The organism is Actinosynnema pretiosum, from assembly GCF_024171695.1.
Classification (GTDB): domain Bacteria; phylum Actinomycetota; class Actinomycetes; order Mycobacteriales; family Pseudonocardiaceae; genus Actinosynnema; species Actinosynnema pretiosum.
The window spans coordinates 115,343-172,231 of record NZ_JAMTCF010000019.1; the positions used below are offsets into that span (position 1 = coordinate 115,343).

Annotated in this window: 57 protein-coding genes (2 of these 57 only partly in view); 16 read left to right on the forward strand and 41 right to left on the reverse strand. The window is 73.7% G+C overall.

The annotated features are described in order from the left end of the window. From LV78_RS32055 to LV78_RS32090, 8 genes are all read right to left on the reverse strand, one after another. Positions 1–1,023, reverse strand: the beginning of a protein-coding gene (locus LV78_RS32055; RefSeq protein WP_253849766.1) for a hypothetical protein. The gene continues 1,659 nt to the left of window position 1, outside the view; 1,023 of the gene's 2,682 nt are visible here — the first part of the coding sequence; the start codon lies at positions 1,021–1,023; the stop codon falls past the left edge of the window. 81 nt (positions 1,024–1,104) lie between these two features. After that, complete coding sequence (locus tag LV78_RS32060) at positions 1,105–1,251, reverse strand: DUF6760 family protein (protein ID WP_015804092.1); 147 nt, start codon at positions 1,249–1,251, stop codon at positions 1,105–1,107. Continuing rightward, positions 1,248–1,616 carry a hypothetical protein gene (locus LV78_RS32065; protein WP_253849819.1) on the reverse strand — a complete coding sequence of 123 codons (369 nt, stop codon included), beginning with the start codon at positions 1,614–1,616 and terminating at the stop codon, positions 1,248–1,250. The genes LV78_RS32060 and LV78_RS32065 overlap by 4 nt, the downstream gene beginning before the upstream one ends. Before the next feature lie 44 nt (positions 1,617–1,660). Further along, positions 1,661–2,104: a phage tail protein gene (locus tag LV78_RS32070; protein ID WP_253849767.1), complete on the reverse strand. Its 444-nt coding sequence runs from the start codon at positions 2,102–2,104 to the stop codon at positions 1,661–1,663. 14 nt (positions 2,105–2,118) lie between these two features. Beyond that, the gene (locus LV78_RS32075; protein WP_253849768.1) at positions 2,119–3,663 is read right to left on the reverse strand and encodes a phage tail sheath family protein; all 1,545 of its coding nucleotides are present in this window, start codon (positions 3,661–3,663) and stop codon (positions 2,119–2,121) included. Positions 3,664–3,908: 245 nt separating this feature from the next. After that, the gene (locus LV78_RS32080; RefSeq protein WP_253849769.1) at positions 3,909–4,652 is read right to left on the reverse strand and encodes an eCIS core domain-containing protein; all 744 of its coding nucleotides are present in this window, start codon (positions 4,650–4,652) and stop codon (positions 3,909–3,911) included. A gap of 47 nt (positions 4,653–4,699) precedes the next feature. Continuing rightward, positions 4,700–6,748 (reverse strand): ATP-binding protein, encoded by a 2,049-nt coding sequence (locus LV78_RS32085; RefSeq protein ID WP_253849770.1) that lies wholly within the window; start codon positions 6,746–6,748, stop codon positions 4,700–4,702. After that, a complete protein-coding gene (locus tag LV78_RS32090; RefSeq protein WP_253849771.1) occupies positions 6,745–7,332 on the reverse strand; it encodes a Pvc16 family protein in 588 nt (195 codons plus the stop codon). The genes LV78_RS32085 and LV78_RS32090 overlap by 4 nt, the downstream gene beginning before the upstream one ends. Positions 7,333–7,657: 325 nt before the next feature. On the opposite strand from LV78_RS32090, the gene LV78_RS32095 reads away from it, so the two are divergent. Both LV78_RS32095 and LV78_RS41185 read left to right on the forward strand, forming a co-directional pair. Next, positions 7,658–8,506: a helix-turn-helix domain-containing protein gene (locus tag LV78_RS32095; protein WP_253849772.1), complete on the forward strand. Its 849-nt coding sequence runs from the start codon at positions 7,658–7,660 to the stop codon at positions 8,504–8,506. After that, positions 8,503–8,730: a DUF397 domain-containing protein gene (locus LV78_RS41185; RefSeq protein WP_301307732.1), complete on the forward strand. Its 228-nt coding sequence runs from the start codon at positions 8,503–8,505 to the stop codon at positions 8,728–8,730. The genes LV78_RS32095 and LV78_RS41185 overlap by 4 nt, the downstream gene beginning before the upstream one ends. Before the next feature lie 7 nt (positions 8,731–8,737). Here the strand turns inward: LV78_RS41185 and LV78_RS32105 are convergent, their stop codons facing one another. Continuing rightward, positions 8,738–10,645: an NACHT domain-containing protein gene (locus tag LV78_RS32105; protein ID WP_253849773.1), complete on the reverse strand. Its 1,908-nt coding sequence runs from the start codon at positions 10,643–10,645 to the stop codon at positions 8,738–8,740. A 382-nt stretch (positions 10,646–11,027) separates the two neighbouring features. Here LV78_RS32105 and LV78_RS32110 point away from each other — a divergent pair, with 382 nt between their 5' ends. The 6 genes from LV78_RS32110 to LV78_RS32135 all read left to right on the forward strand — a co-directional run bounded on the left by LV78_RS32110 (position 11,028) and on the right by LV78_RS32135 (position 15,360). Beyond that, positions 11,028–11,396 carry an ATP-binding protein gene (locus tag LV78_RS32110; protein ID WP_253849774.1) on the forward strand — a complete coding sequence of 123 codons (369 nt, stop codon included), beginning with the start codon at positions 11,028–11,030 and terminating at the stop codon, positions 11,394–11,396. After that, entirely contained in the window at positions 11,393–12,124 is a 732-nt protein-coding gene (locus LV78_RS32115) for a SigB/SigF/SigG family RNA polymerase sigma factor (protein ID WP_253849775.1), read from the forward strand. The genes LV78_RS32110 and LV78_RS32115 overlap by 4 nt, the downstream gene beginning before the upstream one ends. A gap of 15 nt (positions 12,125–12,139) precedes the next feature. Continuing rightward, on the forward strand, positions 12,140–12,616 hold the full coding sequence (locus LV78_RS32120; protein WP_253849776.1) for a hypothetical protein: 477 nt from the start codon (positions 12,140–12,142) through the stop codon (positions 12,614–12,616). Positions 12,617–12,707: 91 nt separating this feature from the next. Next, on the forward strand, positions 12,708–13,634 hold the full coding sequence (locus LV78_RS32125) for a baeRF2 domain-containing protein (RefSeq protein ID WP_253849777.1): 927 nt from the start codon (positions 12,708–12,710) through the stop codon (positions 13,632–13,634). Between the two features lie 223 nt (positions 13,635–13,857). After that, entirely contained in the window at positions 13,858–14,949 is a 1,092-nt protein-coding gene (locus LV78_RS32130; RefSeq protein ID WP_253849778.1) for a carboxylate-amine ligase, read from the forward strand. Between the two features lie 54 nt (positions 14,950–15,003). Next, positions 15,004–15,360, forward strand: coding sequence for an STAS domain-containing protein (locus LV78_RS32135; protein ID WP_253849779.1), 357 nt, complete (start codon positions 15,004–15,006; stop codon positions 15,358–15,360). 154 nt (positions 15,361–15,514) lie between these two features. Here LV78_RS32135 and LV78_RS32140 read toward each other — a convergent pair whose 3' ends face one another. The 3 genes from LV78_RS32140 to LV78_RS32150 form a co-directional block, all read right to left on the reverse strand. After that, positions 15,515–15,859: a hypothetical protein gene (locus LV78_RS32140; RefSeq protein ID WP_253849780.1), complete on the reverse strand. Its 345-nt coding sequence runs from the start codon at positions 15,857–15,859 to the stop codon at positions 15,515–15,517. Positions 15,860–16,000: 141 nt separating this feature from the next. After that, entirely contained in the window at positions 16,001–16,444 is a 444-nt protein-coding gene (locus LV78_RS32145; RefSeq protein ID WP_253849781.1) for a hypothetical protein, read from the reverse strand. Further along, entirely contained in the window at positions 16,441–17,058 is a 618-nt protein-coding gene (locus LV78_RS32150; protein WP_253849782.1) for a DJ-1/PfpI family protein, read from the reverse strand. Before LV78_RS32150 ends, LV78_RS32145 begins: the two co-directional genes overlap by 4 nt. Positions 17,059–17,165: 107 nt before the next feature. Between LV78_RS32150 and LV78_RS32155 the strand changes: the two genes are divergently transcribed. Both LV78_RS32155 and LV78_RS32160 read left to right on the forward strand, forming a co-directional pair. Beyond that, positions 17,166–18,107 (forward strand): GlxA family transcriptional regulator, encoded by a 942-nt coding sequence (locus LV78_RS32155; protein ID WP_253849783.1) that lies wholly within the window; start codon positions 17,166–17,168, stop codon positions 18,105–18,107. A gap of 244 nt (positions 18,108–18,351) precedes the next feature. Beyond that, positions 18,352–20,148, forward strand: a complete 1,797-nt coding sequence (locus LV78_RS32160) for a serine/threonine-protein kinase (protein WP_253849784.1) — start codon at positions 18,352–18,354, stop codon at positions 20,146–20,148. On the opposite strand, the gene LV78_RS32165 is transcribed toward LV78_RS32160, so the two are convergent. The 3 genes from LV78_RS32165 to LV78_RS32175 all read right to left on the reverse strand — a co-directional run bounded on the left by LV78_RS32165 (position 20,145) and on the right by LV78_RS32175 (position 23,928). Further along, a complete protein-coding gene (locus LV78_RS32165; protein ID WP_253849785.1) occupies positions 20,145–20,612 on the reverse strand; it encodes a nucleoside deaminase in 468 nt (155 codons plus the stop codon). The genes LV78_RS32160 and LV78_RS32165 overlap by 4 nt on opposite strands. Positions 20,613–20,670: 58 nt before the next feature. Further along, a complete protein-coding gene (locus tag LV78_RS32170) occupies positions 20,671–21,177 on the reverse strand; it encodes a hypothetical protein (protein ID WP_253849786.1) in 507 nt (168 codons plus the stop codon). Between the two features lie 129 nt (positions 21,178–21,306). After that, complete coding sequence (locus LV78_RS32175) at positions 21,307–23,928, reverse strand: CHAT domain-containing protein (protein ID WP_253849787.1); 2,622 nt, start codon at positions 23,926–23,928, stop codon at positions 21,307–21,309. Between the two features lie 78 nt (positions 23,929–24,006). Between LV78_RS32175 and LV78_RS32180 the strand changes: the two genes are divergently transcribed. The 4 genes from LV78_RS32180 (at position 24,007) to LV78_RS32195 (ending at position 28,733) form a co-directional block, all read left to right on the forward strand. Next, a complete protein-coding gene (locus tag LV78_RS32180) occupies positions 24,007–25,221 on the forward strand; it encodes a S8 family peptidase (RefSeq protein WP_253849788.1) in 1,215 nt (404 codons plus the stop codon). Between the two features lie 156 nt (positions 25,222–25,377). Then, positions 25,378–25,989, forward strand: a complete 612-nt coding sequence (locus LV78_RS32185; RefSeq protein ID WP_253849789.1) for an RNA polymerase sigma factor — start codon at positions 25,378–25,380, stop codon at positions 25,987–25,989. Continuing rightward, a complete protein-coding gene (locus LV78_RS32190) occupies positions 25,973–26,410 on the forward strand; it encodes a hypothetical protein (RefSeq protein WP_253849790.1) in 438 nt (145 codons plus the stop codon). Before LV78_RS32185 ends, LV78_RS32190 begins: the two co-directional genes overlap by 17 nt. 367 nt (positions 26,411–26,777) lie before the next feature. Further along, a complete protein-coding gene (locus tag LV78_RS32195; RefSeq protein WP_253849791.1) occupies positions 26,778–28,733 on the forward strand; it encodes a diguanylate cyclase domain-containing protein in 1,956 nt (651 codons plus the stop codon). Positions 28,734–28,802: 69 nt separating this feature from the next. Here the strand turns inward: LV78_RS32195 and LV78_RS32200 are convergent, their stop codons facing one another. The 4 genes from LV78_RS32200 to LV78_RS32215 form a co-directional block, all read right to left on the reverse strand. Beyond that, positions 28,803–29,390, reverse strand: a complete 588-nt coding sequence (locus LV78_RS32200; RefSeq protein ID WP_015804120.1) for a GTP-binding protein — start codon at positions 29,388–29,390, stop codon at positions 28,803–28,805. 38 nt (positions 29,391–29,428) lie between these two features. Beyond that, on the reverse strand, positions 29,429–29,851 hold the full coding sequence (locus LV78_RS32205; protein WP_015804121.1) for a roadblock/LC7 domain-containing protein: 423 nt from the start codon (positions 29,849–29,851) through the stop codon (positions 29,429–29,431). Further along, positions 29,848–33,018, reverse strand: a complete 3,171-nt coding sequence (locus LV78_RS32210) for a sensor histidine kinase (RefSeq protein WP_253849792.1) — start codon at positions 33,016–33,018, stop codon at positions 29,848–29,850. The genes LV78_RS32205 and LV78_RS32210 overlap by 4 nt, the downstream gene beginning before the upstream one ends. Positions 33,019–33,284: 266 nt before the next feature. Then, a complete protein-coding gene (locus LV78_RS32215; RefSeq protein ID WP_253849793.1) occupies positions 33,285–34,322 on the reverse strand; it encodes an ABC transporter substrate-binding protein in 1,038 nt (345 codons plus the stop codon). Positions 34,323–34,512: 190 nt separating this feature from the next. Here LV78_RS32215 and LV78_RS32220 point away from each other — a divergent pair, with 190 nt between their 5' ends. Beyond that, positions 34,513–35,715: a 4-hydroxybenzoate 3-monooxygenase gene (locus LV78_RS32220; protein WP_253849794.1), complete on the forward strand. Its 1,203-nt coding sequence runs from the start codon at positions 34,513–34,515 to the stop codon at positions 35,713–35,715. A gap of 853 nt (positions 35,716–36,568) precedes the next feature. Here LV78_RS32220 and LV78_RS32225 read toward each other — a convergent pair. From LV78_RS32225 to xerD, 11 genes are all read right to left on the reverse strand, one after another. Then, the gene (locus tag LV78_RS32225; protein ID WP_253849795.1) at positions 36,569–37,453 is read right to left on the reverse strand and encodes an ABC transporter ATP-binding protein; all 885 of its coding nucleotides are present in this window, start codon (positions 37,451–37,453) and stop codon (positions 36,569–36,571) included. A gap of 1 nt (position 37,454) precedes the next feature. Continuing rightward, on the reverse strand, positions 37,455–38,264 hold the full coding sequence (locus tag LV78_RS32230; protein ID WP_253849796.1) for an ABC transporter permease: 810 nt from the start codon (positions 38,262–38,264) through the stop codon (positions 37,455–37,457). After that, on the reverse strand, positions 38,261–39,025 hold the full coding sequence (locus tag LV78_RS32235; protein WP_253849821.1) for an ABC transporter permease: 765 nt from the start codon (positions 39,023–39,025) through the stop codon (positions 38,261–38,263). Before LV78_RS32235 ends, LV78_RS32230 begins: the two co-directional genes overlap by 4 nt. Positions 39,026–39,205: 180 nt before the next feature. Then, positions 39,206–39,406, reverse strand: a complete 201-nt coding sequence (locus tag LV78_RS32240; protein WP_253849797.1) for a hypothetical protein — start codon at positions 39,404–39,406, stop codon at positions 39,206–39,208. A 375-nt stretch (positions 39,407–39,781) separates the two neighbouring features. Beyond that, positions 39,782–40,534 carry a pseudouridine synthase gene (locus LV78_RS32245; protein WP_096496264.1) on the reverse strand — a complete coding sequence of 251 codons (753 nt, stop codon included), beginning with the start codon at positions 40,532–40,534 and terminating at the stop codon, positions 39,782–39,784. Continuing rightward, positions 40,515–41,165: an SMC-Scp complex subunit ScpB gene (gene scpB, locus LV78_RS32250; RefSeq protein WP_253849798.1), complete on the reverse strand. Its 651-nt coding sequence runs from the start codon at positions 41,163–41,165 to the stop codon at positions 40,515–40,517. Before scpB ends, LV78_RS32245 begins: the two co-directional genes overlap by 20 nt. Beyond that, positions 41,093–41,920 (reverse strand): segregation and condensation protein A, encoded by an 828-nt coding sequence (locus LV78_RS32255; protein ID WP_253849822.1) that lies wholly within the window; start codon positions 41,918–41,920, stop codon positions 41,093–41,095. The genes scpB and LV78_RS32255 overlap by 73 nt, the downstream gene beginning before the upstream one ends. Positions 41,921–42,093: 173 nt before the next feature. Then, positions 42,094–42,498 carry a hypothetical protein gene (locus tag LV78_RS32260; protein WP_253849799.1) on the reverse strand — a complete coding sequence of 135 codons (405 nt, stop codon included), beginning with the start codon at positions 42,496–42,498 and terminating at the stop codon, positions 42,094–42,096. Continuing rightward, complete coding sequence (locus tag LV78_RS32265; RefSeq protein WP_253849800.1) at positions 42,495–43,463, reverse strand: ParA family protein; 969 nt, start codon at positions 43,461–43,463, stop codon at positions 42,495–42,497. Before LV78_RS32265 ends, LV78_RS32260 begins: the two co-directional genes overlap by 4 nt. A gap of 92 nt (positions 43,464–43,555) precedes the next feature. Beyond that, positions 43,556–43,891, reverse strand: coding sequence for an ArsR/SmtB family transcription factor (locus tag LV78_RS32270; RefSeq protein WP_253849801.1), 336 nt, complete (start codon positions 43,889–43,891; stop codon positions 43,556–43,558). 166 nt (positions 43,892–44,057) lie between these two features. After that, a complete protein-coding gene (gene xerD, locus LV78_RS32275; RefSeq protein WP_253849802.1) occupies positions 44,058–44,948 on the reverse strand; it encodes a site-specific tyrosine recombinase XerD in 891 nt (296 codons plus the stop codon). A gap of 92 nt (positions 44,949–45,040) precedes the next feature. Between xerD and LV78_RS32280 the strand changes: the two genes are divergently transcribed. Next, a complete protein-coding gene (locus LV78_RS32280) occupies positions 45,041–45,625 on the forward strand; it encodes a DUF1707 domain-containing protein (protein ID WP_253849803.1) in 585 nt (194 codons plus the stop codon). Positions 45,626–45,694: 69 nt separating this feature from the next. On the opposite strand, the gene LV78_RS32285 is transcribed toward LV78_RS32280, so the two are convergent. The 11 genes from LV78_RS32285 to LV78_RS32335 all read right to left on the reverse strand — a co-directional run. Continuing rightward, positions 45,695–46,105: a DUF2752 domain-containing protein gene (locus LV78_RS32285; RefSeq protein WP_253849804.1), complete on the reverse strand. Its 411-nt coding sequence runs from the start codon at positions 46,103–46,105 to the stop codon at positions 45,695–45,697. A gap of 504 nt (positions 46,106–46,609) precedes the next feature. Next, positions 46,610–47,245, reverse strand: coding sequence for an NUDIX domain-containing protein (locus LV78_RS32290; protein WP_253849805.1), 636 nt, complete (start codon positions 47,243–47,245; stop codon positions 46,610–46,612). Between the two features lie 53 nt (positions 47,246–47,298). Continuing rightward, positions 47,299–48,996, reverse strand: coding sequence for a CTP synthase (gene pyrG, locus LV78_RS32295; protein ID WP_253849806.1), 1,698 nt, complete (start codon positions 48,994–48,996; stop codon positions 47,299–47,301). 278 nt (positions 48,997–49,274) lie between these two features. Further along, positions 49,275–50,210, reverse strand: a complete 936-nt coding sequence (locus LV78_RS32300) for a copper transporter (RefSeq protein ID WP_253849807.1) — start codon at positions 50,208–50,210, stop codon at positions 49,275–49,277. Continuing rightward, on the reverse strand, positions 50,207–51,391 hold the full coding sequence (gene steA, locus LV78_RS32305) for a putative cytokinetic ring protein SteA (RefSeq protein WP_253849808.1): 1,185 nt from the start codon (positions 51,389–51,391) through the stop codon (positions 50,207–50,209). Before steA ends, LV78_RS32300 begins: the two co-directional genes overlap by 4 nt. A gap of 141 nt (positions 51,392–51,532) precedes the next feature. Continuing rightward, entirely contained in the window at positions 51,533–52,741 is a 1,209-nt protein-coding gene (locus LV78_RS32310; protein ID WP_143760912.1) for a hypothetical protein, read from the reverse strand. A 367-nt stretch (positions 52,742–53,108) separates the two neighbouring features. After that, positions 53,109–54,887, reverse strand: coding sequence for a DNA repair protein RecN (recN, locus tag LV78_RS32315; protein WP_253849809.1), 1,779 nt, complete (start codon positions 54,885–54,887; stop codon positions 53,109–53,111). Between the two features lie 38 nt (positions 54,888–54,925). Further along, the gene (locus LV78_RS32320) at positions 54,926–55,828 is read right to left on the reverse strand and encodes an NAD kinase (RefSeq protein ID WP_253849810.1); all 903 of its coding nucleotides are present in this window, start codon (positions 55,826–55,828) and stop codon (positions 54,926–54,928) included. After that, entirely contained in the window at positions 55,825–56,631 is an 807-nt protein-coding gene (locus tag LV78_RS32325) for a TlyA family RNA methyltransferase (protein ID WP_253849811.1), read from the reverse strand. Before LV78_RS32325 ends, LV78_RS32320 begins: the two co-directional genes overlap by 4 nt. 6 nt (positions 56,632–56,637) lie before the next feature. Further along, entirely contained in the window at positions 56,638–56,811 is a 174-nt protein-coding gene (locus LV78_RS32330) for a hypothetical protein (protein WP_253849812.1), read from the reverse strand. Then, positions 56,808–56,889: the end of an HAD-IIA family hydrolase gene (locus LV78_RS32335; RefSeq protein ID WP_253849813.1), read on the reverse strand. Its footprint extends 713 nt past the window's final position; 82 of the gene's 795 nt are visible here — the last part of the coding sequence; its start codon lies beyond the right edge, outside the window — the gene reads right to left on this strand; its stop codon occupies positions 56,808–56,810. Before LV78_RS32335 ends, LV78_RS32330 begins: the two co-directional genes overlap by 4 nt.

Consider the following 56,889-nt stretch of genomic DNA (forward strand, 5'->3'; position numbering starts at 1 on the left):
CGGGCTGTCAGCCATCGGAAGGCCGTTCGACGGCTGGCCGCTCACCGACGCCTCGGAAGGTGCGCTGCCAGCCTCGGGAAAACCCGGCATCACCGGCGCCTCGACGGGTCGCTGCACGACCTCGGGCTCGGTGGTCCGCTGCACCAGCGGTTCCCCCAACCCCGGCCGGACCGCTCCACGCGCGGCACCGTCCGCCACCACCCGTGACGCCGGAGGCGGTGGAGGCGGTGGAGGCGCGATGAACTGCCTGGTCATCGGGACCGCAGTCGGCTCGGCAACCCGCTGCACGGCCGCTTCCTGAACCGCGTTCGAGGTCTGCGGCGCGAGCGGGAGCGCTTGCGCCACCGGCTCGACGGCGGTGGGCAGCGGGGACGGAGCGGGCGCCTCCACGTCGACCGGGCGAGGCTCGTCGACGCCGAGCGTCCGGGTGATCGGCTCGGGCGTCGCGATCACCGGCTTGGCGCCTGCGGTTTCGACCGCGATCGAGCGCTGCACAACGGCTCCACCGGCACCGGCGGCACCAGCAGCGGCCACACCGGCAGTAGTCCCAGTGGAAACAGCTCCACCAGCAGCGATCTCACCAGCAGCGGTCCCACCGGTGGCAGCGACGCTCTCGGCGAAGCCGCCACCGGTGAACCCGTCACCTGCCAAGCCCTCGGTGGCAGGTGAGGCCTCGACCGCCCTGCTCACCGTGAAACCGGCGCCACTCCCGACAGCACCGGCAGCACCGACAGCACCCGCACCGCGCCCACCGGTCGCGACTCCCCCACCGGACGCGCCAACCGCACTCCCGGTCCCCGTGGGAATCCCCCCAGGTCGCGAGAACACCACCCCTTCACGCGGTGGTTCCCCGATCACCCCGGACGGCTCCGACTCGGCGACGAAGTGGCCCAGCGGGGCCAGGAACGCGGGTGAGCGCCAGGACGTCAACCCGCCGGTGAACGAGTCCACCGGGTTCGCCAGCGGGTGCTCGGGCAGCACCCGCTGGATCGGGGGCAGCCCGCGCCACTCGCCCCGCAGCACCGGGCCGGCCTGCGCGGGGCCTGCGGCGCCGTCAGGTCCGGCAGGCGCCGGGGTTCGCTTGCGGAAGGGCCACACTTCAGGTCACCGCCTGGTGTTGATGCGGGCGATCTCGGCCGCGTAGCGCAGCCGGTCGTGGTGCTCCAGGTCGAGGATCGAGTCCAGCGACCAGTGGAAGTGGTAGGCGACGTACGCGACCTCCTCGTGCAGCCGGTCGACCGCGTACGTCACGATTCCCCCAGGCGCCCGCCGGAGACGTCGACGGAGAACCCGTGGCCGCACGACGGGCAGGCCACGGCGGCTCGGGTGTGCCCCTCGCTGTTGATCCGCCGGTACATGTCCTGGAGGAACGCCAGGTCGGAGGCGAACAGGTTCTCCACGACCCCGGTGTGGACGTCGGTGATCGTCCCGAGCGAGACGAGGACGCGCGCCAGCAGCACCACGGTCAGGTAGGCGGAGTTCTCCCGCACCCGGTCGTCGCGCAGCGGGATCAGCTCGTCGCGGGCGGTCGCCAGTCGCATGACGCCGCTCTTGTGGACCGTCCCGGACTCGTCCGCGTACCCGCGCGGCAGCTCGAAGGCGAACTCCGTGCGCATCGTCGCGGGCGAGTCCGGCGCGACCGCGGTCGTGGACCGGCGCACTACTCGACTTCCATCATCTCGTAGGTGACCACGAGCTTCTCGGTGAGCACGCTGGTGTCACCGGCCTTGAGCGAGCCGATCTCCAGGCTCTTGGGCCACGCGTTGGTCAGCTTGTAGCGCTTGATCGCGGTGCCCTCGTAGTCGTAGACGATGATCGCACCGCCCTTGCGGGCCGAGGCCATCTTGCCGAAGTGGGCGTCCTTGACCCACTTCTCGAAGCTGTTGTCGCCGGTGAGGCCTCGGGTGAGCGTGACCTCGCCCGCCTTGGGGCGGCCGGGCAGCTTCTTGATGACGTACTTGCCGTCGGCGGTGTTCTGCTTGAGCTCGATGACGTCCTGCTCCATCTTGAGCCCGGACACCTCGGAGATCTGCTTGATCGCGACGCCGTCGACCTCCAGGCCGAACGAGTGGCCGACGGACGTGTCGAGTTCGGGGAGTGCCATGTCCTACCGCGCTTTCACTCGTTGACGAGGCTGGTGCCGCCGGAGAACTGCGCCAGGCGGAAGACGACGAACTCGGCGGGCTTCACCGGGGCGATGCCCACCTCGCACACGACCTGGCCGGCGTCGATCGCCTCGGCCGGGTTGGTCTCGCGGTCGCACTTGACGTAGAACGCCTCGTCGGGGGTGAGCCCGAACAGGGCGCCCTTGCGCCACTCGTTGACCAGGAACGCGCTGATGGTGCGGCGGATGCGGGCCCACAGCGCGTCGTCGTTCGGCTCGAACACGACCCACTGGGTGCCGCTGAGGATCGACTCCTCCAGGTAGTTGAAGAGCCTGCGCACGTTCAGGTAGCGCCACGCCGGGTCGGACGAGAGGGTCCGCGCGCCCCACACCCGGATGCCCCGGCCGGGGAACGAGCGGACGCAGTTGACGCCGATGGGGTTGAGCAGCTCCTGCTCGTTCTTGGTGAGCTGCGTCTGGAGCGCCACCGCGCCGCGCACGACCTCGTTGGCCGGGGCCTTGTGCACGCCGCGACCGGCGTCGGTGCGCGCCCACACGCCCGCCATGTGGCCGCTCGGCGGGACGAACAGGTGGTCGTCGCTGGCGGCGTCGAAGACCTTGACCCACGGGTAGTACAGGGCCGCGTACTTCGAGTCGTAGCCCGCGACGTTCTGCCGCCAGTCGCGGACCTGCTGCGGGTTCAGCGCGGGCGGCGGGTCGAGGACGGCCATCCGGTCGCCCATCTGCTCGCAGTGGGCGATCATGGCCAGCTGCACGGCCTTCACGCCCTCCAGCGAGATCTGGTCCCGCTGGTAGGCGCTCATCAGGTCGGGCACCGCGACCATGGTGATCTCGTCGATGGCCTCCAGGCCGCCGAAGCCGGTGCGGTCGGCGACGTCGCCCACGTAGTCGTCGGCGGCGACCTTGCCGGGCACGGCGGTCGGCGCGGACTCCTCGGCGCGCAGCGCGACGGCGCCACGGTCGGCCTTGGCGGGCGGGTTCGCCAGCTCCTCGACGGTGATCAGGTTCGACTTCTCCCTGACCACGGTGACGACGTTCTCCTTGGTGCGCTTGGTCGTCACGTGGTGGGTCTCGACGACCTTGCCCGCGTCCTTGACCAGCAGGGTGAAGCGGTCCTCGGCGGGGTTCTCGCCCGCCGCGTCGGCGACCTCGACGGTGATGTCGCCCGCGCCGATCGCCTTGGCGGTGACCTTGTAGCCGCCGAGCACACCGGTCGCCCCGGAGGGCAGCGCGCCGTTGCTGGACGGGCCACCACCGGGGTTGGCCTCGTCGCGCTCACCGCCGATGCGGACGACGTAGCAGTTGCCGCCGCCGTTGAGGAAGTAGCCGTAGACGGCCTGGCCGAGGTAGGTGCCCTCGACGAAGTCGCCGAAGGTCTGCGCGTACTGGGCCCAGTTCGACACCAGCGTCGGGGTGTTGAACGGCCCGCGCCCGGCGAACCCGACGAAGGCGGCCACGGCGGTGCCGACGCCCTCGATGGGGCGGGCGCCCGCCTCCACCTCCTCGACGTACACCCCCGGCGAGAGATAGGTGGGCATCCGTTGCCTCCCAAGTCGTGCGGATAACCGGCTGTACTGGGGGAAATGCTGGTGCCACGGGGGGTTCGGTCGAAACGGCCTGGCGGCTGTGCCCGCGTGCGCGGATCACTGCCCAAAGGGGCGGCCGAGCGGCGGTCGACGTCCCCGGTCCCGCAGAAGTGCTTCCAGGGCAGCGCAAAGCGCGGGGCGCCGGGGGAGTTCCAGCTCTCCCCCGACGCCCCGCGACCGACCGATCCGCGGGCGGGCTACTCCTCGCCCTCCCCCTCGCCCTCCTCCGCCGAGCGCTGCACCGACGCCGCGCCCGGCACGTACGTCTGCGCCACGGGTTCCTCCGCCACGTCCTCGGCGGGCGCCTCCTCGACCCGCTGCACTGCTGGTTGCGCTGCGGACTCCACGGCGGGCTGCGCCATCAACCGGTCAGCGTTGGCGCTCGCCTCGCGCTCGAAGCGGTCGGACGGGTCGCTCAGCCGCACCCCTCCCCCGATGTCCGAGCCGTCCACCGGCCCGCTGCGCTGCTGCACCACGTGGGTCAGCTCGTGCGCCAGCACGTGCCGCCCGGCGGCCGAGCCGGGGTCGTAGCCGCCGCTCTGGAACACGATGTTCGAGCCCACCGTGTAGGCCTGCGCGTTCACCGCCTTGGCCGAGCTGTGCGCCGCGCCGTCGGTGTGCACCCGCACGTCCGCGAACGACGTGCCGAACCGGCCCTCCATGTCCGCGCGCACCCCGGCGTCCAGCGGCGCGCCACGCCCGGAGCCGACCACCTCGTGCACCGGCGACCCGGCCGGTTCCGCCGACTCCTCCAGCGCCGACGCCACCCCGGCGTTGCCCACCGCCCGCTGCAACCCGAGGATCCCGCCCGCCCCCAGCACCTCCGGCCGCCCGGCCGCGACCGCCCGGCCGAGCAGGGCGTGGTCCTCCCGCTCGGCCCGCTCCCCCTGCGGCCGGGCGCAGCCGTCGTCCTGCCCGTGGTCGTGCTCATGTCCGCGCACAGCGCCTCCTAGCGCTTTCCCCGGCCCCGCACCGAGCGGGCCCGCCGTCACTGCCCGAACGGGCGGACCAGCTCCAGGTAGCGCCCGAACTCGCGCTCCCCCACCAGCCTGCCCAGCTTGCGGTACTCGCGCGCCACCGCGCCGACCACCTCGCGCATCCCCACCACCCGGTCGCCCTCGGCCGCCAGGTACGCCGCCGTCACCGCCGCCGAGCGGATGTGCCCGCCCGCCAGCTCGAACGCGCCCGCCAGGAAGTCCAGGTCCAGCTCGGCCCTGGGGGCGTGCGGGCCGAGGCAGTGGTCCCACAGCGCGCGCCGCTGCTCCTGGTCGGGCAGCGGGAAGTCCACGACCACGTCGAGGCGCCGGGTGAACGCCTCGTCCAGGTTCGCCCGCAGGTTCGTGGCCAGCACGGCGATCCCGTCGAAGGTCTCCATGCGCTGCAGCAGGTACGCGGACTCGATGTTGGCGTACCGGTCGTGCGCGTCGCGGACCTCCGAGCGCTTGCCGAAGATCGCGTCGGCCTCGTCGAACAGCAGCACGCCGTTGACCCCGGACGCCTCGGTGAAGATCCGCTCCAGGTTCTTCTCGGTCTCGCCGACGTACTTGTCGACGACGGTGGCCAGGTTGACCGTGTACAGGTCAAGGCCCAGCGAGGCCGCGATCACCTCGGCCGACATGGTCTTGCCGGTGCCGGAGTCGCCCGCGAACAGCCCGGTCAGGCCACGTCCGCGCCCACCGCCCGGCCGCATCCGCCAGCGGTCGATCACCCGGTCCCGGTGCTCGGCGCGCGAGGCGAGCTCTTTGAGCTGGCCGACCACCGGGCCGGGCAGCACCAGGTCGTCCCAGGTGACCGCCGGTTCGATGCGCCGCGCCAACCGCTGCAGCCCGGCCGCGTTCTGGCTGCGGGCGCCCGCGCGCAGGTGCGCCACGGCGATGTCCTCGCCGTCGGCGAGCGCGGCCACCGACGCGGCCTCGGCGGCGCGCGCGATCTGGCCAGCGCCCAGCACGAAGTGCTCGGTGGCGGCGGCCGGGTCGACGCCGGGCGCGACCGGTCCGCGCAGCCCGGCGGCCCACAGCTCGGCGCGGGCGGCCACGGGCAGCGGGACGGCGTCGTGCAGCACGGGCGGATCGGCGCTCCAGCGCGGGTTCCAGGCGATCGGGCCGTGCACGGCCAGCGGCACGGCGGGGTGGCGCAGCGCGTCCAGCGCGGGCTCCTCGTCGACCGGTCCGAGGACGATCCCGGCCCCGCGCAGCACCGCCTCGCGCAGCACGGCGGCGCGCAGCACGGCCCGGTCCGGTTCGGCGGCGAGGCGTTCGGCGTCGACCTCCAGCACGGCGAACCCGGCTTCCCGCAGGGCGGCCGAGGCGACCTCGCGGCCACCGCCGCCCGGCCGCTCCCTCAAGTGCGCCAACCGGATCCCGGCGCGCAGGCCGCGCACCAGGCGGTCGGCGCCCGGCAGGTCGACGGCGGTGCGGGCCAGGTCGTCGGCCACGCGCGCGACCCCGGTGAGCGCCGGGTCGGGGCGGTCGTCGCCGAGCAGGTGGGCGACGACGCGGTCGGGCACGCGCAGCGACCTGGTCAGGAACGGGCGGTCGCGGTCCTCCACGACGAGCAGCCCGGCGGTGAGCAGCGGGGCGGCCGGGTCGAGGCGGGCGCGACCGGCCGAGGACGCCTCGGGCAGGCCGCACAGGCGCAGCGCGAGGCCGGTGGTGGCGCGGCGGCGGGTGACGTCGTCGTTGAGGTAGCCGTAGAACTGCTCGAACCTGCTGTCCACGTCCGGCGCGAGGGCGACGAGCAGCAGCTCGACGTCCACAGTGGACAGGTCGGCGGTGCGGGCGAGTCGGCCGAGGCGGCCGGGCGCGCCGGGCTCGTGGAACGGGGCGAACGCCTCGCGCGGACCGGTGAGCAGCGAGTCGATGGCCTCGTCGGACAGGTACAGGCCCCGGAACGGGTCGTCCGGGTTGGGGTCGGTGGCGCGGCGGGCGGCGACGGCGTCGCGGATGCGGCGCTCCAGCGCGGCCAGGCGGGTGAACAGGCCCGCCGTGTCGGTGGGACCGGCGGTGTCGGCGATCCCCTCGGCGCTGGTGGTGCTCACGCGACACCGTCGAGCGTGGTGTCGCCCAGGTCCACCCGGACGGTGCGGGCGGGCGGCGCGGCCGGGTAGGCGCGGCCGGTGTCGACGGGCGCGGACACCACGACGTCCAGCGACGGCTTCAGCTCGCCGCCGAGCGCGCTCCACACGTCGGCGAACGCGCGGTCCTCCGGCGGCGGGAGCGCGCAGGACATCGGCACCGGCAGCTCCAGCGCGGCGAGCGAGCCGGTGAGCAGGGTGGCGGGCACGGACTCGTGCTGGAGCAGGCCCACCAGCAGGTCGGACAGCAGGCGGTGCTCGTCCTCGGTGCGCTGCACCCACGCCGTGACGAGGTAGGACAGCTTGACGTGGCGCGGCGGCAGGCGTCGGGACACGACCTGGCCCCGGTCGTCGTAGGAGTTGAGCATCCCGCGCTGGCGACGGCGCAGGTCCTCGCGGATGTCGTAGAGGTAGACGTTGACCGTGGGCGCGTTGCGCCGCGCGGCCCAGTCCTTCGTCGGGGCCTCGAAGGCGACCTCGACGTCCGTGCCGCTCAGGGCGTGTTCCCTCACCAGGCGTCGGAGCGCCTCGTCCACCTCGTGGATCATCGCTCAACCATGCGCCGGGCGGGGGCGCGACGGGAGCGGCGGTGCGGCGGACCTTGGGGCAGGGCGCGCTGCCCGGAGGGACGACGACAGCTGCCCTCGCGGGCAGCGGGACGGGGGTGTTCGCGGAGGCCTTCGGAGGCACTCGCAGGGGTTTGACGGGAGCGCCTGCGGGGTGGTCCGGGAACGCGTTAGCTCAGGTGGCGCAAGGGATTGCCCTGATGCCGGGCTTCACCGGAAGACAGCCGCACTGTTATGTTGCAACTGTCGCAATACATAGCCCTATCGTGTCATTGCCGAGTGGAATCCGCCGGGTGAACATAGCGCCATGCCAGGAAACGCTTACACGTCGGTGAAGTCGCGCACGGTCGCGGGCGCTCTGCGGACCTACCGCGAGCAGCACGGGCTGAGCTGCGAGGACGTCGCGGGCGTGCTCGGGGTGTCCTCCAGCAAGATCAGCCGGATGGAGACCGGGAAGAGCGGCCTGCAGGTCGAGGACGTCTCCGCGCTGCTGGGGTACTACAAGGTTCCCGGCGCCAGGCGCAAGGAACTGCTGGACCTGATGCGGCGCGGCGAGGAGCTGGGCTGGTGGGAGCGGCAGGCCGGGCTGCCCAAGCTGTGGCGGGCGCTGATCGACTTCGAGAACAAGGCGGAGGCGGTCCACAACTACGAGTCGATGGTCGTGCCGGGATTGGTCCAGACCGCTGAGTACACGCGGGCGCTGATCCGGTCGCTGGACCCTGCGCTGCCGGAGCACGAGCTGGACGCGCTGGTGACCACGCGGATGGCGCGGCAGGCGGTGCTGAACCGGGCGAGCGCGCCGAGGTACCTGGCCGTGCTGCACGAGGCGGCGCTGCGCATCCGGGTCGGTGACGAGGGCGTGATGCGCAGGCAGCTGCGGCACCTGCTGGACGTGGCCGAGCGGCCGAACGCGGTGGTGCGGGTGACGCCGATGGGCGCGGGGGCGCACGTCGGCCTGTCGGGGGCGTTCACGCTGCTGGAGTTCGCGCACGAGCCCGCGGTGGTGTTCGTGGAGAACCAGTCGACGGGGCTGTTCCTGGACGGGGCGGTGGAGGTCGACGGGTACCGGCGGGCGTGGGAGCGGATCGTGGACGTGAGCCTGTCGCCTGCGGCGACGGTGGAACTGCTGGCGGAGCTGGTGGAGGAGCGGCCTTGACGGACCTCGGCGGTGGCGGCGCGGGCGGGCGTGGCGCGGGCGGGCGTGGCGCGGGCGGGCACGCGCGGTGGCGCAAGAGCAGCCGGAGCACGAACGTGGCGAACTGCGTGGAGCTGGCGGTGGCGGGGGCGGTGGCGGCGGTGCGCGACTCGAAGAACCCGGCGGGCGCGGTGCTGGTGTTCCCCCGGCTGCGGTGGGCGGCTTTCCTGGCGGGGTGGCGGTAGGGGCGGGTCACTTGACGCCGAGCTCGTTCGCTGCGGTGATGGCGCGCCTGAGGAGATCGGGGCGGACGTGGGCGATGGCTGACAGGTCGACCTGGCCGAGCACTTCCAGGAGGCCTGGGTAGTTCCGCTTCTTGGGGAACTCGTGCCCGGACTCGTGCAGCCGCAGCCAGGCATCAAGGAGCGCCACCTCGTAGGAGGCGGTGCTCCAGCTCCTCCAGACCTTGCCGAACACTTCCAGCAGCACCCGGTCGCCGACACCGCGTCCGATGCGGTCGCAGAACATCACCCGGAAGACACTGCTAGCGGCCAAGGGCGTGGTTGCCAGGTCTGCCAGCATCTGCGCGCTCATCATCAGGTGCCTGCGGAGGTTCTCCAGGACGGTCTCCGGGTACCTGTCGCTCCACCGCAGGTAGCGGTCCAGGTCCACGGGAAAGTTGTTGAGCTCGACCAGTGAGCGCACGTAGTCCACGTCGAACTGGGATTCGGTCAGCTTGTCCAAGCCGTACCGGAAGATGTTGCTGACCAGATCTGCGGTGAAGCAGGCCTCACGGGCGGCTTCGCGCAGGGAGATCGCCCCCTTGACCCAGTCGGCGGACTCCGTGAGAGGTCGCGCCTCCAGGTCGAAGGAGAGCAGCACCTCCTCTTGGCGCCACGCGACGCGCAGCGTTCCCACCGACCCGGTCCACTCCGCCTCGGTGAGCTGCGAGCGCCAGAAGGAGGTGAGCCGGTGCCAGTCCCCGACTCCGAAGGAGCGCTTGCCGAACACGGCGGAGAGCAACACCAGGTTGAGGCCGTAGACGGCATACCTGGCGGGTGCGGGTCGGCTCACCGGTTGGTACCCGGTTCGCTTTCTGGGGCGCTCTTCACCGCAGATCTCGAACAGCTTCTCCACCAGCAGGGCATGCTCGTCGCGCTTCAGGTCCGAGGCTGCGAGCTCCAAGAGGAAGTCGATGACGGATTTGCGCGTGGTAAGCGGGGTGAACGAGAGGAGTGCGTGGAGCTCATCGTCATCAGGCCGCTGGAAAGCAGCCCGACGCTTGCGGTTCGACTCGTACTCGTGCAACTCAGCCAGGAGGCTCCAGATGGACCTCGCCACCAGGTACTCGCCAAAAGTGGCGTGCAGGAACTCGTAAGCCCGCAACCGCTGCGCGTCCCTGGTGGCCTCCGCGAGCTGCACGAAGAAGAACCGCCCGAGAATCGCGCCACCGGGGCTGAGCGGCGTACGCATCCCAGGTCCGCGCGTTTGCTTCCGCTCCTCGAGCAAGGCCTGCATGTCGTCGTCCAGGTCCTTCTCGGTGACCCACTGGGTCCCGCGATGGAACATCGCGAAGGCGACCACGGACAACCGCTCGAGCTCGGCCTCGACATCCGTCTGGAAGCTGGCGTCAGCGCGCCCCAAGTCGCCCTTCCCCACCTCGCGTTGGACGAACCTGATAAGCAACCGCTCGTAGAGCCCGCCCTGGCCGATGTCGCCTTGGTCGCGCAGGGCGTTGTCGTCCGCGTCGTAGAGGGCGAGCATCAGCAGGAGCAGCGGCTGCACTGCGAGGTCGTGGTGCTTCAGCGCGGTCTGCGGGGCCAGCGGCGCCAGACCACGCCGCTCGAAGTAGCGGGCGTTCAACCGGCCCCACTTCTCCAACCACCGGACGACGTGCCGCTCGCTGAACGGGGCCAATCGCAGCACGTCGGCGCCTGCGGGGATGGCCATGCCGCCCGCGACGCCGATCCGGCTGGTCACCACCACCGCCACCGGGCACCCGCGCTCGGCGCAGTCGCGCTGGAAGCGCTGGACGTTCTCCAGGTAGTTGGTCTGGCTGACACCGGTGGCCTGGAGGTGCTCGTCGAAGCCGTCGAGCAGGACGACGAGCAGCGCGCCACCCGCGTTCGCGGCTTCGCCGTAGGAGAGGTTCTTGGCCACAGCGAGATCGTCGCACCGCAGCGGAGTCGACCTCCTCGTTTGAGGGTCACACGATTGGCTGAACATCAATTCCATCGTCCGTGGACGGGGGACCGCGCGCCGCAGGGTCGCCGAGGCCCCGAGCAGCGCGGGACCCGCACGTCCGGACAAGCCGCTGGGAACCGGAACGTTCACCCGCCGACCTTGTCCCGCCCCCGTCCGATTCCGTCACGATCACCGCTTCGGCCGCGCCGAGGCCGTCCGGGACGGTGCCGCGCGCAGCGTCACGGCGCGCCCCACCACCGAACCTCCCGCCCCCTCCTCCTCACCGGCCGTGGTGTAGACCGCCCACCGTCCGGGTATGCAGCGGTCCACAGCGACGAGGCGAAGGAGCGGGCGCCACATGGACGGGGTGGAGGTTCGCGTTTCCCTTGCCGCCCGACCCGCCAGCCTCCCCACGCTGCGGGCGATCGCCGCTCAGGTGGCGCGGGCCGCCGAGGCCACGCCCGAGCTCGCCGTCGACCTCGTCATCGCCGTCGACGAGGCCTGCTCCGCGCTGATCGCGCGCGCACGCGAACGAGCGACCCTCGCGTGCAGGTTCCACGCCGACGGCACCTCTGTTCGGTTCCGCGCACACGTCGGCACCTCGGCCGTCACCGTTCCCGGTCATGACTCGTTGTACTGGCGAGTCGTCAGTTCGGTGACCGACGCAGTCACCAGTTGGGTGGACGGTGACGGCCTTCTGCACGTCGAGTTGAGGTGTCGGGGATGAGTGCGGTGGTGGACTTCCAGCCGTTGTTCCGCGAGTTGGCCGAGGCGCAGTCGCGCGCCGAACGCCGCCAGGAGCTGCGGGACCAACTGGTGACGGAGTACTTGCCGATCGCCTGGCACATCGCCGACCGGTTCGCCGAACGGGGCGAATCGGTGGAGGACCTGCGGCAGGTGGCCGCGGTGGGTCTGATCAACGCGGTGGACCGGTTCGACGTGCAGCGCGGCATCGACTTCCTCGCGTTCGCCGTCCCGACCATCACCGGCGAGGTGCGCCGCCACCTGCGCGACCAGGGCTGGGCCGTCCGGGTGCCGCGCAGGCTCAAGGAGCTGTGCCTGGCCATCGACGCCGCCCGCGTGGAACTGGCGCGCGCCACCGGTCGCACGCCGACGCCGAGCGAGGTCGCCCGGCACCTGAACCTCTCGCTCGCCGAGGTCTACGAGGGGCTGCACGCCACCTCGGCCAACCACATGGTCTCGCTGGACGAGGTCGACTCCGACCACCGCCTCGGCGTCGACGACCCGGCCCTCGAAGTTGTCGAGCTGCACCACGCGCTTGATCCCATGCTTCGCGGGCTACCCAAGAGGGAGCGGAGGATCGTGCTGCTGCGGTTCTTCAAGAACATGACGCAGAGCCAGATCGCCGACTCGGTGGGCGTGTCGCAGATGCACGTGTCACGCCTGCTCAGCCGGTCGCTCGCCCGCCTGCGGGACCTGCTCGACGAACGCTGAAACGAGGTGGCCACCATGAAGAGGCTCGACTGGCCGCGCCGAGCGGCGCTGGCGCTCGGCGCCCTGCTGGTGCTGTGGGGCATCGCCGACCTGTTCGGGCTGGGCGGTGGTCCGATTCCGAGCGTGGTGCATGCGGCGGCCGGGCTGGCCGTCGGGCTGTCCGCGGCGAACCGGGACTCGCTGCGCCGCACCGGGATCGCGGTCGGACTGCTGCACCTGGTGGCGTTCGCGCTCGGCGTCGAGGGCACGGGCGGCGCGTTCGACGCCGGCCCGGTCGGGAACTCGCTGAACCTGGTGGCGGGTCTGGGTTGCGTGGCGCTGGCCGTGGCGGGCGCGTGGAGCCAGCGGCGCGACGCCGCCGAGCGGGGCGAGGACGGGTCGGAGGAGGGCGGCGGGCTGTCGTTGGACAACCGCAGCCGCCGGGGGTCCCGGCACGCCCGGCGGTCGCTGCGCGCGCGCCGCGTCCGCCCCAAGTCCCCCGCGCACCTCTGACGTCGCCTGATCCAGGGACGCGCGGGCGGATTGCCGCTCCGCGCCTACGGGTACCACAACCAGGACCGGTTCGAGCGGGAGGTAGAGAGCGATGCACACGGCTTCCCTGCGCGGCGTGGTCCGCGCGCGCGGCCCGTTCGTCTCGGTGTACTTCGACGCGGGCCACCACCCGGAGCTGCGCTGGCAGACCATGTGCGACCGGCTGGAGGCCGACGGCGCGGACCGGACCCTCCTGGACGCGCTGGAGGACGCGGTGCTGGCCCGCCCGTCGCAGCCGGGCATGGCGGGCCGGGCGCTGATCGCCGCCGAGGGCCAGGTGGTGCTGGACCGGCACCTGCCGGTCCCGCCCGCGCGGACCGTGGAGCGGCGCGGCGACCTGCCGTACCTGCTGCCGCTGGTGGACCTGTCCGAACCGCTGGTGCCGCACGTGGTGGTGCAGGTGGACGACCGGGGCGCGGACCTGCGCGGCGTCGACACGTCCGGCCGCCCGGTCGCGGTGGCCACGGTCGGCGCCCGCTCCTCCGGCCCGGTGCCGGAGCTGGACGTGCTGGAGCTGGACGACGTGGCGCACGAGGCCGCGTCGCTGGTGGACCGGCTGCGCGCGGAGCTGCTGGTGCTGGCGGGCCCGATGGCCGCGCGCCGGGCGCTGCGCGTCGCGCTGCCCAACCGCTACCACCGCCTGGTGGTGGAGATGGAGGGCCCGGCGGACCCGGCGGTGCACCACCTGGCGGGCCGGGCGAACCGCAACGAGCGCCGCGCCGCCGTGGTGCGCTTCCGCGAGGAGTCGACGCGGGTGGGCGGCCGAGCGCTGCAAGGGCTGGACGAGGTGATCGTGGCGCTGGAGCGGGGCGCGGTCGGGACGCTGCTGCTGACCGACCCGCTGGTGGGCGACCGGTTCGCGCCGGAGGGCCGGGCGGACGAGGTGCTGCCCGCGCTGGCGGTCGAGCACGACGTGGAGGTGGTCCTGGTCGGCGACGCGCTGCGGTTGACCGAGGACGTGGGCGCGCTGCTGAAGTAGCCCGGTTCCCCTCCTGGGCCGCCCCGAATCCCGCTGTGGCGACGCCCACAGCCGCAGGCGGCCCCTCCCGACGACCACAACCCGCCCACCTGCGCGAATCCCGCCCCACCACGGCCCTACTGCTCCGAACGGCCCAGCGCCCGCTACCGCACCCGCGTTCACCCGCGGAGGCGAACACCGAAGGTGGTGGTTGAGCGCGGGTCGGAATGGGTAGAGAGCGCCCATGACGCAGCCGTGGACCGTCGGGGTCGAGCAGGAGTTCCTGCTCGTCGACCCGCAGACGCGACGTCCGGTCCCCCTGGCCGAGGCGGTCGCCGACCGCGCGGGCGCGTCGTTCGACGTGCAGCGCGAGCTGACCCCGTTCCAGATCGAGGTGGCCACCCCGGTGTGCCACTCGTCCGCCGAGCTCGCCGAGCAGGTCCTCGCGGGCCGCAGGCACCTGGCGAAGGCCGCCCGCGCCGCGGGTGGCGCCCTCATGGCGTCGGCCGTGCCGCCGCTGGGCATGACCGGGCCGCCCTCGATCACCGAGGACGCCCGGTACCTGAGGATGCAGTACACCCACCGGAAGATGCTGGCCGGGCAGGGCGTGTGCGGGATGCACGTGCACGTCGGGGTGCCGGACCGGGAGACCGCGATCCGCGCGTCGAACGCCCTGCGCCCGTGGCTGCCCTCGCTGCTGGCGCTGAGCGCGAACTCGCCCGTCGACGAGGGCCAGGACACCGGCTACTCCAGCTGGCGCTCGATCGTCTGGTCGCGCTGGCCGGTGGGCGGTCCGCCGCCGCAGCTCACCAGCGCGGGGCACTACGACGCGCTGGTCGACGCGCTGGTGGCGACCGAGGTCGTGCTGGACCCGGCGATGGTCTACTGGGACGTCCGGCCGTCGACGCACGTGCCGACGGTGGAGATCCGGGTCGCCGACATCCCGCTGACCGCCAAGGACGCCGTGGTCATCGCCGAGCTGGTGCGGGCGTTCGTGCGCACCGCCGCCGACAGCGCCCCGACCGAGCCGGTCAACGACGTGCTGCTGCGCGCCGCCTACTGGCGGGCCGCGCGCGACGGGGCCGACGGCCTCGGCATCGACCCGCGCACCGGGGCGCTGGTCCCGGCGGGCGAGCTGCTGGCCGAGCTCCTGGCCTACGGTGAGGACGCGCTGCGCGACGCCGGGGCGCAGGACCTGGTGCGCGGGCACCTGGCCGCCGTGGCGGAGCACGGCGGTGGCGCCGCCAAGCAGCGCAGGGCTTTCCTGAACGGCGAGGCGGACCCCGCCGACGTGGTCGACCTGGTGCTGGCGGAGACCACCGCCGACATCGCTTGATCGTGCGAGGAACACGGCGCCGCGAGTGCGGCGCCCTGATGAGAGGAGATCGGCGTGCCTGAACCCGCGACGCTCGCTTCGGTGCGGGTCGAGGAGCCCGAGGACGGTGTGGTGGTGCTGCACGTGTCCGGCGAGCTGGACACCACCAGCGCGGACGAGCTGGCCAGACCCCTCAAGGCCCACCTGGGCGGGGGTGCGCGCTCCGTGGTCGTCGACCTGGGCGGGGTGCGGTTCCTGGGGTCGGCGGGCTTGGAGTCGCTGGTGATGGGCCGCAAGCTCGCCGAGGAGCAGGGGGTGGAGCTGTCGCTGGTGGCGTCGAGCCGCTCGGCGCTGCGCCCGCTGCAGGCGACCGGCCTCGACTCGGTGTTCACCATCAAGCCCAGCGTGGAGGAGGCACTCGCGCGCGGGTGACGCGCGAGCGCCAGCCCCGGAGGGACCGTCAGCGCCTTCCGGGGATTCGCCCTGCGGTGGTGAGAGGCCGCAGGGCGACCACCGGCAAGCGCTTGCCCCAGCGTTGTGGAGAGCGCTTTCCGGCAGCCACGGGAAGTGGGGCGCCGGGCTGGGGCTAGTACCCCCGCCGCACCGTGCGGATCGCGCACCGGACCGCGCCGAGCGGGGGCAGCGCGCGACCGCGCGGGGCCACCACCCAGCGGGACGACCCGGCGGGCACGCTGCCGGGTCCGGTCCAGCACCGCGCGCCGGGCGGGAGCACGTACCGGACCGGTTCGGCGTCCGGCTCGGCCAGGAACAACCAGCGCAGCCCGCTGCGCCGCACGGCCAGGATCGGCCCGAGCAGCCTGGCCACCGTCAGCTGGTGGCTCACCTCGGCCGCCCACCCGGCGGGCAGGTCCACCGCCACCGCGCCGCCCGCCAGGAGCAGTTCCCCGTCCGCCACGTGCCACTCGCGCATGGGCCGAAGAGTGGCCGGGACTCGTTGCGGGAATGTGTCCTGGCGCACCTTGCGGCGTTAAACCTCCGCGTGGGCGGGTGACGTTCCCCGGACGACCCGGCGACCCGGCGACCGGGTGACCCGGCAGGCGGGCCGCGCGGCTCAGGCCCCGGTGGTCGAGCCCGGCCGGACGATCATCAGCACCGTGACGACCGCCCAGAGCAGGTTGAACAGCCCGGTGCGCATGGCCAACCGCGCGGTGACCGAGCGCTCGGCGGGCGGCCCGTCCGCCGCGACCGACACCACGAGCTCCCCCTGCCTCGGCAGCACCTGGAGCACCAGCACCCCGGCGGCGAGCGCGGTGAGGACGATGGACGTGATGAGCCAGGCGTCCCCGAGCACCCCGAGGCTGCCGGCGGTGAACATGCCGAACAGCGGCACCGCGATGCCGAGCGCCGCGTAGGCCTTGCAGATCCGGTTGAGCAGCTTCAGCTCCCCCGCCTTCCCGGCGCGGGCGGCGGGCGGGAACATGCTGGCGGCCACGGTCACCGGGCCGATGGCCACGATCGCGGTGATCACGTGCACCGCGAGCAGGAACTTGGTCACCGCGCGGTCCAGGTGGTGCCGCGCCGCTCGTGGTGGAAGAGCCGCTCGGCGGCCAGCGCCGCGTCCGGGCCGAGGAACCGGTCGAGCAGGTGCAGCCCGAGGTCGAGCCCGGACGTGACGCCGCCCGCCGTCACCAGGTCACCGTCGTCGGCCACCCGCGCCGCGACGGCCCGCGCCCCGAGCCCGCCGAGCAGCTCCAGCGCGTTGGAGTTGGTGGTGGCGGTGCGCCCGGCGAGCAGCCCGGCCAGCCCGAGCAGCACGGACCCGCCGCACACCGTGGCCACGACGACCCCGTCGCGCCCGACGGCGGTGGCGAGCGCGCCCGCGAGCGGGGTGGCCAGCGCCGCGCCGAACACCCGGCGGACGTCGTCCTCGGTGAGCGCGACCGCGCCGGGCACCACGACCAGGTCGGCGCGCTCGGCGTCGACGGCCGCGACGGCCCGCAGGGAGATCCCCGGCACCCCGCTGGGCACCAGCCGCTCCCCCTCGGCCGAGGCGAACTCGACGGTGAACGCGGTCTCCGCGCCCAGGGCGGCACTGGCCCCGAGCACCTCGTAGGGGGCGATGACGTCGAGCGGGTCGAAGCCGTCGAACAGGACGAACTGGGCGTGCATCTGGGTTCCTTCCACCTCGGATCGCCCAGAACGCTAGGGGCGTGATCCACCTCCCGGAACTGGCGGGAAAGCCACGTTCCGCCTGATTCCCGCCATAAGCTGGCCGGGTGCGCACCGTGGCCGTGCTGGCGCTGGACGACGTGATCCCGTTCGACCTCTCGACCCCGCTGGAGGTGTTCTCCCGCACCGCCCTGCCGGACGGCTCCCCCGCCTACCGGGTGGTGGTGTGCGGCGAGCGCGCGGAGGTCGGGGCCGGGCTGTTCTCGGTGCGCGTCACGGCGGGGCTGGAGGCGCTGGCCGAGGCGGACACGATCATCGTGCCGGGCACCGGGCAGCCGCACGTGCGCCCGTCCGAGCGGGTGCTGGACGCGCTGCGCGAGGCGGCCGGGCGGGGCGCGGTGCTGGCCTCGATCTGCTCGGGCGCGTTCGCGCTGGCCGCGACCGGACTGCTCGACGGCCGCAGGGCCACCACGCACTGGATCGCCACCGACCTGTTCCGCGAGCTGTTCCCGGCGGTCGAGCTGGACCCGGACGTGCTGTACGTGGACAACGGGGACCTGCTCACCTCGGCGGGCGCGGCGGCGGGGCTGGACCTGTGCCTGCACCTGGTGCGCCGCGACCACGGCTCGGAGACCGCCGCGCACGCCGCCCGGCTGTCCGTGGTGCCGCTGGAGCGGGAGGGCGGGCAGGCGCAGTTCATCCCGTCCACGCACCCGGTCGCCCCGGAGGGCTCGGAGCTGGAGCCGCTGCTGGCCTGGCTGGACGAGAACTGCGCGCGCGAGCTGACCGTGGACGACATCGCCGCCCGCGCCGCCATGAGCACCCGCACGCTGAACCGGCGCTTCCGCGCGCAGACCGGCACGACCCCGCTGCGCTGGCTGCACGTGCGGCGGGTGCGGTTGGCGCAGCGGCTGCTGGAGGCGACCGGGCGACCGGTGGACCTGATCGCCAGCCAGGTCGGGTTCGGCTCGCCGACCGCGTTCCGGGACCGGTTCAAGCGGGTGGTCGGCACCAGCCCGCAGGCGTACCGGGCGGCGTTCCGGGGGTAGCGGGGCCGGTCTTCCCCCGAACCGCCGCTCGGGTGAGACTGAACGGGTGACACCGGCCCCCCGACCAGCGGTGTCGATCTTCGGGGGCGGGGGGCGCTCGGGCCAGTCGGGAGAAAACCGGCTGAGCCACGACACAGGGCCGCTGTGCAGCGGTTTGTGGTCTCGCACTGCTGCGCAGCGCGGGAACCCCGCGCGCCCCTGCGGCGTCGGTGTGGTGGGGGACCGATCGGAGCCGGGGGAGAGCATGTCCGCTGAGGTGTTCGGGCCGTACCGCGTCGAGGGGCTGCTCGGGCGCGGCGGCATGGGCGAGGTGCACCGCGCCTACGACACCGCGCACGACCGGGTGGTGGCGCTCAAGCGGCTGTCGGCGGTGTACCACTCGGACGCCGAGTTCCGGGCGCGGTTCCGGCGGGAGTCGCAGGTCGCGGCCCGGTTGCGGGAGCCGCACGTGATCCCGATCCACGCCTACGGCGAGATCGACGGCACGCTGTACCTGGACATGCGGCTGGTCGAGGGCGAGGACCTGTCGGACGTGCTGGAGCGCGGGCCGGTCGAGCCCGAGCGGGCGGTGCGGATCGTGCGGCAGGCCGCGAGCGCGCTGGACGCCGCGCACGCCGACGGGCTGGTGCACCGGGACGTGAAGCCGTCCAACATCCTGCTGTCGGCCGGTGACTTCGTGTACCTGGTCGACTTCGGCATCGCCCGCAGCGCGGTCGGGGACAGCACGCACATCACCGCGTCCGGCGAGGTGCTGGGAACGCTGGACTACATGGCGCCCGAGCGGTTCAGCGGGACCGACGTGGGCGGCGCGGTGGACGTGTACGCGCTGGCCGGGGTGCTGTTCGCCTGCCTGACCGGGCGCAGGCCGTTCGCCGCCGAGGGCACCGCCGCGCAGATCTGGGCGCACATGCAGCAGGAGCCGCCCCGGCCGTCGCAGGAGCGGGCCGGGGTGCCGCAGGCGCTGGACGCGGTGATCGCGCGCGGCATGGCCAAGGACCCGGCCGCCCGGTACCCGACCGCGACCGCGCTGGCCGAGGCCGCGGCGGCGGCGCTGGACGGGACGGCGGTGGTGCCGACCGGGACGCGGGTGCTCCAGCAGACCGGGCCGCAGGCGGGGGCGCAGCCGGGGCCGTCCTCGCAGCCGGTCCCGGCGCAGGCGCCGCCGGGCCAGGGGCAGCAGCCGCCCGCGCGGACCGCGCAGCAGCACCCGCCGGTCCCGACCGCGCCGAACACCCGGCCGGGGCAGCACGGCCCGTTCTCCGGTCCGCGGCAGGCGCCCTTCTCCGGACCGCAGCGGTTCCCGCTCTCCGGTCCGCAGCCGAACTGGGGCCACCCGCCCGCGCCCGCCTCGACGCGGTCCGCGCGGCTCGCGGTGCTCGGCGCGGCGCTGGTGGTGCTGGTGGCGGCGGGCGCGATCGGCGCGGCGACCTGGCCGTGGGGGAAGAAGGCGGAGACCGGTCAGGGCGGCGGCACGAGCAGCGCCGCGACCACGACCTCCGCCACCACCGGCACGACCACCGGGACCACGAGCACCACCCCCCGCACCGCCTCCGCCGAGGACCGGCGGACGCTGGCCGAGCGGCTGCCGAAGATCTACCGGCTGTCGTCCTCGTGCGCGGACGGCGACGTGGGCGGCACCGGCGCGGTGGCCGCGTCGACCTGCGGCGCGCCGAGCATGGACACGGCGGGCATGACCCCGCCGACCAGCGCCGACTTCCTGCTGTTCGCCGACCGGGCCGCGCAGGACAAGCACTTCCAGGACCTGGTCAAGGCCGAGGGCATCCCGCGTGACGACACGCAGGGCGGCTGCCGCCCCACCTCGCAGAAGACGCACTACTCGACCTACTGGCGCCAGGTCACCGGGGTGACCGAGGGCGACTTCACCACCTGCTTCGTCAAGGACGGCAGCGGTCAGGTGTGGTGGGTGGACACCGAGACGCTGACGACCGGCGTGCTGCGGTCCACCACCGCCACCACCCCGGACGAGCTGGAGGCCCTGGACACCTGGTGGAACATGTGGGTGCTGTCCCAGGACCGCTAGCCGCGCTCCTGCCCGATGTCCTCGAACCACAGCTCAGGCCAGGCCGCGATGAACGCGGTCATCAGCCCGGCGCACTCCGCGTCGTCCACGAGCACGATCTCCACGCCGTGCTCGGCGAGCCAGTCGTGGCCGCCGCTGAACGTGCGGGCCTCGCCGATCACCACCCGCGAGATGCCGAACTGACGCACCAGCCCCGAGCAGTACCAGCAGGGCGACAGGGTGGTCACCATGGTGGCGCCCCGGTAGCCGGGCCTCCGCCCCGCCGCGCGGAAGGCGGCGGTCTCGGCGTGCGTGGAGGCGTCGTCGTCCTGCACGCGCCGGTTGTGGCCCCTGCCCCACAGCTCCCCGTCCGGGCCGAACAGCGCGGCGCCGATCGGGATGCCGCCCTCGGCGAGCCCGGCGCGCGCCTCGGCCACCGCGACGGAGAGCAGGTCGGCGGCGCTGTTCACGGGTGCGTGGTCCACGCGCTCGAACCTAGCGCCGCGCGGGCTCCGGGGCACGGGTCCGATCGGCTCCCCCGGTTCAGGGCTCGGCCCGCTCGAGCCGCCACAGCCCGGCGGTGTCCAGCACGACCGGGGTCGGGTGCACGTCCAGCGGGGACGCGGCGGGACCCACCCGGCGGTTGTTGCGCAGGGCGATGAGCACCGTGCCGTTGTCCACCGGCGTGACCCGCCAGGACAGCGGGGACCAGGTGGTGGCGACCTCGCTGCCCGCCTCGGGCCGCCCGAGCACGTTGAGGTGGCGGTCGGTTCCCGGCACGCTGAACGCGCAGGTGGCGTCCGGGAAGCACTCCACCCACCACACCTGGCTGCCCGGCGCGCCCTCCGCGTCGAGCACGACCCTGCCGTCCGGCCCGTCCAGGGCGGTGAGCAGGGCTTCCGGGCCGTCGTCGTCCCGGACCTGCGCGACCGTGAAGCGGCCCCCGCCCGGTCCGGGGGTCGAGGCGTCCTGGCTGGCGGAGGCGGTGGGCGCGGTGGTCAGCGCCACCAGCGCGGCGGCGATCAGCGCCGCTGTCCGTCGGATGTCCATGCCGTCCGGTGTGCCACAGGTCGGGTGGGCGCCACACCCCCTTTCACCCGTTGGTGCAGCAACTTCCGCCCCCGACGAACCCCGGCCGAGTCCGCTGTGGACGCGCCCGTAAAGTCCACAGTGGACCGATCACGCGCCGAAGCACAGGAACCCCGCCCCCGCCGCGAACTCCAGGTCACCGCGCTCGGCGTGCGCGGCCTGGGCCCGCGCCAGCGCGGTCGCCGGTGGCAGCCCGTCGCGCAGCCCCCGGTGCAGCTCGACGACCAGCGGCGCGGTCTCCTCGGCGGGCACCGGCACGACCGGCGCGACCAGCGCCCCGGTGCCCGCGCCGAGCAGCGCGGCGGTGAACCCGAGCAGCTCGTCGCCCGGCCGCACCGCCGACAGGCCCGAGTCGCAGGCCGAGAGCACCACCCGCGCGGGCGGTGCGGCGAGCCGCTGCAGGTCGTAGCCGGTGAGCGGGCCGTCCGCGAGCTCCAGCGCGGAGAACAGCGGGTTGTCCGCGCGGAAGGTGCCGTGCGCGGCCACGTGCGCGAGCGGCGCGCCGTCGATGGCCGCCGCGACCGCGTCGACCGTCGCCCCCTCCCCCGCCAGCACCAGCGCGTCGCCGGTCAGCTCGGCCACCGCGTCGACCTCGCCGCGCGCGGCGGGTAGCCGGGGCCCGGCGGCGAGCACGGCCCGGCCGGGCGCGGGGGCGCCCGCGGTCGCCGCGCGCAGCCACACGGCGGCGGAGGGCGTGACGACGGTGGAGCGGCCGAGCAGTCCGGGCAGCGCGGCCCAGGGCAGGCCGCCGAGCGCGCCGGTGGGCGCCAGCACCAGGTCGCGGCCGTCGACGCGCCGTTCGAGGGGGTCGAGCAACCGCTTGCGCAGCCGCGCTGCGGCGTGGTCGACGCCCGCCCGGCCGCCGGAGCGGTCGACCCGCGCGGGCAGCGTGACCAGCCGGTGCAGCCCGAACCGCAGCAGCCGCACCTCGCGGGCCGCGTCGTCCAGCGCGCCCAGCCGGTGCAGCGAGGCGCGACCGCCCGCGACCACCACGGCCAGCAGGTCGCCCTCCGAGCCGATGTACTCCACCAGCGCGGCGTCCCCGAGCGCGTCGGCCAGCTCCGGCACGGTCGGCGGGCGCAGCAGCCGCCCGCCGCCACCGCCGCGCCGGGTCAGCTCGCGCACTCGCTGCTCACCGCGCGCCTGCCGCTGCCGCAGCGCGCCTGCGGGCCGCCCCTCCAGCAGGGCGCGCTCCAGGTCGGCGGTGACCGCGCGCAGCTCGGTGAGCGCGTCGGCGAGGCCGGTGTCCTCGGGCGGCCGGGCCGGGGTCATCCGCAGCGCGCCCGCCCGCCAGCTCTCCGCCCACGCCAGCACCTGCCGCGCCCCGGCGCCGCCGGTCAGCGCCAGCCGCAGCCCGGCGCGGGCCAGGTCCTGCCCGTGCGCCCCGGACAGCGCGCGCAGCTCGCCCGCGCCCAGCGACAACCGGTGCTCGTCCAGCAGCGCCAGCCCGCGCCGCAGCGCCACCGCCGCGCCGCGCCGGTCGTCGGCCAGCTCGCGCCGCAGCGCCTCGGCGTACCAGCCGCGCGCCCGCGCCTGCGCGGGGCCGGAGCGGCGGGCCGGTGCGGCGCGGGCCAGCTCGGCGGCGGCGCGGCGGGTGTCGCCGAGGTCGCGGGCGATCAGCGCCGCGTCCACCCGCGCCTCCAGCCCGGCGACCCGCCAGCCCAGCGCGTCGAGCCGGTCGGCGATGCGGGCCATCGCGGTCAGCAGCGCCCGGTCGCGCCTGCCGCCGAGGTAGCCGGCGCGCAGGCCCACGTGCCGGGCGGAGGCCTCCCACACGTCGCGGCCCTGGCGGCGGAACTCGTGCCCGACCCGGTCGGCGACCTCGGCGGCGGTGTCCGCGTCGCCCTCCAGCAGGGCGACGCGGGCCCGGTAGAACTCGGCCTCGGCCCGGCCCAGCGCGAACTCCGGGTGGTCGGCGAACCCGGCGATGGCCCGGTCGGCCTCGGCGCGGGCCTCCTCCAGCAGCGGCACCGACACCAGCAGTTCGAGGCGGTTGACCAGCAGCATCGGCCGGGGCACGGCGAGGCGGCGGTACTCCTGCTCGGCGTCGGCGAACGCGGTGAGCGCGCCCGGCACGTCCCCGGCGCGCTGCGCGGAGATCCCGGCGTTCCACCGCACGTCGGCCACGGCCAGCTCCTGGCCCAGCTCGCGGTACAGGGCGGCGGCCCGGTCGAAGTCCTCGTCGGCGGCGCGCAGGCCACCGGTGTAGGCGCGCAGCAGGCCCCGGTTGTTGCGGGCGCGGGCCTCGCCGAGGTGATCGCCGGTGCGGGTCGCGGCGTCGATGGCCGCGTCGTAGTCGCGCAGCGCCTCGTCGTAGCGGCACAGGAAGTGCAGGACGGTGCCGCGCTGCATGACCGCGATGTCCGCGTCGCCGCCGGTCAGCCGGGGCAGCGCCTGCTCGACCGCCCGCAGCGCCTGGGCGTGCCTGCCGGTGCTGGACAGCGCGAACGCCAGGCTGAGCCTGGACAGCGCGGTGAGCCGGTCGGACCCGGCGGCCCCGGCGAGGCGCACCGAGCGGCGCAGGTGCCGCAGCGCGCCGGGGAAGTCGTGCAGCTCGCGCAGGGACAGGCCGATCGCGCGCTCGGCCACCGACGCCTCGGCCAGGTCGCCGGACGCCCTGGCGGCGTCCAGCGCCGCGCGCCCGAGACCGATGGCCGCGCGCGGGTCCCGCTGCCGCGCTTCCAGGGCCGCCGAAGCGGAAACCACCGACACGCGCTCCACCTTATTACTGGGGGCCCTGTGGTAGCTTGCCTGAGTTCGCACCTCCGCCACTTCCGCTGCGAGGTCGAGTTGTCCGCGAAAGCGTCTGCGGCACCGGACCGGTCCGCGCTGTACACCGCCGCGTTCGACGAGGTGATCCGCGCGAACAAGGACGTCGCGCTGCACCCGGAGAAGGGCCGCGAGTTCCTCTACCGGCCAGGACAGCTGCTGACGATTCCCGAGGACGCCACTCGGGTGATCGAGAAACTGCGCCGCAGCGGGTTCGCCGTGGAACGGGGCCGCGAATTCGCGGGAATGGTCCGGCTGCTGCTGAAGAACAATTCCCGCGACATCCCCGCAATAGTGCGGCTGCTGCGGGACCCCGCCACGTGGCCGGGTGAGCGGACCCCGTTCACCCAACCGCACCACGTGTCCGTCGGGCACGGCGGCAACATGCACGGCCACCCCGGCGGACCGCCGCGCGTGGCGGCCCCGCTGCCCGACCCGGACCCCGCCGACGGGCGCGGCCGGGGCGTGGTGGTGGCGGTGCTGGACACCGGCATGTCGGCGACGGCGGGGGCGGACCACCCGGCGTGGCTGGCGGGCGGTTTCACGCCGCGCGCCGACGAGGTGGACGCGGCGTACGCGCACAGCGACGTGTTCGCGCTGGAGGGCGGGCACGGCACGTTCGTGGCCGGAGTGGTGCGGCAGGCCGCGCCGTCGGCGCGGATCGACCCGGAGCGGGCGCTGCTGCCCTCCGGGCTCGGCGACGAGGAGATGTTCGCGGCGGCGCTGGCCTCGTTCGACGAGCGGCCGGTGCACGTGGTGAGCGCGTCGCTGGGCTGCTCGACGCAGGACGACGTGGCCTCGGAGCCGATGCGGCGGGCGCTCGCGGCGCTGCCGCAGGACGTGGTCGTGGTGGCCTCGGCGGGCAACCAGGGCACCACCCGCCCGTCGTGGCCCGCAGCGCTGCCCGGCGTGGTCGGGGTGGCCGCGATCGCCGAGGAGCGGGACGGGACGCGCTCCCCCGCCTGCTACAGCAACCACGGGCACTGGGTGGACGCCTGCGCGGTGGGCAACCGGACCTCCACCTACCTGAGGGGCAGGTGGGCGCTGCCGGGCGACCCGGCCGTCGAGGTGTTCGACCGGTGGGCGTACTGGCTGGGCACCTCGTTCGCGGCCCCGCACGTGTCCGGGCGGATCGCGGCGACCATGACGCAGCTCGGGCTCACGGCGGTCCAGGCGCGCGGCCACCTGCTGACCGGGTCGGAGTTCTTCCCCGGTTACGGGGTCGCCGTCGCCTGAGGGCGGGGCGCTTGCTCCTTTCAGGTGGCTTTCCCGCATGGCAGGTCCCTTCCGGACCCGTTCGCGTTGTATCCACGTCGGGGTTGCCCACTCCGTGGGGTATGGCGGAGCGCGTGGTGGGCCGGAACGGGTGGCGGCCGAACAGGAGGAGGGGACGTGACCCCTGCACGCCCGGTCGCGGCGCTGGTGGGCGCGGCGGCGGAAGGCGACCGCGGCGCCTGGGACCAGATCGTCGAGCGGTACACGCCGCTGGTGTTCTCCGTGGTGAGCAGGCACCGGTTGCGCCCGGCGGACGGGGCGGACGTCAACCAGGTGGTGTGGTTGCGCCTGGTGGAGCAGATCGGGCGGCTGCGCGACCCGGCGGCGCTGCCCGGCTGGATCGTCACGACCGCCAGGAACGAGTGCCTGCGGGTGCTGCGCGCGCAGCAGCGGCTGCTGCCGTTCGACCCGGCCGACGAGGAGAGCGCCGTGGCCGACGGCGAGGACCTGGACGCGCGGCTGGTGGACGCGGAGCGGTTGCAGGCGCTGCGGGACGGGTTCGGGGCGCTGCCCGAGCAGTGCAGGCGGCTGCTGGCCAGGCTGCTGGCGGACCCGCCGCCGAGCTACGCGGCGCTCGGGGCGGAGCTGGGGGTGCCGGTGGGCAGCGTCGGGCCGACCAGGTTGCGCTGCCTGGAGAAGCTGCGCAGGACCGAGGCGGTGGCGCGGTTGTTGTCGGGGGGATCGGTGGAGGACCCGGTGGGAGGTGCGCTCGGTGTGGGCAAGCGATGAGCGGTTGTTGGCGGATCTGGGGCGCGCGCTGGCCGAGGCGCCCGCCGTGCCCGAGGAGTACCTGGTCGCCGGGCGGGCGGCGTTCGAGTGGCGGGACGTGGACGCCGAGCTGCTGCTGGTGACCGGCTACGACTCGCTGCTGGACGGCGAGCTGGCGGGCAGGGCGCGCGGCGGGCTGGCGACCAGGCAGCTGGTGTTCGACGCGGACGGGCGGTCCGTGCAGGTGGAGGTGGACCCCGCCGGGGTGACCGGGCAGGTGCTGCCGCCCGCGACCGGCCGGGTGGAGCTGGAGTCGGCGGCCGGGGTGGTGGAGTCGGTGGAGCTGGACGAGCTGGGCTACTTCCTGCTCGGGCCGCTCCCGCGCGGCGCGGCCCGGTTGCGGGTGGGCGGGGTCGCGGTCACCGAGTGGTTCCTGGGCTAGGTCGGGCGTTCTCCCGGTCGGGCGGCGCGGCGGTTCGGCGTTGACGCAGAGTCGCCGCGCCCCGGCCTGCCCCTTTGCCCCCGTGGGCGATCGGCACGCCCCCTACGTGCTTTTTCCGTTGCCGCACCTCGGATGTCCCCCGATCAGCCGATAGCCCCACCCAGTAGGGTTGGCCACTGTGCGTAGAAGTGGTCCGAGAGGCACGTGGTGGCGCTGATTAACCGCTCCGGGTGTGACCGATCAGTGCGAGTTGGCCGCGTGGCGTGAACCGCAACGACGCGGGAACAGTCCTCGTCCCGGTACTTGACGGGGAATATGCACCCTACGGAATGATGTGCGGATCTGATCTCCGGGTGGAGAGCCACACATGAGCCAACCCTCAAGGCCCGTCCCCCTGACGGGCGCCGCACCTCGGGCGGGCGCGCCCTCGGTGGGCGAGGTCGCCGAGCGCTGGACCGGCGAGCTGGTCCGCACCGCCTACAGCCCCATCGCCCGCGCGAAGGTGCGCCGCAAGCTCGTCCAGCACGTCGGGCTGCTCGACGAGCTGCTCGCCTCGCCCGACCTGCCCGCCGCCGAGGCGGTCGCGGTCGGCGAGTGGCTGGTGACCGCGCGGTTCACCGGCGACGCCAGCCTGGGCAGCTCCCTGGAGGTGCTCGGCCGCGCGCTGGCCGAGCGCGCCCCCGACTCGCCGGAGCGGGTCGCCGAGCTGCTGGGCGCCGTCGCGGGCGGGTACGCGTCCCGGTTGCGCCTGCAGGTGTTCGGCGAGCACGAGGAGGTCAGGGCCTCCCTGCTGGCCGCGCTGGAGCGCGTCCGGGTCGAGCTGCACGACAGCGAGGCCCGGTTCCGGCAGGTCTTCGCGCACTCCGCCGCCGGGATCGCGGTGTTCGACGCGGACGGCGAGCTGCTGGAGAGCAACGCCGCGCTGACCGGGATGCTCGGCCCCGACTTCGGCGGGCAGGACCTGAGCGGGCTGCGCGGCGAGTGGGCGGCGATGGCCGTGCGCGGCGAGGACGTCTCGCACGTCGAGCAGATGTTCCTGGACCCCAACGGCGATCCGCTGTGGACGAACGTGGCGCTGTCCGTCGTGGCGGGCGAGGACGGCGGCCCGCGCTACCACCTGGCGGTGGTGGAGGACGTCACCGAGCAGCGGATGCTGCGCGAGTACCTGCGCCACCAGGCGCTGCACGACGTGCTGACCGGGCTGCCGAACCGGCAGAGCTTCCTGCCCAAGCTGGAGGAGGTGCTGGGGCGGCCGGGCTCGATCACGCTGTGCTACCTGGACGTGGACAGCGTCGCGATCGTCAACGACGGCCTCGGCTACGAGTACGGCGACGAGCTGCTCAAGGTCGTCGCGGGGCGGCTCACGTCCGTGGTGGAGGGGCAGCGGGCGACCGTGGCCAGGATCGGCGGCGACGAGTTCGTCGTGCTGGTCGAGGACGGCCCCGGCACGCCCAGCATCTCCGAGCTGGCCGCGATGATCGACGGCGCGCTCGCCGAACCGGTGCGGCTGGCCGGGCACGCGGTCGGCGTGTCGGCGGGCATGGGCTTCGTGCGCACGGCCGCGCGCGGGCTCGACGCGATGGCGCTGCTGCGGCAGGCGCACAGCACGCTGCGCCGCGCCGAGACCGGCGGCAAGGGCCAGTGGGGCATCTACGACGCCGGGCACGACGAGAAGGAGCGGTCGCGGCTGGCGCTGATCGCCGCCATGCCGGGCGCGCTGGAGACCGGCGAGATCGCGATCGACTACCGGGACGTGCGCGACCGGGGCGGCGAGCGGGTCGCGCTGGCGGCCGGGCTGCGCTGGGAGCACGACGGCGTCACCGTCGGGCACGACGACTGCCTGCGCTACGCGGACGAGCTGGGCCTGGCCGGGGCGCTGGCCGAGTGGCTGCTGGACGAGGCCTGCTCGTTCGCGTCGCTGGAGGCGCTGCCGGTGCTGGTGCGGCTGTCCGCCGACCAGTCCCGCGACCCGGACCTGAGCGGCCTGGTGGGCGGCGCGGTGCGCGGCTGGGCGCTGGCCGAGGGCCAGCTGTGGCTGAGCCTGGACTCGGCGGCGGCCGGGCTGGGCGAGGAGGTCGAGGACAACCTGGCCGTGCTGGCCGACATGGGCGTGCGGCGGCTGCTGCACGGGTTCACCCTCGGCCAGGGCGAGCTGGCGCTGCTGGAGCGGCAGCGCCTGCACGGCGTGGAACCGGCGGGCGCCCCGGACGGCTCGGAGCTGGCCCGCAGGGCGCGGGAGGCGCTGCTGCCGATGGTGCGCGGCGCGGGGGCGCTGGTGGTGTCCGGGCGCGCGGACGACGACGCCGACCTCGTGGTGGGCTGAGCACCCCGGAGACGCCGGACCCCCGGCTCCCCCGCCGCGCAGGCGGGGGCCGGGGGTCCGGGACGTCGCTCAGGCGAACAGCGGCTGCCTGCGCAGGGCGTGCTCCACCAGGGTGATCAGCGTCTGCTTCGTCGACTGCCGGTTGCGCGCGTCGCACGGGATGATCGGCACCGACGCGTCCACCGTCAGCGCCTCCCGCACGTCCTCGACCCGGTGGTGCAGCAGGCCGTCGAAGCAGTTCACCCCGACCACGTACGGGAGGTCCCGGTCCTCGAAGAAGTCGATCGACGCGAACGCGTCCGACAACCTCCTCGTGTCGACCAGGACGACCGCTCCGATCGCGCCCTTCACCAGGTCGTCCCACATGAACCAGAAGCGGTGCTGCCCCGGCGTCCCGAACAGGTAGAGGATGAGGTCGCTGTCCAGCGACACCCGGCCGAAGTCCATGGCCACGGTGGTCGTCACCTTGTTGGGCGTGGAGGACAGGTCGTCGACCCCCACGCTGGCCTCCGTCATGACCGCCTCGGTGGTCAGCGGGACGATCTCCGACACCGAACCGACGAAGGTCGTCTTGCCGACGCCGAAACCGCCCGCCACCACGATCTTCGTCGAGGTGGTCGTCGGGGCGGTCCGGCCGGCTGGAGCTCCACCGCTCATGTTGCTCTGCTTTCCCTAGTAAGGAGGTGGGTGGTGCTCTAGTTGCGCATCGCCACGTGCAGCTGCGAGCGGATCTCCGGGGTGAGCTGGACGCCCACCCGGTCCACCAGCCTGGTCATGGCGTAGCCGATCAGGCCGATGTCGCAGTTGGGCGCGGCGAGCACGGCGAGGCAGGAGCCGTCGCTGATGGACATCAGGAACAGGTAGCCCCGCTCCATCTCCACCACGGTCTGCTTCACGTTGCCCGCCTCGAAGCAGCGCGCCGCCCCGAGGTTGAGGCTCACCAGGCCGGACGAGACGGCGGCCAGCTGCTCGGCCCGGTCGACGGGGAGGCGCTCGGAGGCGGCGAGGAGAAGGCCGTCCGCCGACACCACGATCGCGTGGGCGACACCGGCCACCCGGTTGACGAAGTCGTCGACCAGCCAACTGAAGTTCTCCAGCTCATCGGCTGCGGAGGTCACTTCTGCTCCTTGTCTGAGTTGCCGAACGACAGGCCCTCCCAGGGCAGGCTGTCATCGTCCTGGTGGTTGTCGCGGCCCATCTGCAGGCCGCGCTGGTAGGTGGCGAACCGCTGGCGCAGCCGGTCCGCGGACCTCGGGCCCTGCGCGGTGGCGACCCCGCCGGCCGAATCGGCCTGGCCGCCGGGACGCACGGTCGCCTGGGTCGCGGTGGTGGACAGCGAGCCGGGCATCAGGCGCGCCTTGGGGACGCGCTTGGGCAGGCCCGCCGTGGTGGACTCGTCGACGGAGGTCTTGAGCACCTTGCTCGCCGTCGACCAGTTGTCGTCGGAGGAGCCCCAGTCGGCCGCGGCGGCGGACACCTTGGAGGGGGCGGGCTCCCGCTTGGGCAGGCCGCCGAGCCCGCGCGCGGACGCGGTGGCCGGTTCGGGCTCGGGCTGGGCGTCCACGACCGGCTCGGCGAACACGGTCCGCTCCGCGTCCGACCCGCGCTCCGGCGCGCCGAGGTCGTGCTCCTCGGCGTGCTCGGCCCGCTCGTCGGGGAGCGCGTGCTCGCCGCGCCTCCTGCCCTCACCGCGCACCCGCGCCTCCCCGGAGTCCTCGTCGCCGCCCTGGAACCAGCGGGACAGCACGTCCTCGTAGATCGGCAGGCGCTGGGTGGACGCGTCGTCCTCCACCACCGCCGGGGCGGGGGCGGGCACGGCGCGCTGCTGCTGGTGCTGCGCGGGCGGGTAGGAGTAGTCGATGTCGCTGCCCGCGCGCGGCGGCGCGGTCTCGCTGACGGTCGCGGTGAACAGGCCCTCGGCGGACGAGTTGTGCTCGACCGGCCGGTGCGCGCCGGTGTCCTCGAACGAGTCGAACGAGGTGCCGGAGAACGAGCTGCCGGAGAACGTGGTCTCCTGCGGCGTCACCCCGTTCCGGTCGGGCTGCCCCCGGAAGGCGTGCTCGGGGGCGGCCTCGCCGAACGCGGACGGCATCTGGTCCGGGCTCCACTTGGGCAGGCCGGACAGCGCGACGGCGCCGGTCTCCTCCACCTCGGGCGGGTCGGCCAGCGCGAGGACGCCGGGGCGGCCCAGCGGCAGGCTCTGCCGACCGCCGCCGCCCTGCGGGTCCGGGCCCCGGTGCAGCAGGCCCGCGGGCAGCAGCACCTGCGCGGTGACACCGCCCTCGATGTCGTCGTTGTTGCGCAGCGACACGTGGATCTCGTGCCGCTTGGCCAGCTGGCCGACCACGTACAGGCCCATCTCGCGGGCCACCGACACGTCGACCTCGGGCGGTTCGGACAGCTTCAGGTTCGCCTCGACGACGTCCTGCTCCTGCATCCCGACGCCTCGGTCGTGGATGCGGATGGACACCTCGCCGCGCCGGGTCTCTATGGCCCGCACGGTCACCTTGGTGCTGGGCTTGGAGAACGCGGTCGCGTTGTCCAGCAGCTCGGCGATCAGGTGCGCGAGGTCGTTGACCACGCGGCCCTGGACGCGCAGGTCGGGCGCGGGCGCGATGTGCACGCGGGCGTACTTCTCGACCTCGGACACCGCGGCGCCGAGCACCTCCGTGATCGGCACCGGCCTGGTGACGCGGCGGGTGACCGTGGTGCCGGAGAGCACGAGCAGGTTCTCGCTGTTGCGGCGCATCTGGGTGGCCAGGTGGTCCAGCTCGAACAGGCTCGCCAGCTGGTCGGGGTCCTGCTCGTCCTGCTCCAGCCGGTCGATGACGGTGATCTGCCGCTCCACGAGCGCCTGGCTGCGCCGGGAGAGGTTGATGAACATGTCGTTGACGTTGGCGCGCAGCGCCACCTGCTCGACCGCGAGCCGGATGGCCTCGCGCTGGACCGCGTCGAACGCGCGGGCCACCTGGCCGACCTCCTCGGTGGTGTGGATCGGCACCGGCACCAGGGACTCCTCCGCGGCCCGCTCGGGGTCGCGGTGGGTGCGGATGCGCTTGATCGCGTCCGGGAGGCGGTTGCGGGCCACGTCGAGCGCGGTGCGGCGCAGCACCCGCAGCGGGGTCAGCATGGAGGTGGCGACGACGGCCATGAGCGCGAACGCGATGAGCAGCGCGGCGGCCACGAGCGCGGCGTCGCGCCAGGCGAGCGCGCTGGCCTCGTCGGTGAGCCGGACGACTTCCCGCTCGGCCTGGTCCTCGATGTCCAGGGACACCTGGCGCAGCAGCGCCGAGGTCTCCTCGCCCACCCGCAGGGCGTCGCCCTCGTTGAAGGAGATGGCCTTGCCGTTGTCGTTCTGCACCAGCGCGAGCGTCACCAGGCGGTTGCGGGCGTCGACGGCGCTGCCGGACACGGTGTCCTGGTAGTTCTGCCGGTTGTCCTGGCTGGCCGCGTTGGTGAAGTCGGTGATCGCGGAGTCCAGCTTGGACTGCGCGCCGCGCAGCGCGTTGGCCTGGTTGGGGCCGAACTCGGTGCGGTTCGCGGCGGAGATCAGGATCGAGTTCTGCTGGGCGAGCTGCTCCTTCGCCGTGTACAGCGCGAGGTTGGCGCCGACCAGCGGGGTGAGGTGCTCGTTGCTGAGGCTGCCGGAGGTCGCGCGGTGGACCTGGAGCAGGGTGTCGAGCACCTGTCCGTAGGCGCTGGCGACGGAGGCGTCCGGATACTGGCTCTCCAGGACGGTGTTGCGCAGCGAGTTGAGGCCGTCGAGCGACTGGATCGACTTCTGGTACGCGGTGCGCACGGTGTCGTCGATGTCGGCGGTGACCGCCCCGATGTCGAGCAGCCGCTTGACCTCGGCGTCGACCTTGCCCGATCTGGTGTTGAGCTCGCCGACGCGCGCGGTGGCGTCGGGGTTCCTCTTGCGGCCTGCCGCGACGTAGCCGACGGCCGCGTCGCGCTCTAATTGCAGCGCGTCCCCCACGGCGGCTGCCTGGGCGGATAATTGCAGCTCGCGCTGCACCTTGCCGTACAGCTCGACGTCGTCGAGCTGGGTGGTGAGCCGCAGGCCGGCGAGGGCCAGCGTGCTCATCGCGGGCACCAGGAGCACCACCACCAGCTTGTTGCGCAGCTTCCAGTTGCGCAGTCGCCACCGGGAGATGCCCCGGTCGGCGGTGGGCGTGGTCGCAGTGCCGGGCCCTGGGTCGGGCGCTCGGCCCCGAGCACCCGCGTCGAGTTGAGTTCGCTCCGGTCGTCCTTCACCGGAGGCGTGGTCGTCGTGACCGCGCACCGTCAGCACACTCCCCAGCCCCCCAGCCAGTTTGGTTGATGATGATGAGGTAGTTCCGGCCGAGTTCCTTGGAAACCCGCTGGATACTCTTGGAACGGGCGGGTTTCTCATACCGCCGTTCGGTCCAGGTCAGCGGTGGTTCCCAAGTCGATCAGCACCTCTCCCGCGCTCCGGCGGGGTCGGGGCGGGGGCTGGTCCCGCCGCCGTCACCCGTCCGGTGGACCGGGGAGGTGCGGGGAGCCCGGCGCGCGGGCTCCCCGGCGCCATCAGCCCGCCGAGCCCGACACGATCATCGGGGTCACGTCGAACTTCTCCTTGAGCAGCTGGTACGTCTGCATGAGGTCCGCGACCCGCTGCAGGCGGCTGGCCTCCAGCGAGGTCGGGTACTCGCCGAAGTGGACCAGCGTCGCGGTTTCCTTGTCGATCTTGGCGTAGTCCTGCAGGACCGGCTCCACGATGCTGCGGTCCTGGGCTTCCTTCTGCCCCTTGGCCATCGCGCGCTGGAACGCGGCGACGGTGTTGGGGTTCTTGGCGGCGAAGTCGCCGGTGGTGGCGTAGCCGCCGATCGGGATGTCCTTCGTCGGGCCGGAGGCCGCGTCGAGGACGGTGGTGAAACCGCTGCCGCGGTGCGAGCGGGCGATGAACGGCTCGACCATGAAGGCGGCGTCGACGCTCTTGTTCTTGACCGCGGCCTCCATGTCGGGGAAGCCCAGCTCCTTGAACTTGACCTTCGACGGGTCGACGTCGTTGGCCTCCAAGGTCGCCTTCGCGGTCAGCTCGGCGATGTTCTTGTAGGTGTTGATCGCGATCGTCTTGCCGTCGAGGTCCTTGGGGGACTTGATGCCCGAGTTGGAGTCGGCGACGATCACGAACATGTCGGACTTGGCCTGGTAGCCGTCCGAGATCAGCTTCAGGCCGCCCTTGTCCTTCGCGGTGCCCGCGGCCTCGGCGGCGAAGTACGACACCCAGTTGCCGAAGGTGATGTCGATGCTGCCCGCGACCAGGCCGGGGATCGCGGCCGCGCCGCCCTGGATGATGATCGGCTCGATCTCCAGGCCCTCTTCCTTGAAGTAGCCCTTCTTGATCGCGATGTGGACCGAGGCCACGTCGAGGATGTTGAGCAGGCCGAGCTTGATCTTGGACGTCTCGACCTGGCCGGGCGCGGTCGAGGTTCCGCCTTCGGACGCGGAGCCGTCCTCGGAGGAACCGCCGAGCAGGCCGCATCCGGAGACCGCGGCGAGCATGGCGAGCGCGGAGAGGCCGCCGATAATCCTTCTTGCCGAACGGCCGACTCTGAGAGTCATGGGGGACTTCTCCCGTTGGAGTGGCGAGATTGCGGGGGCATGACGCGCGGCCGTGCGGGGGTGCGGGCCCGGAGGCACTCTTCGTGATGCGAGTGGCTCACGAGCCCTCGTTCGACCGGGCATCTGAAGGTTTGATCCACTACCTTCGGTGCGCATCTTTGCACAGGCTGTCCAGAGGCAGGAGTAGGCAGTGAGCAATCAACACTCCGAATGGGCCGTACAGAGCAATGAAGCCGTGGTGGGGATCGTGGGCGCGGGGCCCGCCGGACTCACGTTGGCTAACCTCCTCCACGAAGCAGGAATTGCCTGCACAGTGCTGGAACGGGGAACGCGCGAGTACATCGAGACACGCCCGCGCGCTGGGGTTCTGGAGCACCGCGCGGTACAGATGCTGACCGAGCACGGACTCGCCGGACGGCTCCTGGAAGAAGCCGATCGACATGGCGCTTGCGAGTTCCGGGTGAACGGCGAGGCGTTCGAGGTGGACTACTCGGCGCTCTACGGCGGGCAAACGCACTACGTGTATCCGCAGCAGGACGTGGTGCGCGACCTGCTGGGCGACTACCTGGCCAGGGGCGGCGATATCCGCTTCTCGGTGTCGGACGTCGAACTGTCGGGGATCGATTCCGCGTCACCGGTGCTGTCGTGGCTCTCCGCGACCGGCGAGCGGGAGCGGCTGGAGTGCGCTTTCGTCGGCGGCGCGGACGGCTTCCACGGCGTGACCAGGAAGAGCATCCCCGAGGGGGCCGTGCAGGAGTTCACCCACCAGCACGGCATCGAGTGGCTGAGCGTGCTCGCCGAGGCCCCGCCGTCGACCCACAAGGTGATCTACGCGTTGCACCCGGACGGTTTCGCCGGGCACATGCTCCGCAATTCCACGGTTTCCCGCTACTACCTCCAGGTGCCGATCGGGGATTCGCCGGACAACTGGCCCGACGAACGGGTTTGGGCGGAGTTGCACAAGCGCTTGGCGCTGCGCGATTCCCATTGGCGGTTGACCGAGGGGCGGATCATCGAGAAGCGCGTGCTGGACATGCGCAGCCACGTCGTGGAACCCATGCGATTCGGTCGGCTCTACCTTCTCGGCGATGCCGCGCACATCATCACGCCGGTCGGCGCGAAGGGAATGAATCTCGCGCTGCACGATGCCGAGGTGCTCGCTTCCGCACTAATCGGGTACCTCCGAACGGGCGACGATTCCGGGCTGGAGGGCTACTCCGAGAAGTGCTTGCGCCGGGTCTGGCGTGCGCAGGAGTTCTCGCAGTGGATGGTTTTCATGCTGCACCGTTCGCCCGAGCCGTTCCTGAGCCGGTTGGGCCAGGCCCGGTTGGAACACCTGATCGATTCCAAGTCCTCGGTCGGGTATTTCGCGCAGAACTACGTGGGCCCCTGACGCGGGCGCCCCGCTTATCGGCTCACCCGCTTTTTGCGGCCCCGATCGGGGCCGGGTGGGCCACCCGGCGGGCACGACCGGAACGCCGGGGGACCGCATCCCCCGGCGCCCCGCGCTTTACCGGTATTGCCGGACGGCGCGACGCCGCCCCGGACCGACCCGCGACGCCCCCGTTTCCGCACCGCCCGCGCGACCCTCCGGACCCGCTTTCCCAGTTGCGGCAACGAATTCCCCGCGCCGGACCGATGCGCCCGCACCGGCGGAACCCCGTAGCGACCACCCTCCGTGACACCGGACCTTCAACCGCCCCAACGGTTTCCACCTCGAAGGGCCGATGCGACCGCACCGATCCGGAGCACGCCGGGCGATCGAATTCCCTGTCACCGCAACAACTCCAGCCCCGCGACGCGCGCACCACCCCGAGCGCCGCGCAGCGCCGCCGAACGCCCTCGCCGCCCCGCGGTGGCCGACGCGGCGCGCCAACCCCGCACAGCGCCGCTGAGCGCCCGCGCGCCGCGCTCCCGTTGCCGCACAGCACTCCCGGCCGTCCACGCACCCGGATCTCCTTGCAGCACAGCGGTCTTGATCGCCTACCCGTCCCGCTCCCCCTGCCGCGCAGCGCTGTTGACCGCCTCCCCGCGCGATCCCCCTTGCCGCACAGCGGTCTTGATCGTCCGCCCGCGCGATTCCCGTTGCCGCGCAGTGGTCTTGATCACCCCCGACGCGCGGCGCCTCGCCCCCGGACAGCGCGAAGGGCGGCCCCCGCGCCCCCGGTCACCGGACCGGACGCGCGGGAACCGCCCCGCGAACCACCCCCGTGGGGGCGAAGACCCTCGGCGCCGCCGAGAAGCCGTCAGCGCACCAGGCGCTGAGCGGCGCCCCTCTCCACCTCGGCACGCTCCTCGGCCGCCCATCTCGCGGCTTGCCCGTCCGAGGCCCGCCGACCGGGGGCCGGACGCCGGGCGGGCGAGGGCTTGCCCACGTTCAGCAGCCGCGCCACCTCCGCCCGCAGCCCCACGAACACGTCGGACTCGCGCGTGGTGATCTGGTCGCGCGGCGCGGGCAGGTCCACCCGCAGGTCCGCCACCACGGAGGCGGGCGAGGTCGACAGCACCAGCACCCGGTCGCCCAGGTACACGCTCTCGTCGATGTCGTGCGTGACCACCAGCACCGTCGTGTCGTGCTCGGTGCGGATCTTCAGCAGCAGGTCCTCCAGCTCGAACCTGGTCTGCGCGTCCACCGACGCGAACGGCTCGTCCATCAGCAGCAGGGCCGGTCGGTACGCCAGCGCCCGCGCGATCGCCACCCGCTGCTGCATCCCGCCGGACAGCTGCCACGGGTACTTGCGCCCCGCCGCCGACAGCCCGACCCACTCCAGCGCCTCGGCCGCGCGCGCCCGCCGCTTCGCCCGCCCGACCGAGCTGCGCAGCGGGAACTCCACGTTCTTCTGCACGCTCAGCCACGGGAACAGCGAGCGGCTGTAGTCCTGGAACACCACGGCCAGGTCGTCGGGCACGCCCTTGACCGCGTTGCCGTGCAGGCTCACCGCGCCCCGGCTGGGGCGCACCAGCCCGGAGATCGTCCGGAGCAGCGTGGACTTGCCGCAGCCGGAGGGCCCGACGACGCAGACCAGCTCACCGGCGCCGACGGTGAAGGAGAGGTCGTCGATCGCCGTGTGGGCGCCGTCCTTGCCCTGGTAGGTGTGGCCCAGCGCGGCCACTTCGAGCATCGCGGTCATGTCAATCCTCCACCGTCGCGGGGGTGCGCCCCTCGCGCTTGGGCTGCCAGGCGAGCGCCCGGTTCTCCAGCGCGAGGAGCACGGTGTTGAGGGTGTAGCCGAGCACGCCGAGCAGGACGATCCCCGCCCACATGCCGGGGAAGTCGAACTGCCGCTGGGCGAGCAGCAGCTGCGAGCCGATGCCGTTGTCGGTGCCGACGAGCTCGGAGACGACCATGAGCACGAGCGAGAGCGACAGGCTGACCCGGAGACCGGCGAAGATCTTCGGGGCGGCCGACGGCAGGACGACGCCGAGGACCCACTGGGCGCGCGGGATGCGGAACACCTCGGACGTGTCGGTCTTGGTGCTGTCGACGGAGCGGGCGCCGTCGACGGTGTTGAGCAGGATCGGCCACAGCACGCCGAAGACGATCGTGGCCAGCTGCATCGAGGTGCCGATGTTGAACAGCAGCAGGAACACCGGCACCAGCGCCGGTGGCGGGATGGAGCGCATGAACGTCAGCACCGGCCCGGCGTAGTCCATCGCGCGGGCGGAGCGGCCGAGGGCGAGGCCGAGCGCGACGCCGACGACGGCGGCGATGCCCCACCCGGTGAGCAGCCTGGTCAGGCTGGGCACCAGGTGCTCGAACACCACGTCGCTCAGGAACAGCGTCTCGGCGGGGCCGCTGAGCCACAGCTCGGCGGCGGCCTCCGCGATCACCGTGGGGCGCGGGAAGAACGGGTCGTCCGCGAGGAACGTGACCGCCTCCCACACCAGGACCAGGCAGCCGAAGACCACCCACCGCTGGAGGAAACCCGACAGCGCCCTCACGACCTGCCCTCCGCGAAGCCCCAGCCGACCCAGCGGCGCTGCGCGCGCTCCAGGCCCTCGTTGAGCAGGTAGCCGAGCACGCCCGCGACGACGGTGCCCGCGAGCACCAGGTCCATGCGGCCCGCGCCGCTGCGGGCGTCCATGATGAACTCGCCGATCCCCGCCGCGCCGCCCGCCAGCATCTCGACGCTGACCAGCACGACCAGGCAGGTCGTGGCGGCCAGCCGGATGCCGGTGAACACGAACGGCAGCGCGCTGGGCAGCGCCACGGAGAACAGCACGCGCACCCGGCTCGCGCCGAACACGCGGGCGGTGTCGACGAGCAGGGGGTCCAGCTCGTCGAGCGCGTAGATGGTGTTGAACAGGATCGGCCACACCGCCGCGTAGACGGCGAGGGCGATCTTCATCTCCGGGCCGAGGCCCAGCACGACGATCGCCAGGGGGATGAGCGCCACCGACGGGATGGGGCGCAGGAACTCCACCACGGCGCGCGTCGCGTGGCGCACCGACGCGACGCTGCCCAGGACCAGTCCCACCGGCACGGCGATGCCGACGGAGACCAGGACCGAGATGAGCAGCGCCAGCACGGTCGCCACGACGTCGCGCAGGAACGTCCCGTCCCCGAGCAGGGCGAGCAGTTCGACCGCCACCACGGAGGGCGGCGGCAGGTACTCCTGGGGAACCAGGCCTGATCGGCCGAAAAGCTCCCAAATGACGAGGAACCCGGCCGCACCGAGCAGTCCTCGGGTTAGCGCACGCACGCGCAACGCCTCTTCCCAGTTGATCAACCCGAGCCAACCCGGCCAATCTAGAGAGTCGAACGGGGTTGCCACAATAAGGGAGCAGAAAACTTCGCCCCCCGATCCGGTCGAGTTGACTTCGCTGCGCACTGAAGCCACCGCAAGCACAGCAGTGGGTACTACTGCGCAGGCAGGAGGCCTCTACGTCATCCGGGTGATCCCCTGGATAGCCGGGAAAACTCGCTTCTCGTCCACAGAGGACGAATTCACGATCAGTTTTCCACGTCCCCCGCCGAACGCCTCGGACAACGCGCCGCAGCCGTCCATTCCGGTCGTCGGACGAACGATTTCCTCGAACTGCTCGGCAAAACCGCGCACGCGATACCACAGCGCGGTCCACACCGGACGACCCGCCCACGCGGAGTGGATCACCCCGCGCCGGGGACCACCGACCGGATCCAGGGGGAGGCCGGGTCCCCTGGGCCGGGATCGCCCCCACCCGAACGCCCGCCCGCTCCCGACCGGGAGCGCGCCACCGCGCCCGAGCCGTCCGGCACGCTCCCACAGCCCGCGCGCGACCACCCGGATTCATTTCCGCTGAGTGGAAGTTCCCCCGCGCGGAGCAGTCGCGCACGGGGCCCGGAACGCACGCCGGGGCCGAGAAACGGCCGCGATCCGGAACGCACGCGGGGCCCCGGAACGCGCAACGGGGCCGCCCCGGCGAACCGGTGCGGCCCCGCGTCGGAGAGAGCGCTCTCGCGCGACTCCCCCGTCGACCTACATGCCCACGGCCTTGTACAGCGACCCGACCTCCTGCCGGTTCAGCACGCGCAGCGAGCCGGGCCGCTGGTTGCCCAGCCGCACCTCGCCCACGGCGGTCCGCACCAGCGTCTGCACCGGGTGCCCCACGGCCTCCAGGAGCCGCCGCACGATGTGCTTGCGCCCCTCGTGCAGCACGACCTCCACCAGCGCCCTGCCGGGCAGCGAGGAGATCAGCTTGAACGAGTCCACCTTGACCGGGCCGTCCTCCAGCTCCACGCCGGAGCGCAGCCGCTTGCCCAGGTCGCGCGGGATCGGGCCGGGCACCTCGGCCAGGTAGGTCTTGGGCACCTCGTAGGAGGGGTGCATGAGCCGGTGCGCGAGGTCGCCGTCGTTGGTCACCAGCAGCAGGCCCTCGGTGTCGGCGTCCAGCCTGCCGACGTGGAACAGCCGCTCCTTGCGGTTCACCAGCAGGTCGCCCACGCACGGCCGGTGCGCGTCGTCGTGCATGGTGGACAGCATCCCGCGCGGCTTGTTCAGCACGAGCGTGACGACGTCCTCCTGGAGCACCACGCGCACGCCGTCCACGTGCACGACCGCCTTGTCGGGGTCGATGCGGCGGCCCTGCTCGCGCACCACCTCGCCGTCCACCTGGACGCGGCCGAGCTCGATGAGCTCCTCGGCGACCCGCCGGGAGGCGATCCCCGCTTTGGCCAGCACCTTCTGGAGCCGAACGCCTTCAGAACCGGGGTCAGACATCGTCGATCGCATCCACTTCGGGCAGCAGGGGAGCGATCGGGGGCAGGTCGGTCAGCGACGCCAGCCCCAACCGCTCCAGGAACAGTTCGGTCGTCCGGTAAAGGATGCCACCCGTGTCGTTGTCGTTGCCCGCCTCGGCGATGAGCCCGCGCGCGACCAGCGTGCGGATCACCCCGTCGACGTTGACGCCGCGGACCGCCGCGACGCGCGCCCTGGTGACGGGCTGCCGGTAGGCGATCACGGCGAGCGTCTCCAGCGCTGCCCGCGTGAGCTTGGCGCGCTGCCCGTCGAGCAGCAACTTCTCCACGAATGGCGCGTGGCGGTCCCTTGTGTAGAACCGCCAGCCGTCGCCGATTCTACGCAGGTCGATGCCGCTGCCCGAGGCGGTGTAGCGCTCGGACATCCGCCGCAGGGTCGCCTTGACCCGCCGGGCGGGCTGCTCGAACACGCCCGCGAGCTGCTGCTCGTCCACCGGGCTGTCCACGACGAGCAGCACGGACTCCAGCGCGCTCTCGAACTCGGCGTCGTCGGACAGGTCCACGACCTCCGCGTCGTCGGTCCTGGGGTCGCTCACCCGTACTCCTCGTCCTCGTCGTCGTCCGGCGCCTGCGCGCGGGCCTCCTCGACGCTGCCGCCGACCCACGTGACGCTCAGCTCGCCCAGCGCCTCGGGCTGCTCGAACGCCAGCACCTTCTCCCGGTACAGCTCCAGCAGGCCCAGGAACCGCGCCACGACCTCCAGGGTGTTCTCGCAGTCCGCGACCAGCTCGGTGAACGTGGCGGTGCCCAGCTCGGCGAGCCGCTCGCGCAGCAGCGCCGCGTGCTCGCGCACCGAGATGCGGTGCTGGTGCACGTGCGCGATCGACACCGTCGGCGGCGGCTTGGGCCGGAACACCACGGCGGCGATCTCGGCGAACCGCCGGGGGTCGACGCCGAGCATCACCTCGGGCAGCAGCCCCTCGAACCGCCGCTCCAGCGCGACCGAGCGCGGGTACCGCCGCTGCGCGCCCTGCTCCAGCTCGGCGAACAGGGCCGCGACCTGCTTGTACGCCCGGTACTGGAGCAGCCGCGCGAACAGCAGGTCCCGCGCCTCCAGCAGCGCCAGGTCCTCCTCGTCCTCCACGTCGCCCTGGGGCAGCAGCCTGGCGGCCTTGAGGTCGAGCAGGGTGGCCGCGATGACCAGGAACTCGGTGGTCTCGTCCAGGTCCCAGGCGTCGCCGAGGCCCCGGAGGTGCGCGATGAAGTCGTCGGTGACCCGGTGCAGGGCGACCTCGGTCACGTCGAGCGTGTGCTGCGAGATCAGCTGCAGCAGCAGGTCGAACGGCCCCTCGAAGTTGGTGAGCCGAACCTTGAACCGCCCGTCGGCCTCCTGCTCGGCCACGGCCTGAGTGTCGGCCACGACCTCGGGGTCCGCCTGCCGATCACCGCCGGGTTCCGGGGCCGGGCCGGTCGCGGCGGCCTGGCCACCCGCGCTCGGGGCGTCCGCGCTCGGGTCGTCCGCCACCCCGTCGAGGGGTGCGTCGATGTCGGGTGCGCCGACGGCACCGGTGCCGTCGGCGGTGGCGCCGCCGCTCACCGCTCGCGCAACCTGCGCACGAGCAGCGAGTCGTCGCCGCGACCTTCGAGGTCGTCCAGCACGATCGCGATGGCCTCGCGCACCACCCGGCCCCGGTCGACCACGAGCCCGTGGCTGCCGCGCAGCACGAGCTTGGCCTGCTCCAGCGCCAGCAGCTCCTCGTCGGAGGCGTACACGGTGAACTTGGTGCTGTGCTTCTCCCGCCCGCTGCCCCGCCTGCCGCTGTCGGCGGACGGGTCGTCGGCGCCCGCCGGTTCCCCGACCGGCTCGGGCTGCGGGGGCAGCTGCGGGCGGGCGACCAGCACGACGTCGGGCTCGCCGGGGAGCGCGGTGGCAGGCTGGGACGCGACAGTCGAGCGGAAGAGCTCTGACGCGCCCGGCAAGGTGGGGCGACGGGTCACCTGGCGATCACCTCGCGCGCCAGGGCGCGGTAGGCGCGGGCGCCCGCGGAGCGCGGCGCCCACCGGGTGATCGGCTCGCCTGCGACGGTGGTCTCCGGGAACCGGACGGTCCGGTTGATCACCGTGTCGAAGACGACGTCGCCGAAGGCCTCCACCACGCGCGCCATCACCTCGCGGGAGTGCAGGGTGCGGGGGTCGTACATGGTGGCCAGTATCCCGGTGATCTCCAGCTTGGGGTTCAACCGCTCCCGGACCTTCTCGATGGTGTCGATCAGCAGCGCCACCCCGCGCAGGCTGAAGAACTCGCACTCCAGCGGGATCAGCACCCCGTCGGCGGCGGCCAGCGCGTTCACCGTGAGCAGGCCGAGCGAGGGCTGGCAGTCCACCAGCACGTAGTCGTACAGGTCCAGCACGGGCCGCAGCGTGCGCACCAGGGTGTGCTCGCGCCCCACCTCGGACACCAGCTGGATCTCCGCCGCCGACAGGTCGATGTTGCTGGGCAGCAGGTGCATGTTCTCCACCGGCGTGCCCATGATCACGTCCTGGACGCCGACGTCCCGCTCCATGATCACGTTGTAGATCGTCTGGTCGAGCTGGTGCGGGTGCACGCCCAGCCCCACCGACAGCGCGCCCTGGGGGTCGAAGTCGACCAGCAGCACCCGGCGGCCGTGCTCGGCCAGCGAGGCGCCGAGGTTGATCGCGGAGGTGGTCTTGCCCACCCCGCCCTTCTGGTTGCAGATGGCCAGGATCTTCGCGGGCCCGTGGTGGACGATCTCGGGCGGGTCGGCCACGAACCGCAGCGGCCTGCCGGTCGGCCCGATCTCGCCGACGGCCTGGTCGGGGACCTCCTCCTCGACCGGCGCGGCGTGCGGGGCCAGGCTCAGGTCGACCGATGCCTTCCGCACACCGGTGCGCGGTGGTCGCGCGGGGTGCTCCCCCTCGCCCACCTGCTCCGGTGACGACATCTCTCCCCGACTCCTAGTCCTGTCCCTGGGCGAAGCCTAAGTGCCCTGCTGGTCAGCGGCAACGCGCCTCGCCGGGCGCGCGGGAGGCCGGTTCACCCGGCCACCGGCTCCCGCTCCACCGACCCCCTGGACGCGGCGGCCAGCACCACGTCCAGCAGTCCGGGGAACAACCGGTCGAGGTCGTCGCGGCGCAACGACACCCAGCGCTGGTTGCCGCAGGCCCGCGTCCTGGTCAGCCCCGCCTCGCGCAGCACCCGCAGGTGCTGGGACAGGGTCGACTTCGCCACCCCCACGCTCAACCCCCCGCACAACCGCTCGCCCTCGGCCTCGATCTGCCGCACGACGGCGAGCCTGGTCGGGTCGCTCAGCGCGTGCAGCACCGCGCCCAGTTCGATATCGGAGCGCTCGGGCTCCGGAACCCCGGCCACGCCAACACACCCCTCCCCGATCGTGGTCACCCGGCAGACACGGTACTCGCGGCGGCCACCGCCGGGAGCCGCGCGGGCACCCCTCTCCTGAAAGGGCAACGATCCTGCGGCCCGGTGGTTCCGCGAACGCGCGTGATTCCGCGCGGGGCGGACAGGTCCGGCCCGCTCACCCGGCGGCCCTGGGGTGGGCCGTCGCGTACACCTCCCGCAGCGTGGTCACCGTGACCAGCGTGTACACCTGCGTCGTGGTCACCGAGGCGTGGCCGAGCAGCTCCTGCACGACGCGCACGTCCGCGCCGCCCTCCAGCAGGTGCGTGGCGAACGAGTGCCGCAGCGTGTGCGGGGACACCTCGGCGACGACGCCCGCCCGCTCGGCGGCGGTCTTGAGCACCTGCCACGCGCTCTGCCTGCTCAACCTCCCGCCCCTGGCGTTGAGGAACAGCGCGGGTCCGCCGCGCTTGGCCAGCACCGGCCGCGCCCGCACCAGGTACGCCTCCACGGCGGCGAGCGCGGGCCGTCCGACCGGGACGACGCGCTGCTTGCCGCCCTTGCCGTCGAGCAGCGCGGTGCGCTCGGCGGCGTCGACGTCGTCCACGTCGAGCCCGACCACCTCGGAGATGCGGGCGCCGGTGGAGTAGAGCAGTTCCAGCAGCGCGCGGTCGCGCAGCGCGGCCGGGGTGTCACCGGCGGTGTCGAGCAGCCGCAGCACGTCGTCGACCGGCAGCGCCTTCGGCAGCCTGCGCGGCGCGGCGGGCGGGCGCACGTCCTTGGCCGGGTCGCTCGCGGTGAGGCCCTCGCGGTGCGCGAAGCGGTGCAGGCCGCGCACGGCGACGAGGGTCCGCGCGGCCGACGAGGGCGCCAGGCCGCTCTCCCGCAGCCCGGCGAGGAAGTCGCCGACGACCGCCTCGGTGACCGCGTCCAGCCCGAGGCCCGAGGCCTCCAGGTGCGCCAGGTAGCGCCGCAGGTCGCGGGTGTAGGAGTCGAGGGTGTTGCGGGCGGAGCCGCGCTCGACCGCCAGGTGGTCGAGGTAGGCCGTGACCGCGTCGCCGGGCGTCACGCCGGGCCCGGTTCCCCCGCTGGGGCAACGAAGATCCGCACGTTCGCACAGTACGTCCCTCCGGGACGCCCCGCTCGGATACCGTTGCCGGTGTGTCAGAACCCCACCGCCTCCGCATCGGCACCCAGCAGCGCGAGGAAGCGATCTCCGCGCTGAACGAGCACTTCGCGGCGGGCAGGCTGGAGATAGCCGAGTACGAGCAGCGCGTGGGCGCGGCTACGGCGGCGCAGACCGTGCAGGACCTGGCCGAGCTGTTCCAGGACCTGCCGGTGCCGCACCCGCCGTTCCTGCCCCCCGCGCTCGGCTACGGCCAGCCGACCCCGCCGCCGTTCCAGGCGCACCAGACCTCGGTGCTGCCCCAGGAGCCCCCTCACGCGACGTTCGGGACGCCCATCTACGTGACGCCGCCGTACGGCGTGCCGCCGGGCGTGTACGCGCCGTACGGCCTCGACCCGGTCTCGGGCGCCCCGCTGTCGGACAAGTCCAAGATGGTCGCGGGCGTGCTCCAGGTCCTGCTGGGCTACTTCGGCGTCGGCCGCTTCTACACCGGCGACTACGGCATCGCGATCGCCCAGCTGCTGACCTGCGGCGGGTTCGGGATCTGGGCCTTCATCGACGGGATCATCCTGCTGATCGCGGGTGGCACCGACGGCAACGGCCGCAAGCTGCGCGACTGACCTCGCGAGGCGGGCGCGGCGGATCGCTCCGCCGCGCGCGGGCGCGCGCCCCGGTCCGGGACCACCCGGCTAGACGGCCCCGATCGACAGCGCGTTCCTGGCGACCACCCACAGCACGCACACCACGATCACGACGTTCCCGACCACCGGCGGCACCTGCGGGGTGGGCGCCCCGCGCAGCCGCGCGCGCAACCACCGCCCCCACAGCCACAGCGCGAACGGCACGCCCGCGACGAGCCCGACCGCGTTGAGGTGCCAGGCCGCGACGAGGTCGCCGTGCAGCAGCGCGTGCGCCATCCGCGTGGCCCCGCAGGCCGGGCACCAGATCCCGGTCAGCGCCCGCAGCGGGCACGGCGGCAACCACGACCCCGGCTGGTTCGGGTCGACGAAGAGCAGCACGGAGGCCGCCGCGCCGACCCCGCCCGCGACCGCGAGCGGCTTCCACGCCGCGACCAGGCGACCCCGCAGACCGACCCCCACCGGACCATTGTGCACCGGTGGTCCGACAGTCCCACCGGCTTAGCCCCGCGCGTGAGCACCGGCACGCCCGCCTCAGCCCGAGGGCGGGGGACCGACAACTCCCACCGCAGCAGCACGAAGGCCGGGACTTGGCAGGCGCAGTGCGAAGGCCTGGACCGGGCCGCCGCAGCCCGAGAACCGGGCACCGGTTGCCCCTCCACCACACCGCCCCAACCCGAAGGCCGAGGTCGGGCTGCCCCACCGCCAGACCGCAGCAGCACGGAGGCCGAGGGCTAGCCACCCCGCCACCACACGGCCCCAGCCTGGAGGCCGAGGGCGAGCCGCCCACCGCAGCAGCACGAAGCGCGCGAGCCTGCGGCGACCGGCACAGCGGAGGCCAGCACGGCGAAGGCCGGCACAGCGAAGGCCGGGAGCCTGAGGCCCCGGCGGGGCGACCGCCCCACCACCTCCGCGCTCCCGGCCCCGGTCGACCGGTCCCCGCCCGTCAGGCGGGCCCGCCCACTCCTACTGCTCGCTCCTGGCGGCGAACCGGCTGGGCCGGTCCTCGAACGGCGCGTCCGCGCTCCTGGGCTCGGCCCGCCCGGCGAGCACGGCCTGCGTCGCGAGCAACCCGGCCACCGCCGCGCCGTTCACGATCTCGCCGCGCAGCGCCATCGCCACGGCCTCGTCCACGGGGAACTTCCGCGCCTCCAGGTCGGCTTCCTCCTCGCCGAGCACCTGCCGGTCCACCTCGGTCAGCCCCCGCGCCAGGAACACCCGCACGACCTCGTCGGTGAACCCCGGCGAGGCGGCGACGTCGACCAGGGTGACCCAGTCGCCCGCCGTGAGCCCGACCTCCTCCACCAGCTCCCGCTCGGCCGCCGCCAGCGGCGTCTCGGAACCGGCGTCGAGCAGCCCGGCGGGCAGCTCCCAGATGCGCTTGCCCAGCGGGTGCCGGTACTGGTGGATCAGGGTGACCAGGCCGTCCTCGTCCACGGCGGCCACGGCCACCGCGCCGAGGTGCTCCACGACCTCGCGCTTGGCCGTGCCGCCGCCGGGCATGGCGACCTCGTCCACCCGCAGCGCCACGACCCGTCCCACGTGGACGTCCCGCGTGCCGACGACGTCGAACACGTGCCTGCCGCTCACCGATTCGCTCACCGCACCATCATCCACCGGACCGCCCACCCGGTCACCGCTCGCCGGGCCGCCGCTCACTGCCCGGCGCTCGCGGGCTCGGGCTCGGGCAGGGGCAGCCGGTCGGCGAGCCGGTGGTCCAGCGCGGCCTTGACGAACGCCGCGAACAGCGGGTGCGGCTTGGTCGGGCGGCTCTTGAGCTCCGGGTGCGCCTGGGTGGCCACGAAGAACGGGTGCACCTCGGCGGGCAGCTCCACGAACTCCACGAGCCTGCCGTCCGGGGACGTCCCGGAGAACACCAGACCGGCCTCGGCCAGCTGCTCCCGGTAGGCGTTGTTGACCTCGTAGCGGTGCCGGTGCCTCTCGGACACCTCGGTCGTGCCGTACGCCCGCGCCACCTGCGAACCGGGCGTCAGCGAGGCCGGGTACGCGCCCAGCCGCATCGTGCCGCCCATGTCGCGCTGCCCGGAGACCACGTCCTCCTGGTCGGCCATCGTGGAGATGACCGGCGAGCCGCCCTCCTCGAACTCGGTGGAGTTCGCGTCGGCGATCCCGGCGAGGTTCCGCGCGGTCTCGATCACCAGGCACTGCAGGCCGAGGCACAGCCCGAGCAGCGGGATGTTCCTGGTGCGGGCGTGCGTGATGGCCCCGACCTTGCCCTCGATGCCGCGCACCCCGAACCCGCCGGGGATGAGCACCGCGTCCAGCCCGGCCAGCGCGGAGGCCGCGCCCGAGGGGGTCTGGCACTCGTCGGACGGCACCCACACGACGTCGACCTTGGTGCGGTGCGCGAACCCGCCCGCGCGCAGCGCCTGCGTCACCGACAGGTAGGCGTCCGGCAGGTCGACGTACTTGCCGACCAGGCCGATCCGCACCTCCTCGGAGGGGTTGTGCACCCGGTCGAGCAGGTCGCCCCACACCGTCCAGTCGACGTCGCGGAACGGCAGCCCGAGGCGGCGCACCACGTAGGCGTCCAGGCCCTCGGCGTGCAGCACCTTGGGGATGTCGTAGATGGACGGCGAGTCCACCGCGGCCACGACGGCGTCGGTGTCCACGTCGCACATCAGGCCGATCTTGCGCTTGAGCGAGTCCGGGATCTCCCGGTCCGCCCGGCACACGATCGCGTCCGGCTGGATGCCGATGTTGCGCAGCGCGGCCACCGAGTGCTGGGTGGGCTTGGTCTTGAGCTCGCCGGACGGCGCCAGGTAGGGCACCAGCGACACGTGCAGGAAGAACACGTCGTCGCGGCCCACGTCGTGGCGCACCTGGCGGCAGGCCTCCAGGAACGGCAGCGACTCGATGTCGCCGACCGTGCCGCCGACCTCCGTGATCACCACGTCGGGCACGACGCCGTCGGCGTCCGGCTCCGCCATGGCGCGGATGCGCCGCTTGATCTCGTCCGTGATGTGCGGGATGACCTGGACCGTGTCGCCCAGGTACTCGCCGCGCCGCTCCTTGGCGATGACCTCGGAGTACACCTGCCCGGTGGTGACGTTGGCGTCCCCGGACAGGTCACGCGCGAGGAACCGCTCGTAGTGCCCGATGTCCAGGTCGGTCTCGGCGCCGTCCTCGGTGACGAACACCTCGCCGTGCTGGAACGGGTTCATCGTGCCGGGGTCGACGTTGAGGTAGGGGTCGAGCTTCTGCATGGTGACCCGGAGCCCACGGGAGGTGAGCAACTGCCCCAGGCTCGACGCGGTCAACCCCTTGCCGAGCGAGGAGGCCACACCCCCGGTGACGAAAACGTGCTTGGTAGTGCGTGCCTGAAGCGCCAACGAGGCTCCCGTGGTCCGAATTTCCAGCAGGGACGACGCCCTGTCCACGGGCCCTAACGCTAACACGCCGCCGGTCACCCAGCGCACCACCGGCCCGCGCGCGCGTCACCTGGACGGCCTAGGAGGGCGCGCGGGCGCCACCGCCCTGACCAGCGAGCGCACCGAGCGCGCACCCCGTCGCGGACGGTGACGACCAACCGGGACGACCGACCGGGCCCGGCCGCTTCCGTCAACCGGTCCCGCCGACCGGTCCTCCGCACCGCCCTCCGCGCCGCCCCCTAAGCCGTCCCCGGCGAGGGCGCCTGGGCGTTCCCGGCGACCCCGTACCGCCCCGATCCCCCGTCGACCTGCTCCCGCAGCGCCAGCACGGTCACCACCCGCCCGGCCGCGCTGTCCGCGTTGTCCACCGTCGACAGCACCGACGCGGCGGCCTGGTCGGCCCGCACCACCCCGATGGGCCCGCGCCCCTCGGCGCTCCCCCCGCGCCCGGCGAGCACCACCCCGGCCCCCGACCGGTCCAGCTGGGTGGCGAACCGCGCCACGGTCGCGGCCCGGTCCCCCGAGTCCTCCCCGTCGTCCACGACCCCGCCGCTCAGCACCACGGCCAACTGCGCGGGCCGGGCGTTCTCCGCGACCTTCACGAACCCGGCGCTCCCCAGCGCGCTCAGCGCCGAGGCCCGCTCCTCGTCCGTGGCCTGCGCCTTGTTCTCCCCGTCGAGCAGCAGCAGCGTCCCGATCAGCGCCCCGGCCCGCGTGCCGGGGTCGGCCCCGGCGGGCAGCTCGGCCCCGGAGGGCTGCGAGCGCGCGACCAGGTCGCGCAACCGGTCGGCCTGCAGGGGGTCGGTGAACGCGTCGGTCAGCTCCACCTGGGCCGTGACCAGCGCCCCGGCCGACCCGAGCAGCTCCACCAGCGCCTCCCGGTCACCGGAGTGCGCGTCCGAGGTGGACACCACCAGCACGGTCCGGTCGGTCAGCTGCCCCCGGACCGCCATGGGCCCGATGGAGCTGGCGAACCGGTCGGCCTCGGCCAGCTTCGCGTCGAGCCCGTTGCGCTCCTGCTCCAGCCGGGTGACCCGCTGCCCGAGCTGCCCGTTGTCCTCGGCGAGCCCGGACAGCAGCGGCCCGCTCAGCGCCGTGGACCCCAGCACCACCCCGACCGCCAGCGCCAGGAACGCGGCGGCCAGCGACACCACGTGGTAACGCATGGTGATCACCCGAACAACCCCCCGACCCACCGCGCCAGCGCCGCGATCCCGTCGCCCGCCGCGTCCAGGTGCACCTGCCCCACCCCGGACGCGGCCAGCGCCACCAGCAGCACCAGCACCGCCGACCCCACCAGCAGCGCGACCGCCCCGGTGGACACCCGGCTGCGGTGCAGCGCGGCGACCGCCTCGCCCTCGACCAGCTTCCCGCCGAGCTTGAGCCTGGTCAGGAAGGTCGACGGGTTGGACCCGGAGTGCCCCCGGTCGAGGAACTCCCGCAGCCCGGCGCGCAGCCCCACGGTCACCACCAGGCTCGCCCCGTGCGCCTCGGCGAGCAGCAGCGCGAGGTCCTCCGCGTTGCCCGCCGCCGGGAACGTCACCGCCCCCACGCCGAGATCCTGCACCCGGTCCAGCCCCGGCGCGTGCCCGTCGGCCTGCGCGGGCACCACGACCTGCTCGCACGCCCGCAGCGCCACCGCCCCGATCGCGGCCGGGTCCCCGACGATCACGTCCGGCTCGTACCCCGCGTCGCACAGCGTGTCCGCGCCCTGCTCCACCCCGACCAGCACCGGCCGGTGCTCCCGCACGTACTTGCGCAACCGCCGCAGCTCCTCGGCGTGCCGGGGCCCGCCCGCCACCACCAGCACCTGCCGGTCGCGCATCCGCACCGGCACGTCCGGCACGCCGACGCCGTCCAGGATCAGGTCCCGCTCCCGGCGCAGGAACTCGATCGTGTTCGCCGAGAACGCCTCCAGCTGCGCGGACATCCCCTCGCGCGCCTCGACCAGCGCGTCGGCCACGGACGCCTCGGTCTGCTCGACGCCGCGCGCGACCTCCCGGTCGCCGAGGTAGACCACGCCCCCGTGCAGCCGCAGCCGCATCCCGTCCTTGATCTCCCGCAGCGCGGCGGCGCCCACGTCGTCCACCAGCGCGATCCCGGACGCCACCAGCAGCTCGGGCCCGAGGTTCGGGTACCGCCCGGAGATCGACGGGGAGGCGTTGACCACCCCGACGACCTCGGCGGCCAGCAGCGCCTCGGCGAGCCTGCGGTCGATGTCGACCTGGTCGAGCACCGCGATGTCGCCGGGCCCGAGCCGCCGCAGCAGCTCGGAGGCCCTGCGGTCGACCCGCGCGACACCGGAGGTCCCCTGGGGTTCGTGCTGCGCTCGGCTGAGCATCCCGGACAGCTTCATGCGGCCGATGGTGGCAAAGCCGACCGGGCCGCCGTCCCGACACGCCGGGCCCGTCCGACCAGGTCACCGCCCGATTCACCCCCCAGCCTGACCGTCACCCGACGAAGGAGTGACCAACCCACCCGACCGTGGGGTCCACCTTCACCCCCCAGCGCCGGAGGCGGGCCACCGGTCCGGGTGCAGCGGGTCGTCGTCGAACCCGCTGATGTCGTGCACCACGACCCCGTCGTCCTCGGCGGGGTCGTGGTGGCGCAGGACCGCCCCTGCGGGCCGGTAGTCGGGGACGGGCCGCCGCTGCGACAGCGCGGCGCCCGCCAGCGCCACCACCACCGCCGCGCACAGCACCCAGAACCCGGTGCCGTACCCCTGCGTCGCGGTCGGGTCCGGCATGACGCCGGGGATCTCGCCCCTGGCGAAGATCGTGGGCAGTTTCCCGCCCACCGACCACACCAGCCCCAGCAGCCCGCCCGCGCCGAGCAGCGCCAGCAGCCTGCCCACGGCCCGGCCGCGCGCCAGCAGCGCCACCGCCACCAGCAGCACCACCGCGAGCGCCACGAGCCAGCCCCCCGGCGCGTAGCCGGTCACGTCCGAGACGTCGGGCGCCTCGTCCGCCAGCCAGGTGCGCCTGGTGCTGGCGAACGCCCACACCGAGGTCGCCTCGTGGTAATCACCCCCGTGCACGCTCAGGTCGGGGCGCTCCCAGTGCAGCTCGGTGACCAGCCCACCGCCCACCAGCACCGCGCCCAGCGCCACCAGCGCCGCCCCCACCCGGTCCCGCGCCCCGACGCCGACGCGGGTGGGCGGCGCGGCCCGGTGCAGGGGCACGAGGGCGACGAGCGCCACCACGACCGCCGCGCACAGCGCCCAGAACCCCGGTTCGGGCGACACGGTGGTGTCGGTGATCGAGAACCCCTGCCCCGGCTCGTCGCTCGCCAGGCGCTCGGTCAGGCGCCGGGCGGCGGCCTCGGCGCGGGTGACCTCCCCCGAGTAGGCCGCGACCACCCCGGCGACCACGCCCACCAGCACACCAACCCCGACCGTCCCGACGAGCCGCCCCAGCCAGGCCCCACGCGCCACGAGCACCGCCGCCAGCAGGAGCAGCGCCACCGCGCACAGCACCGGGACGCCCAGCAGCGGGCCGGGCACGGGGAACGCGGCGTTGACCGGCCCGTATTCGATCTGCTGCTCCAACGCGGCCACACGGGTCTCGGTCCAGTTCTGCACCTCGTCGCCGCGCAAGTCGTCCGTGCGCACCCGGTAGAGCAGCGGCAGCAGCCCGACGGCGGCGACCGCGCCCGCGAGCCCGCACAGCCAGGGCACTCCCCGGCCGGTGACACCCCGTAATCCCATGACGACATGATGCCGCTGCCGGTTGCCCGCCGACAGCGCCCCGACGCGCACGTGCCACCGCCGAACAGCGTCACCGCAGGCCCACGTCCGCCCCACCCACGTCCACGACGCGCACGACCACGACGCGCACGACCACGCCGGTGGGCCGTGGCCACCTCACGGGCCACTGTTCCACCGCTCCCGCGCCGACCCCGGCCGCGTTCCCGCGCAGCACCAGCAGTGCCGCCACCGCCCCCGACCGCCGAAGCGCCCCACCTCCCGCCGCCCCACAACGACGACGGGCCCGCCGGGAAGATCCCCGACGAGCCCGCGCGCGTTCCACCACGACGACCGACCGCCTCCCGGCGACGGCCCCGCAGCGCCAGGATCAGCCCTTCCGACGCCCCCGCCGCACCACGGCGGTCTCCTTGTCGGCCTTCGCCGCCGCCAGCAGCTCCTCCGCGTGCGCCCGCCCGGTGTCCGTCGAGTCCATGCCCGCCAGCATCCGGGCCAGCTCCACGACCCGCTGCCCCTCGTCCAGCACCCGCACCCCGCTCCGGGTCAGGATCCCGTCGGCGGTCTTGTCCACCACCAGGTGCCGGTCCGCGAACGCCGCGACCTGCGGCAGGTGCGTGACCACGATGACCTGGTGGCTGCGCGCCAACCTGGCCAGCCGCCGCCCCACCTCGACCGCCGCCCGACCGCCGACGCCCGCGTCGACCTCGTCGAACACCAGCGTGGGCACCGGGTCCGAGTGCGACAGCACGACCTCCAGCGCCAGCATCACCCGCGACAGCTCACCGCCGGACGCGCCCTTGTGCACCGGCAGCGCGGGCGCGCCGGGGTGCGAGATCAGCCGCAGCTCCACCTCGTCCACGCCGGACGCCCCGGCGTGCAGCAGCTGCCCGCCGACCTCCAGCGCGTTCACCTCGCCCTGGTCCGCGAGCCGGGGCCGCACCGCGACCTCCACGTTCGCGTGCGGCATCGCCAGCCCGGTCAGCTCCTCGGACACCTCGCGGCCCAGCTCCAGCGCCGCCTCGGCGCGCGCCGCCGTGATCTGCTCGGCGTACCCGGCCAGCTCGACGCCCAGCTCGTCCCGCCGCGCCGCCAGCGCCGCCAGCGCCTCGTCGGAGGTGTCCAGACCGGACAGCCGCGACGACGCGTTCTCCGCCCACGCGATCACGCCGTCCACGTCGGCCGCGTACTTGCGGGTCAGCATCTTCAGCTCGGACTGCCGCGCCAGCACCTGCTCCAGCCGCGCCGGGTCCGCGTCCAGGTGCTCCAGGTAGGACGCGATCTCCGCGCCCACGTCGGCCAGCAGCGTCTCCGCCTCCACCAGCCGGGGCTCCAGCTCGCGCAGCTTCGGGTCGTCGGAGGTGCCCAGCCGCCGCCGCGCCTCGCCGATCAGCCCGAGCGCGCCGGGGTTGTCCGGGTCCCCGTCGGGCGACCCGGCCACCGCGTACTGCGCGCCCGCCGCCGACTCGCGCAGCTGGTCGGCGTCGGCGAGCCTGCGCGCCTCGTCCACCAGCTCGGCGTCCTCACCGGGCTTCGGGTCGACGGCGGTGATCTCCGCCAGCCCGTGCCGCAGCAGCTCCGCCTCGCGCGCCAGCTCCCGCGAGCTGCGCGTGCGGTCCCGCAGCTCGGTCGCGACCCGCAGCCACTCGTCCCGCACCCGCTGGTAGGCGCCCAGCGGCCCGGCGACCTCGTCACCGGCGAACCGGTCGAGCACCGAGCGCTGCTCGGCGGACCGCAGCAGCCGCAGCTGGTCGTTCTGCCCGTGCACGGCCAGCAGCTGCTCGGCCAGCTCGGACAGCACGCCCACCGGCACCGAGCGACCGCCCAGGTGCGCGCGGGACCTGCCGTCCGCGCCGACGGTCCGCACCGCGATCACGGAACCGTCGTCGTCGGGTTCGCCGCCGACCTCCTCGGCGACCTTCGCCGCGGGGCTCCCCGCTGGGGCCTGGAACCGGCCCTCGACGACCGCGCGTTCGGCGCCGTTGCGCACGCGCGACGCCTCAGCCCGGCCGCCACCCAGCAGGTGGAGCCCGGTCACGACCATCGTCTTGCCCGCCCCGGTCTCCCCGGTGACAACGGTGAAACCCTCGGCGAGTTCAAGGGTGGCCTCGTCGATCACACCGAGGCCCTGGATGCGCATCTCGGCCAGCACAGCGGGAACCCTACTTGGCGGGGACGACGATCGGACGGTCAACCTGCCGACGGACCGCGCCATCCCTGCACCGGCAGGGAGAACTTCCGCACCAGCCGGTCCGTGAACGGCTCCTTGCGCAACTTCACCAGCCGCAGCGGCGTGCACCCCCCGACGACCTCCACCCGCGAGCCGGGCGGCAGCTCCACCCCGCGCCGCCCGTCGACGGACAAAACCGCAGGGTGGCCCTGGTGGTCGACCTCCAGCGCGACCGCCGACGACGGCGACACCACCAGCGGCCGGGCGAACAGCGCGTGCGCGTTGCTCGGCACCACCAGCAGCGCCTGCACGTCCGGCCACACCACCGGCCCACCGGCCGAGAACGCGTACGCCGTCGACCCGGTCGGAGTGGCGACGAGCACACCGTCGCAGCCGAACGCCGACACCGGCCGCCCGTCCACCTCCACCACCACGTCGAGGATGCGCTCGCGCGAGGACTTCTCCACGCTGGCCTCGTTGAGCGCCCAGGTGCTCTGGAGCACCGCGCCGGAGGAGTCGTAGGCGGTGATGTCCACCGTCATCCGCTCCTCGACGTCGTAGGCGCCGTCGATGACGTGCTTGATCGCCTCGTGCAGCGCGTCCGAGTCGGCCTCGGCCAGGAACCCCACGCGCCCCAGGTTCACCCCGAGCACCGGCACCCCCGCCGGGCGGGCGAGCTCGGCCGCGCGCAGCAGCGTCCCGTCACCGCCGAGCACGAACACCAGCTCGGTGCCCTCGGCGGCCTCGTCGTCGGCCGCCACCACCGCCCCGTACGAGCAGGACGGGTCCAGCTCGGGCGACTCGTCGGCCAGCACCCGCAGCCCGATCCCCGCCTCGGCGAAGCGGGCGGCCACGTCCTGCGCGACCAGCACGTTGCTCGGCCGCCCGGTGTGGACGACGAGCAGGATCTCCCGGCAGCTCATTGCGGTCCCTCCGCGACTGCCGCCCGCACCAGCGCGGCGGCGTCCACCACGTCCAGCGGTCGCCCGCGCCGCAGCCACGCGAAGAACTCCACGTTGCCGGACGGTCCCGGCAGCGGGCTCGCGACGACCCCGTGCAGCCGCAACCCCAGGCCCGAGGCGGCCTCCACGACCTCCAGGACGGCGGCGGCGCGCAGCTCGGGGTCGCGGACGACCCCGCCGGACCCCAGGCGCTCCTTGCCGACCTCGAACTGCGGCTTCACCATGGGAAGCAGGTCGCCCTCCTCGTCGAGGCACGCGGCCAGCGCGGGCAGCACCAGCCTCAACGAGATGAACGACAGATCGGCCACCACGAGTTCCACCGGGCCGCCGATGACTTCGGGCGTGAGCGAGCGCACGTTGGTCCGGTCCTTCACGACCACGCGCTCGTCGGTCTGCAACTTCCAGTCCAGCAGCCCCCGGCCGACGTCGGCCGCGACCACCTGGCGGGCGCCCGCGCGCAGCAGCACGTCGGTGAACCCGCCGGTGGACGCGCCCGCGTCCAGGCACCGCCTGCCGGTCACGGTGATCCCGTCGAACGCCTCCAGGGCGCCGACGAGCTTGTGCGCGCCCCGCGACGCCCAGTTGGGGTCGTCGGTGTCGCGCACCACCAGCGCCGTGTCCAGCTCGACGGCCGTGGCCGGTTTGGTGGCCACCGAGCCGCGCACCGTCACCTTGCCCTCGGCGACGAGCTGGCTGGCGTGCTCACGGGAGCGGGCCATGCCCCTGCGGACCAGTTCGGCGTCGAGCCGAGCCCTGCGAGCCACGTCGCGTCACACCTTGTCGATGCTGGCGAGGGCCGAGGTCAGCGCGGCGTGCGCCTCGTCGAACCGCGCGACGTGCAGCGCGACCTCGACCTGGGCAAGCCCGTCGAGCCCGGCCAGCGCGTCGTCGATCCCGGCGACCGGGTCTCGCGGCGGGCCGGGCAGGGGAACGTCAAAGCTCACCCGCTCACGGTAGCCGATAGCACCGACAGGTCGTCGGCGATGTGGGTGGGCCGCTGGTCCTCGGGCAGCGCCATGGCC

Bases quoted from the DNA above. Each gene is read 5' to 3' on its own strand.
- LV78_RS32065 (WP_253849819.1), bottom strand. From the start codon at position 1,616: ATGCGCACGGAGTTCGCCTTCGAGCTGCCGCGCGGGTACGCGGACGAG.
- LV78_RS32070 (WP_253849767.1), bottom strand. From the start codon at position 2,104: ATGGCACTCCCCGAACTCGACACGTCCGTCGGCCACTCGTTCGGCCTG.
- LV78_RS32075 (WP_253849768.1), bottom strand. From the start codon at position 3,663: ATGCCCACCTATCTCTCGCCGGGGGTGTACGTCGAGGAGGTGGAGGCG.
- LV78_RS32090 (WP_253849771.1), bottom strand. From the start codon at position 7,332: ATGATCCACGAGGTGGACGAGGCGCTCCGACGCCTGGTGAGGGAACAC.
- LV78_RS32095 (WP_253849772.1), top strand. From the start codon at position 7,658: ATGCCAGGAAACGCTTACACGTCGGTGAAGTCGCGCACGGTCGCGGGC.
- LV78_RS32110 (WP_253849774.1), top strand. From the start codon at position 11,028: ATGGACGGGGTGGAGGTTCGCGTTTCCCTTGCCGCCCGACCCGCCAGC.
- LV78_RS32115 (WP_253849775.1), top strand. From the start codon at position 11,393: ATGAGTGCGGTGGTGGACTTCCAGCCGTTGTTCCGCGAGTTGGCCGAG.
- LV78_RS32120 (WP_253849776.1), top strand. From the start codon at position 12,140: ATGAAGAGGCTCGACTGGCCGCGCCGAGCGGCGCTGGCGCTCGGCGCC.
- LV78_RS32125 (WP_253849777.1), top strand. From the start codon at position 12,708: ATGCACACGGCTTCCCTGCGCGGCGTGGTCCGCGCGCGCGGCCCGTTC.
- LV78_RS32130 (WP_253849778.1), top strand. From the start codon at position 13,858: ATGACGCAGCCGTGGACCGTCGGGGTCGAGCAGGAGTTCCTGCTCGTC.
- LV78_RS32140 (WP_253849780.1), bottom strand. From the start codon at position 15,859: ATGCGCGAGTGGCACGTGGCGGACGGGGAACTGCTCCTGGCGGGCGGC.
- LV78_RS32150 (WP_253849782.1), bottom strand. From the start codon at position 17,058: ATGCACGCCCAGTTCGTCCTGTTCGACGGCTTCGACCCGCTCGACGTC.
- LV78_RS32160 (WP_253849784.1), top strand. From the start codon at position 18,352: ATGTCCGCTGAGGTGTTCGGGCCGTACCGCGTCGAGGGGCTGCTCGGG.
- LV78_RS32170 (WP_253849786.1), bottom strand. From the start codon at position 21,177: ATGGACATCCGACGGACAGCGGCGCTGATCGCCGCCGCGCTGGTGGCG.
- LV78_RS32195 (WP_253849791.1), top strand. From the start codon at position 26,778: ATGAGCCAACCCTCAAGGCCCGTCCCCCTGACGGGCGCCGCACCTCGG.
- LV78_RS32200 (WP_015804120.1), bottom strand. From the start codon at position 29,390: ATGAGCGGTGGAGCTCCAGCCGGCCGGACCGCCCCGACGACCACCTCG.
- LV78_RS32215 (WP_253849793.1), bottom strand. From the start codon at position 34,322: ATGACTCTCAGAGTCGGCCGTTCGGCAAGAAGGATTATCGGCGGCCTC.
- LV78_RS32225 (WP_253849795.1), bottom strand. From the start codon at position 37,453: ATGACCGCGATGCTCGAAGTGGCCGCGCTGGGCCACACCTACCAGGGC.
- LV78_RS32245 (WP_096496264.1), bottom strand. From the start codon at position 40,534: ATGCGATCGACGATGTCTGACCCCGGTTCTGAAGGCGTTCGGCTCCAG.
- LV78_RS32265 (WP_253849800.1), bottom strand. From the start codon at position 43,463: ATGTCGTCACCGGAGCAGGTGGGCGAGGGGGAGCACCCCGCGCGACCA.
- steA (WP_253849808.1), bottom strand. From the start codon at position 51,391: ATGAAGCTGTCCGGGATGCTCAGCCGAGCGCAGCACGAACCCCAGGGG.
- LV78_RS32310 (WP_143760912.1), bottom strand. From the start codon at position 52,741: ATGGGATTACGGGGTGTCACCGGCCGGGGAGTGCCCTGGCTGTGCGGG.
- LV78_RS32320 (WP_253849810.1), bottom strand. From the start codon at position 55,828: ATGAGCTGCCGGGAGATCCTGCTCGTCGTCCACACCGGGCGGCCGAGC.